The following is a 54752-nucleotide window of genomic DNA, read 5'->3' on the forward strand; positions in this document are numbered from 1 at the left end:
ACGCCGACTACGCCGATGTCAGCCTGACCCAGAACAGCCGCGCCGCGTACCCGCTGGAGCACGTTGCCAAGCGTTCCGAGCACAACCTGGGCGGCGAGCCAAACGCTGTGATCTTCCTGACCTGCGACCTGACCGGCGTACTGCCGCCAGTGTCGATCCTCAACGAAGAACAAGCGGCTTACCACTTCCTGTCCGGCTACACCGCACTGGTGGGCTCGACTGAAATGGGTTCGGGCAGCGGCATCAAGTCGACCTTCTCCACCTGCTTCGGCGCACCGTTCTTCCCGCGTCCGGCTGGCGAGTACGCTGAGCTGCTGATCAAGCGCATCCGCGGTTTCGGCTCCAAGGTCTATCTGGTCAACACCGGCTGGACCGGCGGCGGTTACGGCGTCGGCAAACGCTTCAACATCCCGACCACCCGCGCGGTGATCGCAGCGATCCAGAGCGGCGCGTTGATCGGTGCAGCCACCGAACACCTCGACACCATTAACCTCGACGTGCCACTGGCCGTTCCGGGCGTTGAAACCAACCTGCTCAACCCACGCAACACCTGGGCTGACAAGGCTGCGTACGACGAGGCCGCGAAAGCACTGGCTGGTCTGTTCATCGAGAACTTCAAGAAGTTCGAAGTGAGCGACGCGATCAAGGCTGCAGGGCCGAAGTTGTAAGATCTGTCGTCAATGAAGAAGCCGCCCCTTGGGGCGGCTTTTTTGTGGGCGTTTTTCTTGCTATGTGCCCTGCGAGGGCTTTCGCGTCAGCAATTCAGACAGCGAGTGAGTATTCATTGGGAAGTTCTTGAGTTTGTCTTGACTCACATACGCGGCTTCGATAACGCTCGTGTGTGAAGTCGGTAGTTTTCTTTGCTTTGGAATATCGAGACTCGGTTCACTCGCTGATTTTTTGCCGAGTGAAGTCTTGGAGGAAAGAAGCCTGGAGTCCTGCAGTCGGTAACCGCGTTCATCCGTGGAACCCAGAAGATTCAGATCTTGCTCGAGACCTAGTACGTGCATCACTGACAAGTACGCTCCCATTGTGACGCCTGCACTACCTGCTTCCAGTGAGCGTAATGTCATGACTGACATTCCAGCCCTTTCAGCGACTAGTTTTGCAGTGAGTCTGCGCCTAAGACGGGCCAGTTTCAGGCGCTCACCAAGATCGTTCAAGAGTCGTGCAACCTTCGGAAGTAGCGGCGAGGTTCTCCTGGCCATAAAGCTAAAATTCCTTCGCTTTTGGGGTGATAACAACGGAATAATTACAGTTGACCGGGGGGCAAGGAGTTACGTTTACCCTTGGGTCATTCAACCTTCTGAGCGCCCCATCACTCAACTGTCTGACGTAATCACGGCCATTTTTGCCTGGCATGCATCACTCTCAAATACTTCCACACATTCGTCTTTGATCGTGTAAACGATGACGTAACTGGGGGTTGCGACGATTTCCCGTGTTCCTTCAACTCTGCCCTTTTTGTACAGCGTTGGACGCTGTCGGGCGAGCTCCCCTTTTGATTCAAATATTTCATCGAGGTCAGCCGCTGCTTCAGGGTTGTCCTGACTAATACGATCCATAATCCGCTCTCGGTCAATATGCGTCTCCGGACGCCAAATCAACTTCATTAGCGCACTCGTTTACGCAGGGCATCACGCTTGGCGGCAAATATTCGGCGGGTTTCTTCATCGCTAATACTAGGTCTTGGATCGTCAATACTGATCTGTACCTGTCGTTTGAACCATTCATCATATGCGGCTGCCTCATGCGCTTGTTTCATTGCTTCGGCGCGATCAGGACGAGCGTATGTTTTCATTTGCGATGGGTCATAGCTGGAAGCGTCAACATCGAACTGGTTGATACCCAGTCCTCTCAAATAGGTCACCAGTGTTTCAAGCCTTTTGAACAGGCGCACCTGGCCACTCCGTTGCGCTGTTAGCAGATATTCTTCATTGCCATGCTGAATTTGGATCGCCCAGCCACCAGACTTGGCGACGATACTTGTGCTTCTTACAGAGCCGTTTTCAATCAGGCGACTGAGAGTGCTGTGATCAATGGTTTCAGTGGTCATGGAGGCAAACTCTTGGCTGAACAGTGGCGTCCATCGTACGCAATCAATAGTAGTTTGCAAAATTCAACTCCTGGCAGTAGACACCGAGTGTCCAAAATTACGTTCGTTGGTGAGGCAGGCGATTCTCGTCGGAAACACACCTGCCTCAGATTTTTTTCAGGCTGGATCCTTCCAATTGAGCATTTGCTGCTGTGCGACTTGCAGCAGGTCACAGCCATCCTGTGTCAGCAGATAAAGGGCGTGGGTGATGTGGGGGATGTCTTCGACGTCGGCTTGTTTGAAGCTGAGGCAGTAGAGGGTGCGTAGCAGATCGGCGGAGGCGCGCAGGCGCTGGACGGCGCATTCGAGGATGTCTTGTGGATTGGCCGTTGTGTCGATGATCAGGGGCTTGGTGTCGGTGAGGTTGGATTCGAGGGCGCGGTAGCGATCGGTGGTGAATTGATTCCAAGTTGTCATTTTTTAATCCTCAATTGCTTCGAAAGAAGCCACCGCATCGTGACCAAGCGACAGGAGGCAACTGTGTTCGGGTTGGTCAACCGGTGAGGATCGCGCACATACCCGGCACACCCGAAGGTGTCCCAAACACAGTCACCATAAACCGCAGGCAAGTGAGTGCCGGCAGCATACAGCGCGTGCGTATACACGATCCAATCGGGTGACCAAGCCCGAGCCGCTGATTTGGCAGCGACAGTCACGACTATAGATTTGGCTTACCAAGCTGCGATAGGCGGCAAGGGAGTCTGGGTTTGTAGGAATGGGACGAATAGCGGATAGGCCATTGCTGTAGGTTTTTTCGTCCGTTCACGCGCCACGGCCTTCAGCCAATAACCCGATACGCCGCCACATCCAGCACACTCGTCGTCAACCCCGTCGCAGGCGCGTAGATCGGGCCTTTCACCGCCGAGAACGGCACGCCTTTGCTGCCCAGAGACACGTAGCGTTCGCCTTTATCCAGTTCGGTGAAGTAGGTGTAGGAGATGTTGTGCATCCGTTTGTACCGGGCTTCATCGCGGACGATGCCGTTGGTGAGGTTTTGCAGGTCGGTTGGGGTCAGGTTGAGGGTTTTGTTCAGTTGTACGCCCCAGCGCTTGAGGCAGGTTTCGGCGTAGTGACGGACCACACGGCCAGGTTCCACCAGGGTTTTCAGGTCGCTTGCGCTGGCAGGCACGCCACCGTCAGCTGTGGCGTTGCCGGCCATGGTCGCGTGGCGGCCGGCCATGGGGTAGACGCTGGTTTTGGTGCCGGTGGCGGTCTGCGGGATCACGCAACTGAAACCTTTGGAGCGTTCATCGCGGGCATAGAAAGCGACATATTCTTTGACGTTGGCGCCGAGTTTGACCCGGTTTTCCTGGAAGTTTCCGATACCCGGAACAGGGTCCAATGCAAAGATGTTCACCGGAATGTTTTTAAGTTGGCTGTCCTTTAACATCGCATTGGCCAGCATGTGGCAACTTATGCCGCCTCGGCTCCAACCCACCAGATTGACGCGGGTGGGAATAATGCCATCTTTGCGGAACGTTCTGATGATCCCTTCCTGTAACTTCTGTTGAGTAATGCTGCGGTCGCCGTAGTTGTACTTTCGCCACATCCACGAGCCTTCGACTTTGACATCGTCAATAGGAATACCGGCGGCTTTGAGGCGGTTGTATTCGGCCTCGGTGAGTTGTACGCGCTGCCAGTCGCATTTGCCCTTGATGACGTTGAGGGCATGCTGCACGTTTTCCTCCCAGCCCTTGCCGAACAGTGTGCCGGTAAGGCCGTATTCCTTGGTCTTGGTGAACAGGTCGTCAGCTTGCAGGTTGCCGCTGCCGGGTCCGTCGACGACGATCCATTCGGCGAACTCGCGGCCGGTATGGTTGGCAGCCAGTGTGGAAACCAGTTCGCCGTCCCAGAAGTTTTCATGGGCGGTATCGAACTTGTTGGAACCCGTGCCGCAAAAAAATATAGTTAAAACTGTCATGGTGTTGCTCTCGTTTAGTTGTAAGAGCGAACAAGTTAGTGCGGGTTTCATATATAAATAAAGAGTTCTGGTGTTTCCGGATTTGTAGCAGGTTTTAGTTATATGTTGTTTGTGGTGGTTTTTGTTTGGCAACTTCAAGCAAGTCGCAACTGTCCTGTACCAGTAAATAAAGGGCGTTGACGATGTTGGGAATATCCTTCACGTCAGCCTGTTTGAAACATAAGCAGTAGAGCGTTTCCAGCAAATCACCGGCCGCGCGTAAACGCTGATCGGCGGCATTGATCAGGTCGGTCTGGCTGGAGTGGCTGTCGATAAGCAGTACCGGGTTTTCGCTGTAGCAAGTCTTGAGTGGGCGATAGCGGTTGATCATGGTGAGGCGTGTCCTGTTCGAAGGCGCTGGGGCGGGCCGGTGCAGTGTATGCAGCCGCGGCGGCCACTATAGAAGGGCGTTTCTCTGTGGGACAAGACAGCCGCAATGGACAGTATTCGTAGGGGTTTTTCCGTGTTTTGAGGAAATGCCCTACGTGTTTTCGCAGCTTTTTCAGGCCAAAACCCTTAGGCGTAATAATTCCTACGTGATTGTCAGGCGATTCGCGGTAAACCGCTGTATCGTGCGCGCCAGAATCTGTAGGGCGTTTCCAAACGTCTGACACGCGCTTAAAGGGAATTAGGTATGCACTGGCTACGAATGGCCGCAATTTTATTGCTCGGGCTGGGCACTTGCCGTTTGGCCATGGCCTCGGACGTTGGCAATGCGTGGGTGCTGGATCGCCTCGATCGCACCGATTGGCCGGAGGCACTCATCAGCCAGGCGAGCGTGGACACGGCGTCGCGCGGTGAAGTGTTGATGTTCGCCAAAGCGCTGTTGGCCAGCGAAGCGCTGGATGAAGAGGGGCTTGAGCAGCGACTCGGTGTGCCCCACGTGCAGTTGAAGTCGATTCGCCACGTGCGCGACGGCCTCTGGGAGGGATTGCTGAGCACCTATCGCAACGCCAGTCAGAACTGTGATGAGCAACTGTTCTGTCCGCGTGTGCGCAGCGTCGCTGATCTGCGTCAGTTGGCGGCAGCGTTCACTGGCGACATCAGCCCGGCCCATGCGTTGTGGGCGAGCAAGAGTCAGGGCGTGCATGAGCAGATGCTGAATGAGCAGTTGCGGGTGGCGGTGTTGCGTCCCTGAACTTCAGGATTGTGTATTGTTCTGAGTGGCCTCTTCGCGAGCAGGCTCGCTCCCACAGGGACCGTGGTGTTCAAGTAATCGCTGTATCATTCCGAATCGATTTGGCCCCGACCTTTTCTCGACTCGCTGCGATCGCCCGCTAGGCTGTTGGCATGGCAGCAGTCAATGGAGTGACAGCGAATGCACAACACCCTGGAACAGGTTTTTGGTTTTCCACAGTTTCGACCCGGTCAAGAAACCGCGATCAGCGCGGTACTGGCCGGGCGCTCGGCGGCGGCGATTTTTCCCACCGGTTCCGGCAAGTCAATTTGTTATCAATTGCCGGCGCTGATGCTGCCGCACCTGACGTTGGTGGTGTCACCATTATTGGCGCTGATGCAGGATCAACTGGCCTTCTTGCAGCGTCATGGCATATCCGCAGGCAGCATCGATTCTGCGCAGAGTCGCGATGATGCCAATGACGTGATGGCCCGCGCCCGTTCGGGTGAATTGAAGATTTTGATGATCTCGGTGGAGCGTTTGAAGAACGAGCGCTTTCGCAACTTTTTGCAGCAGGTGCCGATCTCGCTGCTGGTGGTGGACGAGGCGCATTGCATCTCGGAATGGGGCCACAACTTCCGCCCCGATTATCTCAAGCTGCCGGACTATCAGCGCCAGTTCAACATCCCGCAAACCTTGCTGCTGACCGCTACGGCAACACCGCAGGTCATCGCTGACATGCAGGTCAAATTTTCTATTGCTGCCGACGATGTGGTGACTACCGGTTTCTACCGGCCTAACCTCAATCTGTTAGTCGAACCGGTGCGCGGCCAGGACAAGCGCCGGCGTCTGGTGGAGTGGATGGCCGAGCGGCCGGGGCAACCGAGCATCGTCTACGTGACCTTGCAAAAGACCGCTGAGCACATCGCCGAACACCTAGAGCGTAACGGCATTCAGGCAGAGGCGTATCACGCCGGTTTAGCCCACGACAAACGCGAAGCGATCCAGAAACGCTTCATGGCCGGGCAATCCAATTGCATCGTCGCGACCATCGCGTTCGGCATGGGCATCGACAAGAGTGACATCCGCAACGTGGTGCACTTCGACCTGCCCAAATCCATCGAAAACTACAGTCAGGAAATCGGCCGCGCCGGCCGTGACGGGCAGCCGTCGGACTGCCTGGTATTGGCCAATCGCGACAGCCTCAATGTGCTGGAAAACTTTGTATACGGTGATACGCCGGAGCGTGATGGCATTCGCTATGTACTCGACGAACTGAAGGCCTCGGTGCCGGAAGGGCAGTGGGAGTTTCTGCTCGGGCCGCTGGCGGATCAGAGCAATATTCGCTCACTGCCGCTGAAAACATTGCTGGTGCAACTTGAGCTGCGCGGGTTGATCGCGCCGCGCTATGCCTACTACGCCGAATACCGTTTCAAATACCTGCTGGAACCGGAAGCGCTGCTTGAGCGTTTCGACGGTGAGCGCAGGGATTTCGTTGCAGCGATCATTCAGACCTCGGCGCGCGCGCGCACCTGGGCCACGGTGAATTTCGAGGCGATGTATTCGCAATATTCCGCCGAACGCAATCGAGTGGTGAAGGCGCTGGATTACTTTCAGGAAAAGGGCTGGGTCGAGCTGGAAAGCAAGCAGATGACCGAGGTCTACAGCCTTCTGAATAGCGACTTTGACAGCGATTCCCTGAGCGCTGAGCTGCATGACTATTTCACCCGGCACGAGCAGGCCGAAGTGGCGCGCATCCACGCGATGCTTGAAGTCTTCGCCAGCGAGCGTTGCCTGGGCTATCGCTTGGCCGAGTATTTCGGTGATCACAATGCGCCTGAACGGTGTGGGCATTGCTCGGTGTGTCATGGCCAGGTTGCACGGTTGCCGGCACCACCGGAGTTGCCAGCGCTTGTGGATAAAAACTTCGCGGCGCTGTGTGGTGATTTTATCCACAGGCATGAGCAGCACACCGGGGTGATTCCGTCGGCGGAGCGGGTGACGCGGTTCCTGTGCGGGATCAGCGTGCCGTTGTTCACCAAGCTCAAGGCGCGCGCTATTCCCGGGTTTGCTGCGTTGGAGGAATATCCCTACGCCGAAGTCCGCAGCTGGGCTGATGATCATTTGCTCGGTTGAGCAAGAGCCCTTGTGGGAGCGAGCAGGCTCGCTCCCACAAAAGCGGGGCTTTATCCATCCGCTGAATGTCGATCATCACGGTAATAAACTTCAAAAACCGTCGTTGGCTGACTATGGTTGAGGTCTGTCTTTGGATCGCCAACAAGAGAACAACATGAGCCAGACATCCTTCGATATTCAGCAGGCTGCGGTGATCGGCGCGGGCACCATGGGTCGGGGCATTGTCATGTGCCTGGCCAATGCCGGGGTGAGCGTGCAGTGGGTGGATAACAATCCACAGATGCTTGAACAGGCACTTACCACCGTGGCCGAGACTTATGCACACAACGTGCGGCAGGGCCGGATTGATCAGGCCGAGGCGGATGCGCGTATCGCACGGGTCAGTGCGGCGGCGGATTACGCGGCGATTCGCAATGTCGATCTGGTGATCGAGGCGGTGTACGAAAATCTTGAGCTGAAGCAGAAGATCTTTCGTGAACTCGATGGCTTGCTCAAGCCTGAGGCGCTGTTGGCGAGTAATACCTCGGCGCTGGACATCGATGCGATTGCTGCCGCGACAAGACGCCCGGAGCAAGTGTTGGGCCTGCATTTCTTCAGCCCGGCGCACATCATGAAACTGTTGGAAATCGTGCGCGGCGCGCAGACTTCGTCGGCCACGCTGGAAGCAGCGCTGGCGCTGGGCAAGCGCATGGGAAAGGTCAGTGTGGTGTCGGGCAACTGCCACGGCTTTATCGGCAATCGAATGTTGCACCCGTATGTACTGGAGGCGCGCAAGATGTTGCTTGAGGGTGCTTATCCACAGCAGGTCGACGCGGCGCTGCAAGGTTTTGGTTTTGCCATGGGGCCGTTTCGCATGTACGACGTGGTCGGCATCGATCTGGAATGGCGTGCGCGCGAATTGGCCGGCAAGGGCCAGGATGCGCCGGAGGTGCAGGTGGATAACCGCTTGTGCGAGCTGGGCCGGTTTGGCCAGAAGTCCGGCAATGGCTATTACCATTACGAGCCGGGCAGTCGTCAGGCTGAGCACGATCCTGAGGTTGATGCGCTGGTCCTGCAGGTCAGCGAAGGGCTGGGCTTCCAGCGCCGCGAGATCGGTCCGGAGGAGATTCTGGAGCGCAGTTTGCTGGCGTTGGTCAATGAAGGCGCGAAGATTTTGCAGGAAGGCATTGCCGAGTCGGCGCACGACATCGATCTGGTGTATCTGAACGGCTACGGCTTCCCGGCGGACAGGGGCGGGCCGATGGCCTGGGCGGATCAGCAAGGGCTGGCGGATATTCATCAGCGCTTGCTGGCGCTGGAGACGCGGCAGGGCGATCAGTGGAAGCCGGCGCGGTTGATTGGTGAGTTGGCGGCGCAAGGGCAGGGGTTTGCTGATCGTTAAGTCTGGCGGCGGTGCTGACGCCTTCGCGAGCAGGCTCGCTCCCACAGGAGAGCGCATTTCAAATGTGGGAGCGAGCCTGCTCGCGAAGGGTGCGGCGCGATTTTGAATTAGACTCGCCCATTAACTTCAGGGATTGTTGAGCAATGTCCAACCCGATGCCACAGCGCACCGACTACCCCCACTTCCAGCCCATCACCACACGCTGGCACGACAACGACGCCTACGGCCACGTCAACAACGTTACCTACTACAGCTTCTTCGACACGGCGGTGAACACCTACCTGATTCAGGTCGGTGGTCTGGATATCCACGACGGTGAGGTAGTGGGGTTTGTGGTCAGTTCGGCGTGTGATTACTTTGCCTCGATCGCCTTTCCGGATCTGATCGAGATCGGTCTGCGGGTCGGCAAGCTGGGCAACAGCTCGGTGCAGTACGAATTGGCGGTGTTCAAGGTCGGTGAAAGCGAGGCGTGTGCGGCCGGGCGCTTCGTGCACGTATTCGTCGATCGGGCGAGTAATCAGCCGGTGCCGATTCCTGCCGAACTGCGGCAGGCCTTGGAATACCTGGTGGTGTAAATGGCAAAAAAAATCGCAGCCCTTGGGCTGCGATTTTGCTTTACCGGCCAGCGAGGTGTTTGAGGCCTCAGTCGCGATAATACTTGTGATGTTTGCGGTGGCCATAAGCGTGGCCGCGGCCCGGGTGACGGTCGCGGTAATAACCACGGTCACGGTCACGACCGCGGTCGTAATGACGATCGTCGTCATCGCTTTTGTTACCCATGTAGTTGCCCAGCGCGCCACCGGCGCCGCCACCTGCTGCGGAGCCGATCAGGCTGCCGGTGGTGCCGCCCATGCTGCGGCCGACCACGTTACCGCCGGCCGCGCCCAACGCACCACCGATGGCGGCTTCGCCACGGCTGCGTTTGTCGGCACCAACCGCACTACCACCCGCGCCGCCCAGGGCTGCGCCGATGGTGGAACCTGTATTGCCGCCTAAAGACTGACCGACGACCGAGCCAAGAACCCCGCCCAATGCGCCGCCCACACCTGCTTCGGTGGTGCCGCCTGCAGACGCCAAACCACTGACCAGGCCAAGGGACAACAAGAGAATCGAGGAGAACTTCATAGATGAGCCTCAAAGGGATGACGGCGCCGATCCTGAGGCTGTGTAACAAGCGTGACAATCGAAATCCGACGAATAACACGACTTGTATACAATTTTGCAAGTTGCTGTTTTATCAGCGGAACTTAACCGATTTTCGCCGGTCTTTAGCTACTTCGGACAGGCCGCTTTTGTGAAAAAGCGGCCTTTTTTGTGGGCGGTTGAAAAGTATTGAGTGCGGAGAAATCCGCTGAATCGACTACCGCTATCGCGAGCAGGCGAAGGCCTACAGTGACCGCGTTTCTACAGATAGGACACGGTCAGTTGTAGGCCTTCGCCTGCTCGCGATAGCAATAGTCCAGTCACCGCATCAAGCGGATTTGGCCATGATCAACCCAGTCTCACTCGCCGCTTCCAGCCGAATCGCAATGAACTTCGACGTCGGTGTATGGCTGCCATCCCCGGTGCTTTCCAGCGGCACCAGCGGATTCACTTCCGGGTAATAAGCCGCCGCTTGTCCCGCCGGAATATCAAATGCCAGCAGCGTGAAGCCCTTTACCCGACGCTCGCGGCCATCATCCCACAGCGAAACAATGTCAGCCTTCTGCCCTGGACGGAAGCCCAGACGAATGATGTCCGCCTCATTGGCGAACAACACATCACGCTGGCCCTTGACCCCGCGATAACGGTCATCGAGACCATAAATCGTCGTGTTGTACTGATCGTGGGAGCGCATCGATTGCAGGATCAGGTCCGGCAGTTGTCCGGTCGCGCGGGTGCGCTCGTGCACAAGATCTTTCGGCAGCATGTTCGCGCGGAAATTGGCCCGGCCCGATGGCGTGTTCCACTTGCGTGCGCCGGCGCTGTTGCCGAGGTAGAAACCGCCCGGGTTTTTGATCTTCTCGTTGAATTCTTTGAAGTTGGGAATGGTGTCGGCGATCAGTTCGCGGATGCGCCCGTAATCGGCCACCAGCCAGTTCCAGTCCACCGGTTTGCTGCCCAGCGTGGCGGCAGCGATACCGGCGATGATCGACGGCTCGGAGCGCATCTGGTTCGACAGCGGCTGCAACTGACCGTTGGAGGCGTGAACCATGCTGAACGAGTCTTCCACGGTGACCGCTTGCGGGCCTTCGGTCTGGATGTCGATGTCGGTACGACCGAGGCACGGCAGGATCAGCGCGTCTTTACCGTGAGCGAGGTGGCTGCGGTTGAGCTTGGTGCTGATCTGCACGGTGAGGTCGCAATTGCTTAGCGCGGCGAAGGTACGCGGGCTATCCGGCGTGGCTTGGGCGAAGTTGCCGCCCAGACCGATGAAGACTTTGGCGCGACCTTCGGCCATCGCATGGATCGCCTCGACCACGTTGTGGCCGTTGTGGCGCGGCACCTTGAACTGGAAGCGTCGTTCCAGCGAATCAAGGAACGCCACCGGCGGACGCTCGTTGATGCCCATCGTGCGGTCGCCCTGCACGTTACTGTGGCCGCGCACCGGGCACAGGCCTGCGCCCGGTTTGCCGATGTTGCCGCGCAGCAGCATCAGGTTGGCGATTTCCTGGATGGTCGGCACCGAGTGGCGATGCTGGGTGATGCCCATCGCCCAGCACATGATCACGTTCTTGCCTTTGGCGTACATGCGCGCGGCTTGCTCGATCTCGACAAGAGTCAGGCCGGATTGCTCGACGATCTGTTCCCACGGTGTGTCATCGACCACGCCGAGATACTCCAGCACGTTGGCGCTGTGGGCATTGAGGAAGTCGTGATCGAACACGGCGGGTTCGCCAGCCTTCTGCGCGTCGCGCTCCCACTGCAGGAGGAACTTGGCCATGCCGCGCAGCAGCGCCATATCGCCACCGAGGGCCGGGCGGAAATAGGCGGTGTTGGTCGGCTTGTCACCGTTGGTGAGCATTTCGATCGGGTGTTGCGGGTGCTGGAAACGTTCCAGACCGCGTTCCTTCAACGGGTTGATGCACACCACTTGCGCACCGCGCTTCACCGCTTCACGCAGGGGTTCGAGCATGCGTGGGTGGTTGGTACCCGGGTTCTGGCCCCAGACGAAAATCGCATCGGCGTGTTCGAAATCGTCAAAGGTCACGGTGCCTTTACCGACGCCAACGCTTTGCGCCAACGCCACACCGCTGGCCTCGTGGCACATGTTCGAGCAGTCAGGGAAGTTGTTGGTGCCGTAAGCGCGCACGAACAGTTGATACAGGTACGCCGCCTCGTTGCTGGCGCGACCCGAGGTGTAGAACTCGGCCAGATCCGGGCTCGGCAGGCTTTGCAGGTGCTTGGCGATCAGCGTGTAGGCGTCGTCCCAACTGATCGGTTTGTAGCGATCGGTTTCGGCGTCATACACCATCGGCTCGGTCAGACGACCCTGATATTCCAGCCAGTAGTCGCTCTGCTCCAGCAACGAAGTGACGCTGTGTTTGGCGAAGAACTTGGCGTCTACGCGGCGCTTGGTCGCTTCCCAGTTCACCGCTTTTGCGCCGTTCTCGCAGAACTTGACCATGCCGCTTTCCGGCGAATCGCCCCACGCGCAACCCGGACAGTCGAAGCCGCCGTTCTGGTTGGTCTTGAGCATCATGCGCAGGTTTTTCAGGGCGTTGTCGCTGGTCAACCAGGCCTGAGCCACACTGATCAGGGCACCCCAGCCGCCGGCGGCACCTTTGTAAGGCTTGTAGCGCGGGACAGGTTTCTGGTCGGCTTGATGATGTTGGCTCACGCTTGATTCTCCATCGCGGGGCTATACACCCGCGGCGCACTTTTCTGCGGCAGGTGGATGAGATTGAGGTTGTGTCGACGGGCCCATTGCACGGCAAGGCCCGTGGGCGCGGACAGGCTGACTAAAGTCTGAATGCCGGCGCGCAAGACTTTCTGGATCAATTCGAGGCTGCAACGACTGGTGACAATCGCCAGGCCGCCGTCTGTGGATATCTTTTGCCGGATCAGTCCGCCGATCAGCTTGTCGAGGGCGTTGTGCCGGCCGATGTCTTCGCGGCCGAGCAGCAATTCGCCGCTGGCATTCATGAACACGGCCGCGTGCACGGCGCCGCAATGCTGACCCAAAGGCTGAAACGCGCCGATGCGCTGGCGCAAACCGTCGAGCCATTCGATCGGTGGTAACGCTGCGCCGGCCAGGACTTTGAGATCTGGCAGCGCTTGCTCCACCGCTTCCACACCGCACAACCCGCAACCGCTGGTGCCAGCCATTTGCCGACGCTGTTGCTTGAGGTTCCAGAACGCACGGTTGGCGATGGTCACTTGCGCGTATTGCGCAGTTCCAGCGCCGGTCAGTTGCAAGTCATAGATGTCGGTCGCGTCCTCGATGATGCCGCTGCCGAGGCTGAAGCCGACGATGAAGTCTTCAAGGTCGGTCGGTGTCACCAGCATCACCGCCTGACTGATGCCGTTGTAGGCGATCGCCAACGCGACTTCCTCGGCGAGCGCAGTGCTGGCCGATTCCTCGCGGGGCAAATCGCTGTAACTGTAGGTCTGGCTGGCGGCAGGCGCGGGCGTTTCAATTGCAGGCGCCGCGCAGGCTGGGCGCTTGGCGTTCATGGCATCACCGACGGTTTGATCAACGTTAAGACTAGGCGCGGCAAGTTGTCGCGTCTAATCGCTAGTGTCGATCTATCGATAGATGCCGTCGATCAAGAGGCTGTTGGTGATTCTCGATACAGCGCGAAACAGGCCTCCGCCAGCGCCGAGCGTGGCGCTCCGCGACGCATGATCAGGCCCAGCGGGGCGAGGGTCTGGGCGTTTTCGATGGGTTGCAGGCGCAGGTGGTCGGTGAGTTTTTCCAGACCACCGTCGAGCGGCATGATCGCGCAGCAGAACCCACCGTGCACGGCTTGTAACAATTGATGCACGGCGTCGGTTTGCAGCAAGGGTTGCGGGGTCAGGCCACGGCTGTGGAAGTTGTGGTCGATGGACTGACGAAAATGCATGCCGCTGGTGAGCATGCCCAGCGGCAGCTCGATCAGTGACTCCCAGCTCAGCGGGGCTTCACCGAAGGTAAAGGTGCGCTGGTCGTACAGCAGGCCCATGCGGGTTTCGTCGAATGCCAGTGATTCGAAACGTTCGTGATCCAGACGCTCGAGATAAGACACGCCGAGATCGATGCGGTTGTTCGCCAAATGCTCAAGAATTTGCTCGGAACTCAGCGCCGACATTTCAAAACGCAGATTCGGGTGGGCGCTGTGCAGGCGTTGCATCAACGGCAGCGGATCGAAACTCGACAGCGGCACCACGCCGAGTCGCAGCGTACCGATCAGGTTGCCGCGACACGCTGCCGCTTCGGCGTGCAAGCCGTCATAGGCCGCCATCACCGAGCGCGCCCACGCCAGCACCCGCTCGCCCGGCGCGGTGAAGCCTTCGAAACGCTGGCCCCGGTTGACCAGTGGCAGGTCGAGCTCTTCTTCAAGGCTGCGCAGGCGCATCGACAGGGTTGGCTGAGTGATGTGGCAACGCGCGGCGGCCTGGCCGAAGTGGCGGGTTTCGTCGAGGGCGATGAGGAATTTCAGCTGCTTGATGTCCATCTTCGCTCCAGGCGCTGGCAGGGGTGGGCGATTCTACCGCTTGCGCGGCGGCAGGGTCATTGGTCGGCTTGGAACCGGGTTTGTCCGTCGTGGTCTAGGCTTGGACGTCTGGAACCCAAATCAAGGAGTGTGCGCTATGAGTCTTTTGAGCTTTGTGAAAGAAGCCGGTGAGAAGCTGATCGATCTGCTAACCCCGGGCAACGCCAATGCCAGTGAGCAGTTGAAGGAACACATCAGCAAGGTCGGTCTGGGCAATCCGAATGTTCAGGCGACGGTGGATGGCGACAAAGTGACCGTCACCGGTGAGGTTGCGAGTCAGGAAGAGAAAGAGAAGATTCTGCTGGCGGTGGGCAATATTGCCGGGGTTGGCAGCGTGGATGATCAGATCACCGTGAGCGGGCCGGTTGTCACTGCCGCACAATTTGTCGTGGTCAAGTCGGGTGACACCCTTAGCGCGATTTCTCTGCGTGTGTACGGGGATGCCAACAAGTATCAGAAAATTTTCGATGCCAACAAACCGATGCTCAAGGATGTGAACAAAATCTATCCGGGGCAGACGCTGCGTATTCCTGAGTAACCGATAAAACGCTTTCGTCGGAACGCCGCCCGGAGCAGGCTCGCTCCCACATTGGATCGCATTCCAAATGTGGGAGCGAGCCTGCTCGCGAATGGGGCAACTCGGAATCAAAGCCCTGCAATCAAATCCCGGTAATCCTCAACCGCCGCAAACTCAGCCGTGTCCTTCGGCCCCTTGCGGCTGTCCGGCTCTTTCACCGCCAACAAATGCGCCACACCAAAATCCCGCGCACTGCGCAGAATCGGCAACGTATCGTCGATAAACAGACTGCGCGCCGGATCGAAGCCGATGTCCGCCTGCAAGGCATCCCAGAACTGCGGGTTCTCCTTGGGAAACCCGTAATCATGCGAGCTGATCAGCCGTTCGAAATACGGCGCCAGCTCAATCCGCTCAAGCTTCAGCGACAGTGAGTCGCGGTGTGCATTGGTGATCATGATCACCCGTTTACCGGCACGTTTGATTGCTTCCAGAAAGGTATCGGCATCCGGCCGCAAGGCAATCAGATGCGCGGTTTCGAGCTTCAATTCCCGCACCGACAACTTCAGTTCGGCACTCCAGAAATCCAGGCAGTACCACTGCAACTGGCCGGCGTGGCGTTCGAACAACGGCTGCAATTCCATCTCGGCCATGGCCCGGCTGACCCCGTGCAGTTCGGCGTAGCGCTGCGGCAGGTGTTCCAGCCAGAAGTGATTGTCGAAGTGCAGATCCAGCAGCGTGCCGTCCATGTCGAGCAGAACGGTATCGATGTCGGACCACGGTAATGAAGGCATGGCAACGTCTCGAGCGGTAGAAAGATATCCGACATAAACAATCGGGAAAGCCGCGTTATAGTAGCGCGTTCACGCCAAGGAGCTTTGCATGCGCCAGAAACCCACCGTACTTGCCCGCGAGATCGTCGCCACCAGTCGTCTGTTTTGCGTCGAAGAACTCAAGCTGCGCTTTTCCAACGGCGTGGAACGCACTTACGAGCGTCTGGTCGGCAAAGGTGCGGGCTACGGCGCGGTAATGATTGTGGCGATGCTGGATGCTGAACACGCAGTGCTGGTCGAGGAATACTGTGGCGGTACCGATGAGTACGAACTGTCCTTGCCTAAAGGTTTGATCGAACCGGGCGAAGACGTATTGGCAGCCGCCGAGCGCGAACTCAAGGAAGAAGCTGGTTTTGGCGCGCGGCAACTGGAGCATCTGACCGAGCTGTCGCTGTCGCCCGGTTACATGAGCCAGAAGATCCAGGTCGTTCTGGCTACCGATTTGTACGAAGAGCGGCTGGAAGGCGACGAGCCCGAGCCGATGCGTGTCGATAAAGTGAACCTGCGCGAACTGTCGTCGCTGGCGCTCAATCCGCAATTTTCCGAAGGTCGCGCCCTGGCCGCCCTGTATTTGACCCGCGATCTGCTGACCCAGCGCGGATTCTTCCCAGCATGAGTGAAGTGTCGATGAATTTTCCCCACCCGTTGATGGCGCCGGTCGTTGAGCTGGCATTGCAGGCCGGCGAGGTGACTTTGCCGTTCTGGCGCTCCGGCGTTGAAGTCACGGCCAAGTCCGATGACTCGCCCGTGACGGCGGCGGATCTGGCCGCGCATCACCTGATTGTCGCCGGTCTGACGGCGCTGGATGCGAGCATTCCAGTGTTATCGGAAGAGGACGCCAACATTCCCCAGAGCGTACGCGCCGGCTGGCAGCGCTGGTGGTTGGTCGATCCGCTGGATGGCACCAAGGAATTCATCAGCGGCAGTGAAGAGTTCACCGTCAACATCGCGTTGATCGAAGACGGTCGAGTGGTGTTTGGCGTGGTGTCGATGCCGACCAGTGGTCGTTTCTACGTTGGCGGTGCCGGGCTTGGCGCATGGCGCTGCGACAAGGGCGGCACGCCGGTTGCGATTCAGGTACGCGATGTGCCGGGGCCGGGTGAGGCGTTTACCGTGGTCGCCAGCCGTCGCCATTCGAGTCCCGAGCAGGAGCGTCTGCTGGCCGGGCTGAGTGCGAGCCTGGGCGAGTTACAATTGGCGAATATTGGCAGCTCGCTGAAATTTTGCCTGCTGGCTGAAGGCGCGGCGGATTGCTATCCGCGACTGGCGCCGACTTCACAATGGGACACGGCGGCGGCGCAGGGTGTGCTGGAAGGTGCGGGCGGTGAAGTGTTGGATCTGCGCGGGGAAGCGTTCAGTTATCCGGCGCGGGAATCGCTGCGCAATGAGTTCTTTTTGGCGCTGCCGGCGAAGGCGGCCTGGCGGGAAAGGTTGTTGGAATTGGCTCGGGGTTAAGTCGGCTGATCCGGCATCCCCTCACCCCAGCCCTCTCCCCCAGGAGAGGGAGCCGACCGAGTTGTCTTGCGTCATACATCGACCTGAAAGATGAGGTCGATTATGGATTCAGCAAAGCGCCATCAGGTCGGTGTACGTCTGAAGCATCCCCCAATCAGTCCCCTCTCCCTCGGGGAGAGGGCTAGGGTGAGGGGCTTTTGATCTTCAGCGGTGCAAAACGTACTGGCCGGTAAATGTCACGGCGTCCTCGTTGCTGCCCTGATTGACGATCCGCGTATCGAGCACCAACCGCGCCCGCCCATAACGCTGATACATCGCCAGAAACTTCTTCCACACCTTCGCATCGGGCGCCGGGCAAATTGCTACGGCATCGCCGGTCACGGGCAGTGGATAACGGATCTGCCCCTCCTGAATCACAATGTGCCCGTCGGTGATTCCTTGTTCTTTCAGACGCAAATGCAACCAGCCCCAACCGGCCAGCACCGCGCCGCAGTAAAGACTGCCGCCGAACATGGTGCTCTTGTGATTGACGTTCGGATCCAGCGGTAAATGCAGACTCAATTGCTGCTCGCGCCAGTCGAGCACTTTGAGGCCCATGTCGCGGGTCAGTGGAATATCGTGATGGAGCACGGACTCCAGATAGTGACTGTCGTTGCTCATTCGTTCTCGTCCCCAGGATTGCTGTCGCCGAAGTTGAGACCATGCTTGCGCAACTTGTCATGCAGAGTCTTGCGCGGAATGCCCAGGGCTTCGGCGAGGCTGCGCACCGAACTGTGGGAGCGCGCCAGTTCGGCCGCGATCAAGGATTTTTCGAAGTTTTCCACTTGCTCGCTGAGGCCGCCGTTGATGACTTCGACTGTGGTGTTACCCCCACCTTCGGCGCCAGCGTTATCCAGCGCCAGTTCCAGGCCAAGGGCGAAACGTTCGGCGGCATTCTGCAGTTCGCGCACGTTGCCCGGCCAGGTGTGACGCAGCAGCAAGGCGCGTTGTGCCGGTTGCAGTTCGTGAGGCGGCAGGCCGTGGCGGGCGCTGGCTTCATCGGCGTAATGCTGGAACAGCACCAGCGCATCTTCGCCGCGTTCGCGCAGCGGCGGAATGCGCAGCGGTGCGACGTTGAGGCGGTAATACAAGTCGGCGCGGAAGCGCCCCTGATCGGCGGCCAGACGCAGGTCTTCCTTGGTCGCGGCGATCACGCGGATGTCCAGCGGGATCAGTTGATTACCACCCAGTCGTTCGACCACGCGCTCCTGCAGCATGCGCAGCAGCTTCACCTGCACATCCATGCTCATGCTTTCAATTTCATCGAGAAACAGCGTGCCGCCGTTGGCGAATTCGAACTTGCCGATCCGGCGTTTTTGCGCACCGGTGAACGCGCCAGGCTCATGGCCGAACAGTTCGCTTTCCACCACGGATTCGGCCAGGGCGCCAGCGTTGATCGCGACGAACGGGCCGTTTCGACGGCTGGATAAATCGTGCAGCGCACGGGCGACCACTTCTTTGCCGGCGCCGGTTTCGCCGAGGATCAGCACGTCCGCCTTGGTCGCGGCCAGCGCACCGATCTGCTCACGCAAGCGCAGCATCGGCGTCGAATGGCCGACCAGCCGCGCACTCAGTTCATTGCGGTCGCTCAGGGCCAGGCGCAGGCTGCGGTTGTCCAGCACCAGTCGGCGCAGGGCCAGTGCGCGACGCACGCTGTCGAGCAGCGCGTCGCTGGCAAACGGTTTTTCAAGAAAGTCATAAGCGCCGGCACGCATGGCCTGCACCGCCAGCGGCACGTCGCCGTGGCCGGTGATCAGCAGCACCGGTAGTTCGGGATCCTGCGCGTGCAGTTCGCTGAGCAATTCGAGGCCATCCATGCCCGGCATGCGAATGTCGCTGACCACCACACCCGGCCAGTCACGCTCAAGCTGTGCGGCCAGGCCTTTGGCTTCGGACAGCGGCAGAATTTTCAGCCCTGCCAGATCCAGTGTCTGACCAAGGGCTTGACGCAGGTGCGGATCGTCGTCGATCAACACCACCTGAATGCGATTGTCGATGGTCATGCACTTCGATCCTCGGACGGTTGCAGGCTGACCCCGGGCGCACCGGCGCGCAGCCGCAGGGTAATCAAGGCGCCACCTTGCTTGTGGTTGGCAAACGACAGTTCACCACCGAAGGCGCGCATCAGCGTTTCACAAATGGCCAGACCCAGCCCCAGACCCTGAGTGCGGGTCTTGGTCGTGTAGAAAGGCTCGCTGGCGCGGCCAAGGGCTTCCATGCAAAAGCCCGGGCCGTTGTCGCGAATGTACAGATTGACGCCCTCGGTGGTGGATTCGGCACTCAACCACAATTTGCGCGGCGGGCCTTTTTCGGTAAGGGCATCGAGAGCGTTGGCGAGCAGGTTGCCGAGCACTTGGCGCAGACGCGTTTCCCCGGCCTCGACCCACAGGGTGGCGGCCGGCAGATCGCGGATCAGCTCAACCTCCATACTGCGACGCCGTTTGGCCAGCAGTGCCAAGGCATCGTCGAGCGCCGGTTGCAGGGCAACACTTTCCGGTGCGTGGCGGTCGCGGCGGGCGAAGGCGCGCAGATGGGCGATGATCGAGGCCATGCGCCCGGTCAGTTCGCTGATCAGTTTGAGGTTGCCGCGCGCATCGTCGGTGCGCTGATGATCGAGCAACACCTCGGCGTTTTCCGCGTAGCTGCGGATCGCTGCCAGCGGCTGATTGAGTTCGTGGCTGATGCTTGCGGACATCGTCCCCAGCGCCGACAGCTTGCCGGCCTGAACCAAATCATCCTGGGCGCGCACCAGCTCCTGCTGAGCCTGCTCACGCTCCAGCACCTCTTCCTTCAAACGCCGGTTGAGGCCTTCGAGGTCGCTGGTGCGTTCCGCCACGCGGCCTTCCAGTTCTCGGCGTGCCTTGGCTTCAAAGGCAATGCGTTCGAGATAGTGGCGGCGGCGCTGCATCATCAGACCGAGCAACAACATCACCACCAGCAGTGTGGCGCCGCCGATCGCAACCACGGTGCGCACCGGACGGTCGATCAGCGTGCGCGGCGCGAGGATGCTCACGCTCCAGCCGGTTTCGGCGATGTCGTGGGTCTGGATCAGCCACGCGCTGGGGCTGAGGTTCAATGGACGTGGCTCACGGGTCGGGTAAGGCTGGATGGCGGTGATCGCTGAGCGTTCGCCGTCGCTCAAGTTACGGGTCGAGCGAAAGCGCCATTCCGGACGCGAGGTGAGGATGACCACGCCGTTGTGGTCGGTCACCAGCAGTTGTTCCGGGGTTTTGCCCCACAGGCTTTCGGTATGGTCGAGGTCGACCTTGATCACCAGCACGCCGATGATTTTTTCGCCGTTGCGCACGGCAGCGGCGAAGAAATAACCGCGCTTGGCCGACGTCGTGCCGAGACCGAAAAAGCGCCCGAGGCGTCCGGCCATGGCTTCACTGAAATACGGGCGGAAGGAGAAGTTGCGACCGACAAAACTGTCGTGCTTGTCCCAATTCGACGCTGCCAGCGTCTGGCCGCTGGTGTCCATCAGGTACATGACTTCGGCGCCGGTCTGCGCGGCGATGTTCTTCAGCAGACGGTTGGCATTGCCTTGGCTGACGCCGTCGTCCGGTGCGCCGAGTACCGAGCGCAGGGCCGGCAGGTCGCCGAGAATCTGCGGCAACACTTCGTAGCGGTGCAGGGTGCCCAGCAGGTTGGCGACGTACAGGTCGAGGGTCTGACGGTTCTGGCCGGCCAGTTCGCTGCGGTAATAGCGCTCGGCCAGATGTTCCAGCGGCCACAACAGCGGCGCCAGACACAGGGCCAGCAGGGCGAGGCTGCGCCAACGAGGTCTGCGGGGAAGGGTTGGTTTCATGAGCCGGATGCGCCTGAGATGTCAGGCGCATTATGCCTAGGCTCAGGCGAAGACGTCAGCGTCCTTGAGCAGCGCTGCGGCTTGATCCTTGGCGGACAGCTTCGGCGCTTCGTCCAGCTGCCAGTCGATGCCCAGAGCGGGATCATCCCAGCGAATGCTGCGCTCGGACGATGGGTCGTAGTAGTTGGTGGTCTTGTAGAGGAATTCAGCGAACTCGCTCAGCACCACGAAACCATGGGCGAAACCTTCCGGTACCCACAGTTGGCGATGATTGTCGGCAGAAAGACGTACCGCTACGGATTTGCCGAAGTGCGGCGAGCTGCGGCGAATGTCCACGGCCACATCCAATACTTCGCCAATGGTCACGCGGACCAGTTTGCCCTGGGTGTTTTGCAGTTGGTAATGCAGGCCACGCAAGACGCCTTTTTGCGAACGCGAGTGGTTGTCCTGGACGAATTGCGTGTCCAGACCGGTGGCGTCCTGGAACGCTTTGGCATTGAAGCTCTCGTAGAAAAAACCGCGCTCGTCACCAAACACCTTCGGTTCGATGATCAGGACACCGGGCAGGTCGGTGGTGATTACATTCATTGGGACTTCCCTAGGCAGGTGTGAATGGCCGACATTCTTGCGCAAAGTGCCGGAGGGTGCGAGTGCTGCAAGACAAATAGCCCGTATACCTTTGCGCGGTTGGGGGTTGCGGATCCCGTCCAGCAATGGCGATATAGGCGCCTAATAAAATTTCAGGGGTCGTTTCATGTCGCTCGCCACGTTGATTCATCGCGCCAGTTTGCCCAGCCCGCAGGTGTCTGCCGAGCAGGCCCTGCAATGGTTGGCGGAGCATTACGGACTCAGCGGCACGTTGCAGGCCCTTGGCAGTCAGCAGGATCTGAATTTTCGCGTCGACAGCCCGCGCGGGCGGTTTGTGCTGAAAATCTGCCGTGGCGATTACGCCCTGGTGGAGCTGCAAGCCCAACACGCCGGTCTCAAATACCTGGCCGAGCATTCTGCGGTGACGGTGCCGCGGGTGATCGCGGCCAATAATGGCGAGGATCTGCTGTCGCTGGAAGTCGGCGGCGAAGCGGTTCATGTGCGGCTGCTGGATTACATCGAGGGCCAGCCGCTGACGCATCTCGATCACTTGGGTCGTGATGTGGTGGCGGGGTTCGGCCGGCTCTGCGGTGAGATGGATCTGGCGCTGGCCGGGTTCGACCATCCGGGCCTTGAGCGCACGTTGCAGTGGGATGCGCGCCACGCCAGCGCACTGATCAGCCATCTGCTGCCGGTGATCAAGGATGAGCAGCAACGCGCATTGATTGCCGATGCGGCAGAACAGGCCGAGCGCCGCTTGCAACCGTTGCAGGGCAAACTGCCGGTGCAGGCGATCCACATGGACATCACCGATGACAACGCTGTCTGGGCGCGCGATGCCCAGCGGCACTGGCAATTGCAGGGCGTGATCGACTTTGGCGATCTGGTACGCACCTGGCGCATCAGCGATCTGTCGGTGACTTGTGCGGCGTTGTTGCATCACGCTGGTGGTGATCCGTTTGTCATCCTGCCGGCGGTTCAGGCTTACCACGCGGTCAACCCGTTGCAACACGAAGAGTTGCAAGCGCTGTGGCCATTGATCGTCGCGCGTGCGGCGGTGCTGGTGCTCAGTGGTGAGCAACAGGTCAGCATCGACCCGACGAATACTTACAGCCGCGACAACCTCACCCATGAGTGGGAAATCTTCCGCGTGGCCACTTCGGTGCCGCAGGCGCTGATGGAAGCGGCGATCCTCACGGCCGTCGGTCACAGCTTGCCGGCGATCGACGGCGAAGGTTTTGCGCCCTTGCTGCCCGGTCTGGTCGGGCGTGAATTTGCCCTGATCGATCTCGGTGTCCTCAGCCCGCATTTCGAGGCCGGCAACTGGGAGCACGAAGGCATCGATCAGCACCTGTTGAACGAAGCGGCAGCTGCCCATGGTTTGGCGGCAAGCCGTTACGGTCAGTACCGTTTGTCGCGCACTCGTCCCGACAGTGCCGTAGAGCCGGACACGTTCCCGCTGCACGTGGAATTGCGCGTGCCCGATGGCAGCACCGTGGAGGCGCCATTCGCTGGCGTCGTACATCAAGCCGCAGACGGTGTGCTGCAACTGGATGGCCCGCAACTCAGCGTGCGCCTGTGGGGCGTAACACCGTCGCTGCACAGTGGCGCGGCGCTGGTCAAAGGTCAGGTGCTGGGCGCGGTCAGCGGCCCGTTGCGGGTGCAGTTGTGCCGTGGCGCGCAACTCAATGCGCCGTTGTTTTGCACCCCTGCGCTTGCAGCGGCGTGGCAGGCCCTGTGCCCGTCGCCAGCGGCGTTGTTAGGACTGGCCTGCGATGCCGAGCCGGAGCTGGACGCGAAAACCCTGCTCGAACGCCGCGACGCCAGTTTCGCTCGCACGCAAAAGCACTACTACGTCGACCCGCCGCGCATCGAACGTGGCTGGCGCAATCACCTGATCGACATGCAGGGCCGTTCCTATCTGGACATGCTCAACAACGTGGCAGTGCTCGGTCACGGTCACCCGCGCATGGCAGCGGTCGCGGCTCGCCAGTGGTCGTTGCTCAACACCAACTCGCGGTTCAACTATGCGGCGGTGGCGGAGTTTTCCGAGCGCTTGCTGAAATTGGCGCCGGAAGGCATGAATCGAGTGTTTCTGGTCAACAGCGGCAGCGAGGCCAATGACCTGGCGATTCGTCTGGCGTGGGCCTATAGCGGCGGGCGCGACATGATCAGCGTGCTTGAGGCCTATCACGGCTGGACGGTCGGTGCCGATGCGGTATCGACGTCAATCGCCGACAACCCGAAAGCCTTGGAAAGCCGCCCGGACTGGGTGCATCCGGTACCTGCGCCAAACACGTATCGCGGTGAATTCCGCGGTCTCGATTCAGCGCCGGATTATGTGCGCAGCGTTGAGCACCACCTGGAAAAACTCGCCGAGCAGAAGCGCCAATTGGCCGGGTTTATCTGCGAGCCGGTGTATGGCAATGCCGGCGGTATCTCGCTGCCGCCGGGATATTTGAAACAGGTGTACGGGTTGGTGCGCGCGCAGGGCGGCGTGTGCATCGCCGACGAAGTGCAGGTCGGGTACGGGCGCATGGGTCATTTCTTCTGGGGCTTTGAAGAGCAGGGCGTGGTGCCGGACATCATCTGCATGGCCAAGGGCATGGGCAACGGTCAACCGCTGGGTGCGGTCATCACGCGGCGGGAAATTGCCGAGGCGCTGGAGGCCGAGGGTTATTTCTTTTCGTCGGCGGGCGGTAGTCCGGTCAGTTGCCAGATCGGCATGGCGGTGCTCGATGTGATGGAAGAAGAAAAACTCTGGGAGAACGCGCAGGTGGTCGGTGGCCACTTCAAGGTGCGACTCGAAGCGTTGATCGATAAACATCCGCTGGTGGGCGCGGTGCACGGCTCCGGGTTTTATCTGGGGCTTGAGTTGATCCGCAACCGCGAGACGCTGGAGGCGGCGACCGAAGAAACTGCGTTGCTGTGCGATCGCCTGCGCGAGTTGGGGATTTTCATGCAGCCGACCGGCGATGATCTGAACATTCTCAAGATCAAGCCACCGATGGTGACGTCGCGTCAGAGTGTGGATTTCTTTGTCGATATGCTTGATCAAGTCCTCAGCGAAGGCCTGTAAGCCCTCACGCTGACCTCCTGTGGGAGCGAGCCTGCTCGCGAAAGCGGTTTCTCATTCAACAACTGTGTTGATTGATCAATCGCCTTCGCGAGCAGGCTCGCTCCCACATTTGTTTTTGGTTTCTAATTCGATTTGTATCGGCTTTTATTGAATTTATTTAGACGAAAGGCATTCAATAAGCTTCTAAAGCCGATATTTATCGGCTATAAAGTCGCCATTGCTCCGGCATGGCGATCTCATGTTCGGTGCGCGCGTTTTTCTTTTCGGTCGAATTGTCGGCCGTCAAAGCACTTGCCCGGAGATGATTCATGAGCCGTATCGTTACCGTTGCCGCCACTCAGATGGCCTGTTCCTGGGATCTGCAAGCCAACCTCGAAATCGCTGAAAGACTGGTGCGCGAAGCCGCCGCCAAAGGCGCGCAGATCATCCTGATTCAGGAGCTGTTCGAGGCGCCGTACTTCTGCCAGAAGCCAAACCCGGACTACCTGCAACTGGCGACGACGGTGGAAGAAAACGTCGCGATCAAACATTTCCAGAAAATCGCCAAAGAGCTGCAAGTGGTGCTGCCGATCAGCTTCTACGAATTGGCCGGCCGTGCGCGTTTCAACAGCATCGCGATCATCGACGCCGACGGCAGCAACCTCGGGATTTATCGTAAAAGCCACATCCCGGACGGCCCGGGTTACCACGAGAAGTACTACTTCAACCCGGGCGACACCGGTTTCAAAGTGTGGAACACCCGTTACGCGAAGATCGGCGTGGGCATCTGCTGGGATCAGTGGTTCCCGGAAGCTGCACGCAGCATGGCCTTGCAAGGCGCTGAAATACTCTTTTATCCAACCGCAATCGGCAGCGAGCCGCACGACAAAACCATCTCCTCGCGCGATCACTGGCAGCGCGTGCAGCAGGGTCATGCCGGCGCCAACCTGATGCCGTTGATCGCCAGTAACCGCATCGGCAACGAAGAACAGGACGGCTACGACATCACGTTCTACGGCTCTTCGTTCATCGCCAACCAGTTCGGCGAAAAAGTGCAGGAGCTGAATAAAACCGAAGAAGGTATTCTTGTGCACACTTTCAACCTCGACGAGCTCGAACACATTCGCAGCGCGTGGGGTTCATTCCGTGATCGCCGTCCGAACCTGTACGGCGCGTTGAAAACCCTCGACGGTTCCCTGGAGTCCTGATCCCGATGACCACCTTGAAAAGTACCCCGCGCGCCGACGGCTTTTACATGCCGGCCGAGTGGGCGCCGCAAACGCAGACCTGGATGATCTGGCCCGAGCGCCCGGACAACTGGCGTCTGGGCGGCAAACCGGCGCAAGCCGCACACGCCGCGGTGGCCAAGGCCATTGCGCGTTTTGAACCGGTGACCGTGGCCGTGTCCGCTGGCCAATACGAAAACGCCCGCGCACGCCTCGACGTGCCGAATATCCGCGTGGTCGAGATGTCCAGCGATGACGCCTGGGTACGCGACAGCGGCCCGACCTTCGTCATCAACAACAGCGGCGAAGTGCGCGGTGTGAACTGGGACTTCAACGCCTGGGGCGGTTTCGACGGCGGTCTGTACTCGCCGTGGAATCGTGATTCGCAGGTCGGCGGCAAGATCCTCGAGATCGAGCGCAGCCCGCGTTATCGCACTGAAGGTTTCGTGCTCGAAGGCGGTTCGATTCATGTCGACGGCGAAGGCACGCTGATCACCACCGAAGAATGCCTGCTCAACCGCAATCGCAACCCGCATCTGGGCCGCGAAGAAATCGAAGCGGTGCTCAGCGCCAATCTGGCTGTGGATAAAATCATCTGGCTGCCGGACGGTTTGTTCAACGACGAAACCGACGGCCATGTGGATAACTTCTGCTGCTACGTGCGTCCGGGCGAAGTGCTGCTGGCGTGGACCGACGATCCGCAGGATCCGAACTACCCGCGCTGTCAGGCTGCGTTGAAAGTCCTGCAAAGCAGCACTGACGCCAAGGGTCGCCCGTTCACGGTGCACAAAATGCCGATTCCGGGGCCGCTCTACGCGACTGAAGAAGAGTGCGCCGGTGTCGATCCGGTGGACGGCACCCAGGAACGCAATCCATCGGTGCGTCTGGCTGGTTCCTATGTGAACTTCCTGATCGTCAACGGCGGCATCATCGCGCCGAGCTTCGACGATCCAATGGACGCGCCGGCGAAAGAGATTCTGCAGAAGCTGTTCCCGCAGCATGAAGTGGTGCTGGTGCCGGGCCGTGAACTGTTACTGGGTGGCGGCAATATCCACTGCCTTACCCAACAGCAACCCGCGCCGCACAAAGAGTGAGTTGAGTCGTAACAGCTTGAGTTGATTAACAAATCAGCCGAGCAATGATTAGCTCGCTATGCATGTAAAGAAGCCCGCAGCCCGGTTGGACTGCGGGCTTCTTTGTATCCGCTTGTCGACAAATCAGAAACCTTGGCATAGGTCTTGTATCCGACTAAGGGCACTAGGGAGGGGGAAGAACTTCAACAGTTCTGTCATAAACCTTGGATAACGTAGCCGCTCACGAACGGGGAGAGAGCGCTGAAAATGAACGCCGAAGTGAACGTAGTCAGCGAGCGGACGTTGCATCCCATGGCCGTTAACGGCGAATCGCTCCAGATTGTCGCGCACTGGTTGAAGTCCAATGGAACGCGTCAGATCAGGCAACCTGATCCGCGCCGGATGATGATCGAGCGTTACCCCGCTGACCTGTTCAGCGAGGCCGAACTGGACGCGTTGTGGGCTGTGATGGAAGGATAAGAAGAACAACAGGGATTGGTAAAAGCGCTGCCGGGATGGCGGCGCTTTTTTATGCACGACACAAAACCCATTGTAGGAGTGAGCCTGCTCGCGATAGCGGTGCGTCAGTCGCCATCAACATTCACTGGCACACCGCTATCGCGAGCAGGCTCACTCCTACAGGTTTTGCGTTGAATCAGAAGGAATAGGTGCCGGTCATCACGACGCTACGTGGCGCACCCGGCTGGATTTGATACTGGCTGGTCGCCGACGCGTAATACTCACGATCGGTGATGTTGTTCAGCGCCGTACGCAAATCCCAATCCTTGAAGCGGTAGCCGACCAGCGCATCCCAACGGCCATAACCCGGCAACACGGTGGTGTTGGCGTTATCGGCATAGCGTTGGCCAACCAGGGTCAGCCCGGTTTCACTGTACCAGCCCATTTCCGGTTTCCAGGTCAGGAACAGGCTGCCGTTGTGCTTGGCGACGTTGTTGATGCGTTTGCCTTCCAAGCCGTTGTTGTCCTTCTCGATCTTCGCGTCCTGCATACCGACGCCGCCGCGCATGTACCAGTTGCCGACAATGTTGCCAGTGGCCGTCAATTCGATCCCGCGCGAACGTTGCAGACCGGACATCACGGTCAGGGTCGGGTCGTTTGGATCGGCGGTACGGCGGTTGTAGAGTTCCAGGTCGTAGATCGCCAGCGTGGTGCTCAGTCGGTCATCGAACCAGTCGCTTTTCACGCCGATTTCTTTCTGCTTGGTCAGTTCGGGGCTGAGGTCGTTGGTGTTGCCGGCCGCGCCTGGGGTGATGCCGATCAAACCGCCGCCGACTGGCGAAAACGTTTTCGACCACGAGGCATAGAACGAGTGATTCTGCAGCGGCGTCCAGACCAGGCCGACGCGCGGGCTGGTGCTGTGGCTGTCACGGTCTTCGGAGATGTTGCGCAGCTTGTTGGTCGACTCGATATCGAAGGTGTCGTAGCGCAGGCCGCCGAGCACTTGCCATTGGTCGTTCAGGCGCAACTGATCCTGCACGTACACCGCGCGGCTTTCGACTTCGGTGTGGCTACTGCTGGAAACCTGCATGGCACCGGTGTGGCGCAGATCGCGATTCGGGTTGTACAAGTCGAGCGACGGCACAGGCTGAGCGCCCGGGGTTCTGCCGGTGGCGGCGTTGTACAGCGTCGGATCGCGGCGCTGGCTGCCGATCTCGACGCCAGTGAGCAGACGATGTTCAAGGCCGAAGGTATCGAATCCGCCTTCCAGTTCGAGGTTGTTGTAGACGTTGCGGGTGGTCAGATCCTGCTGCCAGTGCTGGCGCGTGACCTTGTTGGTCGCCGGCGTGTAACCGGTGAGGTAGGTGTTGTCGAAATCGCTGTCGAGCTTGAACACGCCGAGGGTCTGGCGCAGTTGCCAGTTGTCATTGATTTCGTAGGTGAGTTTCGAGCGCAGCGATTGCGACTTGTCGTCAATGAAGTCGTGATCGTTGCCGTAGGTGGTGTCCCGACCTACATCGGCCGGACGCCCGTTGACCCCAGGGATGCCGCGATCCGGGGTGCGGTTGTAGCGGCTGTATTCGTACTGCACCAGCCAGTTCAGATCCGGCGTCAGTTGCCAGCTCATCGACGGCGCGAATAGCTGACGATTGCCGCTGACGCCGTCACGGAAACTGTTTTCATCCATGTTGCCCATGTTCAGACGCAGGCTGATGTTTTCGCTCGGGTCGGTGCTGAGATCAGCGTAAAGACTGCGCAAATCTTCGCTGCCAGCCTGAGCTTCGATGGTCGAGCGGCGGCCGAACTCGGGCATCTTGCTCACGCGGTTGACGATCCCGCCCTGACTGCCGCGGCCGTACAGCACGGCGGCCGGGCCTTTGAGTACTTCGACGCGTTCGATGTTGTGCAGGTCGCGCTTGTATTGGCTGTCGTCGCGGATGCCGTCGAGATAGAAATCGTTGCTGGCATCGAAGCCGCGAATGCGCAGGCTGTCGAAGCGAGTGTCGGCGCTGCTGCTGACGTTGGGCATGCCGCTCAAGGCGTCGGCGATGTCATTGGTGCCGTAGTTGGCGACGTTCGAGGTCTTGATCGAATCGATCGCCTGCGGCACATAGCGCACGGGTGTCGAGGTGCGGGTCGCGGTGCTGCTGAGCTTTACCCGTGGGTCATCGGCTTGCGCTTCGGCGCTGATCGCGGTGGCGGGTAACTCGGTCGCGGAGTAGGCAAAACCGCTGGACAGAAAAGCAGAAAGCCCAAGAGTGACGGGCGTAAGACGGAACGGGGCAGGCATTGAACAGCGCATCCGAAAGGGTGGAGGAATTCGATCGCGCGAATGGTAATGCTTTGCATTTACTTCCGTTAATTATTCCTTATAAGTTCCCTTGTCTGATTGTTTCAATTTGTGTCCGGTTCGACACAATCCGACCGGTCGGCCAATTCGACCGATTCGTGAAACAGACTGAAAGCCATTCCAGCGTTTTTCGGCATGAGTGCGGGGAATAATCTGCCGCCATCGATTTTCCTCACTTTTGCCGGAGCTTTTCCCATGATTCTTCATTACGTCTACGACCCGTTGTGCGGTTGGTGCTATGGCGCCAAGCCGCTGATTGAAGCCGCACAACAGGTGCTGCCAGTGCTCGCCCATGCCGGGGGCATGATGAGTGGCGCCAACCGCCAGCAGGTCTCCTCGCAACTGCGCAATTACGTCATGCCCCACGACCGACGCATTGCCGAGTACACCGGCCAGCCTTTTGGCGAATCTTATTTCGACGGATTGCTGCGCGATCACTCTGCGGTGTTCGATTCGACGCCACCGATTGCGGCGGTCATGGCGGCCGAAGCCATCGACCGAGGCGGTTTGCACATGCTGGGGCGGTTGCAGACAGCGCACTATGTGGAAGGGCGACGCATTGCCGATTCAGCCGTGCTGTTGGAATTGGCCATGCAGATGGGCTATGCGCAGGAAGATTTCCACATTGCGTTTGAGTCCGTTGATAGCGAGGGGCATATAAAAGCCAGTCGCCAGTTTTTGGCTCAATTGGGCGGTCAGGGTTTTCCAACGATTGCTCTGGAGCAGAACGGCACGTTCCAGTTGATCGACATCAGCCCCTGGCTTGGCAAGCCGCAGGCATTTGCCGATTGGTTGCAACAGGCAATCGTCCTCGATGAAACCGGTAAAACTTCTGCGTTTTGTTCTATCGATGGTTGCGCCTGATACGCGCTGGATTCACTGGCTGTGTGCATTTCCCAGCAAGGACTCAGCGCAAAATTTACGTTTCTTAGACGATTTTTACCTATTTAAAGACGATTCTTGAAATTGACACATTGTTGAGGGCGCGGCTACGATTCGGCCCAACGCCTGTGGCCAACCGCCATGACTCAAAACAAGGAGCAGGCCCGCCATCACGTTATCGTGGGCGGGCCTTTTTGTTTCGGGGTGAATAAAAGAGTGCAAAAGCGCCGTTTCCGCCGTTCGACACAGCGCGTTTCAACCCGTAATAAGGAAAACAAAATGTTGAACAAGCGAATCAGTCTGATCGCACTGGGGATGTTGAGTGCCACTCAGGCCATGGCTAACGACCAGGCCGAGTCCAAGGGTTTTGTTGAGGACAGCAGCCTCAAAGTGCTGCTGCGCAATGCCTACATCAATCGTGATTACAAAGACGGCAACAAAGACAAAGCCGAGTGGGGCCAAGCGGCCATCGGTACGTTCTCGTCCGGCTTCACCCAAGGCACCGTGGGTGTCGGTGTCGACGCTTTCGGTCTGTACGCGCTGCGTCTGGATGGCGGCAAGGGCCGCAGCGGCGCCGGTGGTATCGATTTCTTCAAGCAAGAAAATGACGGTCGCGCGAACCATGACATAGCGAAGGGCGGTGCCGCAGTTAAGTTCCGCTTCTCCAACACCGTGTTGACCTACGGCGACCAGATGCCGGCCCTGCCGGTGCTGAACTACGACAACTCCCGCCTGCTGCCGGAAAGCTACACCGGTACCCTGATCACTTCCAAAGAGATCAAAGGCCTGGAACTGAACGCCGGTCGTTTCACCGCTGAATCGCGCAAGAGCGATGAAGGCCGTGACAGCGGTGGTCTGAAGTCGATCAACGTGTTGGGCGGTAGCTACCAGTTCACCGAGAACTTCAAAGGTGCGTTGTACGCTTCCGACGTCGAAGACGTATTGAAGAAACAATACGTGAACGCCAACTACGTGCTGCCGTTCAACAAGGATCAGTCACTGACCCTGGACTTCAACGGTTACCGCACCAAGCTCGACAGCTCGTACGTTCGCGAAAACACCATTCCCGGCGAAAGCATCGTGACCGGTCGCGACAACAAGATCTGGAGCCTGGCTGCAACGTTCGCCACTGGCCCACACTCGTTCACCGTGGCCCACCAGCGTTCCACCGGCGACAGCAACCTCGGCTACGCCTACGGTGGTTACCAGAAAGATCAACATCGCGTTGGCGACGGTGGTAACACCATCTACCTGGCCAACTCCTACTGGTCCGACTTCAACGCTGAAGACGAACGCAGCTGGCAGTTGGGCTACGGCCTCGACTTCGGCGCTTTCGGCGTACCGGGTCTGAGCTACAACTTCGCTTACGTGCGTGGCGACAACATCACCACTTCCACCAGCGAAGGCGGCACCGAGCGCGAGATCTTCAACCAGTTCAAATACGTCGTGCAATCTGGCCCGGCCAAAGACCTGAGCGTGAAATTGCGCAGCTCGATCCTGCGTGTTTCGCAGAAATCCAGCGAGTACAACGTCAGCGGTAACGAACTGCGTGTATTCGTGGACTACCCGATCAACATCTTCTGATGCCTGATCAAGTGTAAGAAACATGAGAAAAACCCCGACTGGTTCGGGGTTTTTTTTCGACGGTTTTTCGATGAAAACCGGAAAAAACCCGTGTTTTTGTCATGTAAAAGTTGTTTTTGAGGCGCTGCAAACTCCGTTTCAAACAGGGCTTTAAATGCCTGAAATTCTTTCTCATGGACGCAAATTCTCCACCTAATAGATTAGGCCGCTCAACGCAGCGGAGAATTTGGTAATGATCGTTTTGAACAGAGAAGTGGGCGAATCGCTACGGCGCGACAAATATGTCAACGTCCAGGGTGGTGACTTCAATCTCTACGGTCATTTTGCCGACTTCGTCAGACTGACCAAAAGTTGGGAAAACATGGAGCCTGACAGCTACTACGGTCAGGCCGAAGCCGGCATGCGTTACCGTCGTTACAGCGACTTCGAGTACAACCCCAAGACTCGCGAGCTGAAGCAGCTCGAACATCGCGCCTACGTGCAGTCGAAAGAGAACAACGCCTACGTTGGCGGCCTGGTACGGCACTTCCAGGACTTCTCCGATGAAGTGATTACTTCACCGGTGATGCGCAGCCTGATCGACACCGATTTCGAAGTGTACAAAAGCGTGCTGCCGGAAGAGCTGCACGATGAAATCTGGCAGTGCCAGATTCATCAGATCCGCATCGAGATCAAACCCGGCAAACAGCTGGAAATCACCCCTGAAGGGATTCACTGCGACGGTTATCCGTTCAGCGGTGTGCACTTCTGGGGCCGCAATAACGTCGAGGGTGCGGAGAGTCGCCTGTACGACATCCACGAGCATCAACTGGCGTCGACCACCTACCAGGAAATTCTCGACACCACTTACTTCCTCGACCGCGACATGCGCCACTACGTGACCCCGGCGCGTAACACCCACACGCATGCCATGGCGTATCGGCAGATTCTGGCGATTTCCTTCTCGCGGCCCGGGACCGCTTTCGACATTGTTCGCTAATCAGATCACCCCAATCGACGGCGTCGAGTGCTCGACGCCGGTGGTGCTGCGACGCGCCACGGCCAAGGATGCGCAGCGCATGGAGCGCTTCTTCCGCCAGTTCGACGAAGTGTCCTTCTGCGAATGGCAGGACGCCAAGTGCCTGCGCGGCGTGCTGATCCAGAAAACCACCACGGCCTATCTCGCCTTCGACATCGCCGGCGAAATTGTCGGCGCGGTGCTCGGCGGCATGCTCGGCAGTCGCGGCACCATCAACCATCTGGCCGTGAGCCCGCGCTATCGTAGCCAAGGCGTCGGTCAACGACTGGTTGAAGCGGCGTCGTCCGATATGAAACGGGTCGGGGTGTTGCGGATGTTTCTGTTCGTCGACGATGCTAACCTCGCGGGCAAGCGTTTTTGGACCGCCCAGGGTTTTTGCGAGCCCCACGGCGAACGGACATTTGAGAGGGATCTATGAATGAAACGTCCGGCAGTGCGCCGCTGATGGTCAACCATCAGCCGTCGCGCACGTTTGCCGAAGCCAGTCCGGTAGTTGCTGGCTACTTCACGGTGTCATTCGTGTTCGGACTGATGGCCGTCAACGCCGGCCTGCCGATGTGGCTGCCGGTGGCGATGTGTCTGTTCGTGTATGCCGGCGCTTCGCAATTCGCCGCACTGGCGCTGATCTCCAGCGGCGCCTCGCTGACCACCATTGTGTTGACCACGTTCCTGATCAACGCACGGCACATGCTGATGTCGGTGTACATGGCCAAGGCCCTGCGCGCACTCGGTTTGAGCCGGATGGAGCGCTGGGCTTACGCCGGTGGCCTGACGGATGAATCCTTCGCGTTCCACAGCGTTAAACTCGGCACTGGCGCACCGGTCAACGTGCGTTATCTGATCGGCTTCAATCTGTTCTGCCACACCTCTTGGGTGCTCGGCGGTTTGCTCGGCGCGGTTTGCGCGCAGTACGCGGCGCACCTGATCAAATATCAGCTCGACTACGCCCTGACGGCGATGATGCTCTACGTGCTGGTGTCGCTGTGCAATACGCGCAACAAACTCATCGCCGCCGCCGCTGCGGTGGTGTGCATGGGCGCGCTGAGTCTGGTCGGCAGTTCGCCGTTCAATGTGTTTATCGCCACGTTTGTGGGCTGCGGAGTGGGTGTATGCCTGACCAAACGTTCCTGATTCTGGTGGTCGCGCTGATGATGGCGGTGACTTTCCTGCCACGCGCGCTGCCACTGCAAGTCAACACCGAGCACTGGCCGCCGTTCGTTGCGCGGGCGCTGGAGTACCTGCCGGTGGCGATCGTCGCTGCGATCAGCCTGACACCCTTGTTGATCAAGGATCAGCACATACAGCTCGATCGCCCGGAATTCTATGCCGCGATTCCGACGTTGCTATGTGCGTATTTCAGCAAAAACCTCTTTCTCAGTGTGGCGGTTGGGACGGCTGCGTACATTGCGCTCGGCTCGTTCATGTAGCGGCAGATCGACGACATCGTTCAACGCCTGGCTCGACAAATCCGGATTGTTCACCGCTAGGCGTACTTCGAGGAAATCCTCGAAACCGGGGAAAATTGTCAGGCCGTTCTTTTGCGCGGCCTCACGCGAAACCATGCCGACCGCGTCCATCTGCGTGATCAGCGACAGCGTCAACGTTTCACTGCACGAATAGACCATGCGCTGGCCGTTCTCGTGATTGCCCAGCCCGGCGTCGAGAAAACGCAAAAAGCTGTGGGAATATGGACAATCTTCCGCAGGACGAACCTGAAACTTGTTGCCCAGCAACGTCAGCGGATCGTTCTCCTGCCCGCAATGCGCACCGACGACTTGTACCTGCACCTCCGGCAAGACAATGCTCGGCAGCCCCGGCCGCTGCGGACCGATCAGCACCGCCAGGTCGAAGTCTTCATTCTTCAGCTTGCTGAGATTTTCCATCGACTCGGCGTAGCTGAATTCCATCTGATAATCGGGAAACACCTCGATCAGGCGTCCGATCATTCGCCGATTGAAATCAGGCGACAAGGTGTTGTTCAACGCAACCTTCAACGTGCGCTGCCCCGGCACTTTCAATGCCTCGACTTTCTCTTCCATCTGTCGCGTGGCAATCAGCACTTTGTCCATATACGGCGTCAGCTCGGTGCCTTGCGGCGTCAGCGTCAGCCCTTTGTTGGAACGTCGAAACAAGCGGAAACCGAACTGCTCTTCGACCTTGTTCAACTGCGCGGCCAACGCCTGCACAGTCAGGCACGAATGCTCGGCTGCGGCCGACAACGAGCCGGTCTGCACGATGCGCATGAGGTTGCGTAAGGTTCTGCTATCCATGGGTAATGCCCTCTGAAGTGGGCTGGGTATTGTTGTTTACGAGACTGCCGGTCAGGCGCCAATGCTGGCTATATTCCTGCACCTGAGCATAGTTGTCGCGGGTTTAGTAGCGAATTGATGTCCTCGCCGATGGCTGGAGGCTGACACAGGATCGGGGTTTTTGGTGACGTGGGGGTGATGGGGGTCAAAAAAAGTGCGTGGTTTTGGTGCGAGGGGGCGATTTTTCACGGGGAAAAGGCTGACAACGTTAGTGGTTTTGGCCTGCGAAATACGTGGATGCGTCTTAGGCTAACTTGCGACCGAGCTGATAGCGGCGACTCGTCAAAGCAGATGAAGTAGCAGTGGGAAGGCATCAAGCCTATATGGCTGCGGATCTGAATGAGGTGGGCGAATTGAGTGCATCACAAGAAGCGGTTGATCTGGACTGCCCAAATGGCACCCGGCAGCACCAGGTTATTGAGATTCGAGAGCGGCCTTCCGTTGCACGAATCCCTACGGATAAGACAGCTCAAACGATGTTGGAAGCACTGAATATTCTGCAGCGGTTTGAGTCGGTCGACGGAATGCTCAAATAATTGAGGCAATAAAAAACCGACATCGCTGTCGGTCTTTTTTTACTCCCCAAATAGGGAAAGAGGTCTCACCCGGACACTGATCCTCAGGTCATCAGTGGGGTTCCTAACGCCGACTATCGCCACCTGATAGCAGTCGGTTTCGCGCTCTTGGGCCGATTCTCGGCATCGCGAGTTAAGCTGTCAATCTGGGTTTGGATTATTGTCTCTACGCTTGCGAATCAGATTTATAAATTGGTTCATATCTGTACTAGTATGAAAGCAAATCAAATCAGGAGAGGCGCAATGACTACCTCATCCCCAGCCCTCATCCCACGTGAACAACTTGATGCCCCCGAAGCGGGCCGCGTCGCGCTGAAGTTCTTCTTCAACCTTATGGAGCGCTGGGGCTGTAGCGCCGAGCAGCAACGCACATTACTCGGCGGCGTCGGCAACACAACTTTCTATAAATACAAACATCTGCCGAACATACGTCTGCCTAACGACACCCTTGAGCGCATCTCCTACCTGATGGGCATTCACAAGGCGCTGAGCATCATCTTCAGCAACAGCCGCGAACGCGCCTACACGTGGGTCAGTAGCCCGAACACGGCCTCGCCGTTCAATGGGCAAACAGCATTGGATTACATGCTCGCCGGACGCGTGGTCGACATCGCCGACGTGCGCCGCTACCTCGACGGGGTGCGCGGTTGAAGGCGCCCGATTTGGTTGATGTGGCGTGGCCGCGAGCCTACCGGATCGTCAACAGCAGCTTTCCGCCGATTGCGCTGTTCGAAGATGTGCTCGATCCCGAAGACCTGGAAGTTGCCTACGCGCTGGAAGCGCTGACCAACGATCGCCTGATCGAACAGGCCGGGGTTCTCGCCCGAGTGCGTCCCGAAGATCGACTTTCCGGCCCCGGCTCGACTCCGGTGATGGCTGCGTTTACCCACATCGGCAAACGCAGTCGTTTCTGCGATGGCACCTTCGGCGTTTACTACGCTGCGAGCAGCCAAGCCGCGGCCATCTCCGAAACCTGTTATCACCAGGAACGATTTCTTGCGGCGACCCAGGAAGCGGATCTTGAGTTGACCATGCGCACTTACGTGAATCGGGTGGTTAAACCGCTGCACGATATCCGCCACGATCACCCCGAACTGCACAATCCGGATCCGGAGGCTTACGGGCCCTCTCAGCTATTCGCCCGGCAACTGCGCGAAACCGAATCGTGGGGACTGCTCTACAACAGCGTTCGCCTGCCGGGCCATGAATGCGTCGCCGCGTTTCGACCTCCAGCGGTATCGATTCCGAAGCAGGGCAAGCATTTGCGCTATGTGTGGAGCGCGAGTCAGCAGAAGATTTCTTTTGTGTTTGAGATCAGTCAGGTCTGAACCGCAAAAGCCCTCGCAACGGCGAGGGCTTCACGTGGCTGATTTACATCAACGGCTTGTCCGGCGGCGCATCCATCACTTTCACTACATCATCGATCAGCGCTTTGCTCAATTCCTGCAAATACTGCGAGGCATAAGCGTGAAGATCAGGATCGCGCGAGACTGAAGTGTCCGCAGTGAGCAATCGTGAGATGTGAAGCAAGTGGGATGCGTGGGAAAGGGCGGCGATTACGGGAACACCACGATTGGTGCGGAACATCGCTTGATTGGAGTGGAAGGAAAAGTGGGTGAGGCCGAGGGTTTTCAGATCTTGAGAATGGGTCATTTCGGTTCACCTGCCGTTCGAGATGGACGGACTTGAAGTGACCGGTGTGCTGACGGATCAATGCCTTTCATTTGTTAACTCCCTGTATCAAATGAGAGCTGCCAATTCGTTATCAGACGAATGGGTGGCAGCTATGCGCGGGCTGATAAACCGGAGATACAGGAACCCGGCAGACCCGAAGGTCTCCCACGCACAGCCGCCATTGCACGGTAATGCAGACACAAAAAATGCGCCGGCAAACGTGAGTTGGGGCGCTGGTGCGCCTGTATCTTACCCGGGTTATCAGGCCCGGTCGCTGAATTGGCAGCGACGGGTTTGACGGTAGCTTGGGGAGTACCAGGCGCGCAATCGTGGCCAGTAGTGGCTTTGCTTGGCTTCTCGTTACAGCAGATTTCTCAGGATTTCGCGCCGTGCGTTTTGTCGGTCATGACTTGTCCTTAGCCTTTTCTAAGCAACAAAACGAGGAGATCAGAGATGGTCGATGAACTGGAGCAATTCCAGCAGGATTTACTGGAGTCTGTACGTCAGATGAAGGCCGGTGAAGCCGCGCGCGTAACGCCGATGCCGTTCTCTGCGGCGGAGAAACCAAGCGTCGAGGCATCAAGCACTCTTGGACTGGGAAACCGGGTTGCCATTGAGTCAGGCGGTTCAGTGCGCTGAGAAACGCTGCTCATGCAGTTACACTTTTTTATGGGCTCGCCATAATTATTGCCAGTTCATAATTTGGCATAAAAGCGGAAATTTGAGCGTTTTGGTCAGAAGCTGTGCTTTTTGGGAGAAGGGCGTCTGGCAATTAGATCGACGTGTGCGGAGGAGAGACTCTATTTCTACTGAAGGTGAAACGCGGTTAAAGATATAGACGCCCAGAAACAACAAAGCCCCTGCATTTCTGCAGGGGCTTTGTTTTGTATGGTGCGGTACCGGACGAACGGATCCACGGTTGGCAATCTGTGGTTCAGGCACCACATTTTGCTTTAGGCCTGCGTTCGCTCCTGACATTTCTCCAGACGCAATGGCAAAAAAACAAGACGTATGTCTTCCCTACCCCAAACACCACTGCGGTTGCCGTTTCCAGTCATCTGGAAATCCCATAAGTCTCAAATAACCCGGCTCTCTTTCGTCCATCATTTCGGCCAAGTGAAATTTCCAATGGCTGTCTGGACTGATCAAATCGGTTAGATACGCTAGCATCGTTAGTACTATGAATAGCCGCTGCTTGGGCTGAGGCCGATCGCCAGGTGCATTTTGGATGACCCATTCTTTAGGTAAGGATGGTCGAATCGAGAGCTCTCTGTTCCATAGTCGTGCGTGGTGGGCGCAGCAGTTTCGAATGAAGGTCAAAGTGTGGAGCCAGGAGGCCAGTACTTCGAAGGGGAGATTGAATCTGCTCGCGATCGCTTTTTTGTCGACGCTTTTGCCTATGGCATTGAACAGGGTGGATACCGTCCCAAGGCTAAGCTCTTCCAGAACAGCCCAAGCGGGCGGCAACTCGGGATTGGAATATGTTGATCCGTAGAATCGAAAATAGTTATCGCGCGTGCGATTTTCAATTCGCTGCTGCTGGATCTGATCTGCTCGGCTGCTCTTTTTTATACGATCAATCTCACGTCCAAGTTTGTTGCGTTCCTTGCTCAGTTGATCTCGCAGGGGCCGCAATAAATCCGAATGTGAGTATGACGAGGAGAAGATTGACGCATCAGCTATCCAGTCAGGCCCGTACTTCGGGCACATGTGATTGCTGATAGTCGCTCGTATGGCGACTTCGACACGTTCGATAGCATCCATGGTAATGCGTCGCAACGAACCATCGAAACGGTAGATGTCGACGACTGCTTTCAGACTGCTACCAGGTTTGAAGGTGTGTTCAGGGTTTGTTTCCTGAAAAGGGCGCATATAGGGGCTCAAGCGAAACAGCGTGACCACTTCCAGGAAACGCATGGCGCGCTCGTCGTTTGCGACTTGCAGGCCTCGTTGCTTTAGCAGTTCCAATTGCTGTTCTACGCTGAGGGCCGGCTTGTCGAAGGGCCTCATGTAGTTTTCTCCAGGCAAAAAAAACCCGCACGATTTGAGCTTGCTGACAGGGTCAACCTAGGCTTGGCGGGTGTGTTGGGGTGCATTATAGGTAGGTGTAAGAGCCCGTCAATGTTGGGCTGATGTGAAATTGTAACGGGTCGAGGCGCGCGGGCTGAGTTGGTCTGTTGATTGAGTGGCGTCGCTGATCGCATCTCAGCGATGCTGAAGCTCCTACGGAGTTCCAAACGCCAAAAACAACAAAGCCCCTGCATTTCTGCAGGGGCTTCGTTTTGTATGGTGCCGGCACCAGGAGTCGAACCCGGGACCTACTGATTACAAGTCAGTTGCTCTACCAACTGAGCTATACCGGCGTTGTGGGCGACGATTATAGCGATTGGGAAGATCCTGTAAACCCCTGAATTCAGACTATTTTTGCATCGCAGCAAATTAAGCCCTGCGCAATGTGCAACGTAGGATTTGCGCCTTACGTACGATAGGGCTGTTTGACAGGGTGCACAGTTGAATTTCAGCTTTCTCGAGCGCCGCAATTATTCGCTCGGTAAGCCCATTATTCGGCGGTTATGTCGTTTTGATTGGCAGCTTATGCACAACTGAGAGCCACGAAATCGGACTCAGGCGGGGTTTTGTGAAGCCATTCTCATTTTGTTCGCAAATCCCTGTTTTACAGGTTTTTTATTCATGTGAACAAAAAATGACCAGCGCTGTTAACGCAGCGAAACAGGCGCAGATATTGGATCCATGGGAAAACCATCAACAGAGTTATCCACAGGCTGTGATGTTTTAAACGCGTTCGGCCAGTAGCAGCAAATTACGCGGAGTCAGCGGGGTGTCGCAGAAGGTGCCGAGGCGGACGGTGTAGCCCTGTTGTTCAAGGAAAAGCGCCCGATCCAGATTCAGCCAAAGCTCCAGCGGCCGTCGGAACAATCCGCGAAGCAATTCGAGGTTGCGAACTTCGGCCAACCGCTGCCAACCGACCGCTTCGAGTGCGGACCAATCTGGCGAGCCGATTGTGGATAACTCTTTCAGCGCTGCCAGATCGCGGCAGTAATCGGCGAAGGTTTTGTCCAACCAGGCGCTGGGCAGAGAGGGCGTTGGCAGGTATTCGTCGACGCCACGCACTTGCCGTTGCAGCAGGTCGAAGGCCAGACGACGGGCCATCGAGGTGTCACGCTGGCGTCGGACGCGTGCCCCGGCGGTGACGGTTTCGCTCATCGGCAGCGCCAGATCTTCTACCGAGAGCTGTAGGAGCGATACCGATCCTTCGCAGGACAATGCCTGATATTCGCTGCGACTGATGCGGTTGTAGCAGCAGGGCGCGATCGCCATTTGCTGGCAACCTGCAGCGCTGGCCAGTTGCATCAAACGTACATGCAGATCCCCGCAGGCGTGGAGAGCGACGGGTGTATGGGTGGCGTTCAATACGGCTGGGGCGTCCGCCGCAAGCACATCCTGTTCGACATGCAGTGCATGTAAGTGATGACGCTGACTCAAGGTCTGACCGCTGGCGACCAACAGAGGGTCGTATTCAACGCAAGTCAGTTGTTGCCCCGAGTCCAACAAGCGCCGACCCAAATGACCCTTGCCCGAACACCAATCCAGCCAATGCGTCGGCTGCGAGGCAAAGGACAAACGACTGGCAAATGCCTCGATCTGCCGCCACTTGCGTCCCGGCACATCGACATTCAACCGATGCCCCGCAGCTTCCAGCGCATGCCCCGGCAACTCACCAACAGCACTCAGTTCAGCCGACAATGCCGCCAATGTAGCAAACGGCTCCGGCGCATCAACAAGATCAGCAGGTTGGTTGTGAGCGTTTTCCGCCTCTTCCAGCGACCGCCCGCGTAGCCACAAGGCCAGTTCCGGGTAGGACGCTTCCCAAGCAAGCGAAAGATGAGTGAACGGTCGAGGTTTCCACAGTGCCTGATGCTCAATCAAAAAAGCATCCAGCGCCGTGAAGCGGGCGAGTAAGTCCTCGCCCGTCAGCACGTAGGAAGTATCAACGCCCTTGGCAGGCATCGACGCGCAGCCAGCGCTCCAGCAGCTTGAAGCCGCGTACCAGCACGTAAGCCATCAACAGATAGAACACGCCCGCCGCGAAGAAGATCTCCACCGGCAGATAGGTGCGGGCAATGATCGTGCGCGCCATGCCGGTCAGTTCCAGCAAAGTCACGGTGCTGGCCAGCGCGCTGGCCTTAAGCATCAGGATCACTTCGTTGCTGTAGGCCGGAAGGCCGATGCGCGCGGCACGCGGGAGGATGATGTAGAACATCGCTTTCGGCTTGGACATGCCCAAGGCTCGTGCCGCTTCGATTTCGCCCGGCGGAATTGCTTGAATCGCCCCGCGCAAAATCTCGGCGATATACGCAGCGGTGTGCAGCGTCATGGTCACTGTCGCGCACCAGAACGGATCGCGCAGGTACGGCCACAACGCGCTTTCACGCACCGCGTCGAACTGCGCCAGTCCGTAATAAACCAGGAACAGCTGAACCAGCAACGGCGTGCCACGGAAAAAGAAGATGTAGGCGTAAGGCAGCGAGCGCACGTACCACAGCTTCGAAGAGCGGGCGATGCCCAGCGGAATTGCCAGCAGCAGACCGGCAATCACGGCGATGGCCACCAGCTCCAGGGTCAGGGTCGCGCCCTGCGCCAGTTTCGGCAGCCACTTGATGATCACTTCCCAGTTCATGAAGCGCTCCTCGCAAAGCCGCGAGCGGCGCGTTTTTCCAGGAAGTGCATGCCGGTCATGGCCAGCACGGTCAGGCCCAGGTACATGATCGCGGCGACCATATAGAAGGTGAACGGTTGTTTCGACACGGTCACGCCGATTTGCGCGTGACGCATGATTTCTTCCAGACCGATCACCGAGACCAGCGCAGTGTCTTTCATCAGGATCATGAACAGATTGCCCAGGCCGGGCAGGGCGATGCGCCACATCTGCGGCATGATCAGCCGGGTGAAGATCCGCCATTTCGACAGGCCCAGGGCCTGGCCGGCCTCACGGTGGCCTTTGGGAATGGCGAGGATCGCGCCGCGAAACACTTCCGTGGCGTAGGCGCCGAAGCACAGGCCGAGGGCGATCACACCGGCGGCGAAGGCGTTGAGTTGCAGGTCGGGGTTGCCGAAGTACTCACCGAGGGCGCGCATCAGGTTGACCGTACCGAAGTAGATCAACAGCACCCAGAGCAATTCCGGGACGCCGCGCACAAGGGTCGAATAGGTGCCGCCAAGCCATTGCAGCGGCTTGTACGGGGAAGTCTTGGCCAAGGCGCCGAGCAGGCCGAGCACCAGACCCAGGCATAGGGCGGTGAGGGCCAGTTGGACGGTCATCAGCGCGCCGGCAGCGAGCGCCGGGCCGAATCCGTAGAGGTCGATAATCATGGGTTTCTGTTCAAATTGCGGCAGGCAAAGTCGGGAGCCGGCGCCGTTGCATCACGGCGCCAGTCCCACAGGTCAGGATCAGTAGATGCTGAACGGGAAGTACTTGTCGTTGATCTTCTTGTAGGTACCGTCGGCGACGATTTCCTTCAGAGCAGCGTTCAACTTCTCACGCAGGGGGTCGCCTTTGCGCACAGCGATGCCGATCTTGTCGCTTTCTACGACCGGGTCACCTTTGAACTCGTAGTTCTTGCCAGCGTCGCTTTTCAGCCAGTCATAGTTGGCGTACTTGTCGGCGAGGATCGCGTCGACACGACCGGAAGTCAGGTCGAGGTAGGCGTTTTCCTGGGTGTCGTAGAGGCTGACTTTGATGTCATCGGCGTAGGTGTCTTCCAGCCAGGTACCGGCCAGAGTGGCGCGCTGAGTACCGATGGTCTTGCCTTTCAGCGAGTCCTTGTCGGTTTTGAAGTCGACGTTTTTCGGGGCGATGAACTGCAGCTTGTTCGAGTAGTACGGGTCGGTGAAGTCGACCGCGCCTTTGCGCTCTTCGGTGATCGACAGCGAGGAGATCAGGAAGTCGAACTTCTTCGCGTTCAGGGCTGGGATGATGCCGTCCCAGTCGGAAGTGACTACGGTGCACTCGACTTTCATCTTCGCGCACAGAGCGTCGCCGATGTCTTTGTCGAAGCCGACCACGTTGCCGCTGGCATCTTTGTTGTTGAACGGCGGGTAGGCCGCTTCGATGCCCATCTTCAGGGTTTCAGCCATGGCCCCGGCGCTGAACGCGAGGGTGACGGCGGCGGCCAGGAAGACCTTCTTGAAATTCTGCATGCATGTTGCTCCGTTAGCGGTTGCTGGACATGAATTGTTTGCAGCGCGCCGAAAGCGGGTTTTCGAACACCTGCTGAGGCGATCCTTGCTCTTCTATCAGGCCCTGATGAAGGAACACCACTTCGCTGGAGACCTGACGGGCGAAGCCCATTTCGTGGGTCACGAGCAGCATGGTGCGGCCTTCTTCGGCCAATGCGCGGATGACACTAAGTACTTCCTGAACCATTTCCGGGTCAAGCGCCGAGGTGGGCTCGTCGAACAGGATAACCTTCGGTTGCATCGCCAGCGTACGGGCGATTGCCGCGCGCTGTTGTTGACCACCGGACAATTGCGCCGGGTAGGCGTGGCGCTTGTCGGCGATGCCGACCTTGGCCAGCAGCGCTTCGGCGACTTCGATGGCTTCGGCTTTGCTCTGGCCGAGCACGCGGCGCGGTGCCTCGATGATGTTGTCGAGGATGCTCATGTGCGGCCACAGATTAAAGTTTTGAAACACAAAACCAATCTCGGAGCGCAAGCGGTTGATCTGCTTGCCATCGGCGGCAACCAGTTCGCCATTTTTGGCGGCCTTGAGCTTGAGTTCTTCACCGGCTACGAGAATCTGGCCCTGGTGCGGGTTTTCCAGCAGGTTGATGCAACGCAGGAACGTGGACTTGCCGGAACCGGAGGAACCGAGGATCGAGATCACATCGCCGTCGCGGGCGGTCAGCGAGATGCCTTTAAGCACCTCAAGCTGTCCGTAGCGTTTGTGCAAGTTGCGGATTTCAAGCGCGGGCGTGGCCTCAGCCATGTGCGTTCCTCATATATGTTGCGCTCCAGCTGTTGGATGGCCGTCCTGGCGAGGCGGCCAAGCTAGCATAGCGTTTCAATGGCAGCCAACAGCGCTACGAGCGGTTAACGGGTGGCATGTGGCAGGTTGTCGCATCGGCACAGCAGACTGTCGCCCCATCAACAACCGAACGGGTGTTTGATCGTGCAAACCCGCGGGTGTCGCGTAAAAAAAGGCGCGATGTTGCCAGCTTTGGCGGGGTGTTGGAAGCGCTATCCGGCCGAACGTTCCTGAATCGCCCTTTTATTGTGCATCCCACACTTTTTCAGTGTGTTTCTGGTGCGCGAATTCGTCCTGAAAGTGAGTCGCAGGGTAACGCTCTGGCGAATAGCCATTAATCTCAATGACTTGCGATGACTGTCCGGTCTCGCGCAAAACCGCAGCCCAGAAGAGTTTGAAACATTTTGGCGCATTTATTGCGTGCAGAATCCGGAACGCCCCGTTGGTTTCTTTTTACGAGAAAGAAAATTCCAGACGGGCCGGACGCAATCGCTTTCCTCGCAAAGGTAGTTTCGATGAGCAGTACCCCAAGCTCCAATGGCCTCGAACAGGGGCTCAAACCGCGTCATGTGACCATGTTGTCGATCGCCGGTGTAATCGGCGCCGGTCTGTTCGTTGGCTCCGGCCACGCCATCGCTGCCGCCGGCCCTGCCGTGCTGCTGGCTTACGCCGCCGCCGGTACCCTGGTGGTGTTGGTGATGCGCATGCTCGGCGAAATGGCCGTTGCCTCGCCGGACACCGGTTCGTTCTCGACTTACGCCGACCGTGCCATCGGGCACTGGGCCGGTTTCACCATCGGCTGGTTGTACTGGTGGTTCTGGGTCTTGGTGATTCCACTGGAAGCCAACGCCGCGGCAACCATCCTGCACGCCTGGTTCCCTGATGTTGGCATCTGGGCGTTCGCGCTGATCATCACCATGCTGCTGACTATCACCAACCTGTTCAGCGTGAAGAACTATGGTGAATTCGAATTCTGGTTTGCCCTGATCAAAGTGCTGGCGATCATTGGCTTCATCATCCTCGGTCTGGCGGCGATCTTCGGCTTCCTGCCGAACAGCCAGGTCAGTGGCGTTTCGCACCTGTTCGACAGCGGCGGCTTCCTGCCTAACGGCATGGGCGCGGTATTGGGCGCGATCCTGACCACCATGTTCTCCTTCATGGGTACCGAAATCGTGACCATCGCGGCCGCGGAATCGAAAAACCCGGGCAAGCAAATCTCCAAGGCCACCAACTCGGTGATCTGGCGGATTGGCTTGTTCTACCTCGTATCGATCTTCATCGTCGTCGCCCTGGTGCCGTGGAACGATCCTACGCTGGCCAACCTCGGTTCCTACCAGACCGTGCTTGAGCGCATGGGCATTCCTAACGCCAAGATGATCGTCGACATTGTGGTTCTGGTCGCGGTGACCAGCTGCCTGAACTCGGCGCTGTATACCTCGTCGCGCATGCTCTTCTCCCTCGGCAAGCGTGGCGATGCACCGGCCATGGCGACCCGCACCAACAAAAGCGGTACGCCTTACTGGGCGGTGATGCTGTCGACTGGCGCAGCGTTCCTGTGCACCTTCGCCAACTACGTGGCCCCGGCGGCGGTGTTCGAATTCCTGCTGGCCAGCTCCGGCGCGATCGCACTGCTGGTGTACCTGGTGATCGCTTTCTCGCAACTGCGCATGCGTAAACAACGCATGGCGCGCGGCGAGAAAATCGTCTTCAGCATGTGGCTGTTCCCCGGCCTGACCTACGCGGTGATCATCTTCATCGTCGCGGCTCTGACCATCATGCTGTTCCAGGAAGCGCACCGCGTGGAAATCCTCGCGACTGGCCTGCTGAGCCTGATGGTGGTGGCAGCCGGTTTGCTGGTAGCACGTCGTCGCAAGCTGGAAAAACGTGGCGCGGTGGTGTTGAACTGATCCGTTACGCGTAATGCAAAACGGCCGCTGTCAGTAATGACTAGCGGCCGTTTTTGTTTGTGCTACCGGTGGCGAAATATTCTGCGCTTCAGATCCGAATCAGCTTTGCTCTCGCGAGAGCATGAAGTCTGAGCTGCATTTCTCCCCGTCGAACCATTCATCCCAAGTTAGTTGCTTGAGAGATTTAACAGGTTCGTTTGTAGGGATTGCTGCTGAGTCTTCTGTTTTCGGGATTTGCCCGTCCTCGCGTGAATCTGCTGTCTTCATCTGACGTCCTTTTCTTGAACATACGGGAACCTGAAGCGCAAAAAATTACTCGGCCTTGGGTTCGCCGTCTTCCACCGACTTGCCATAAGCATCCAGCGCAACCCCGAAATCGGTGATGAACTGTGGCTCGCTCAGCCAGGCCTGGGCCTCTTCGATCGTTGCGCCTTCGGCCCACATGCGGTAGTCGATCAACATGTCGGCGGCCAGGTGGGTGGCGGCCATGCCTTCGTTGTCGGCGTTTTCCATGTCCAGCAGCTCTGGATGGTCAACGATGACGAACGCCAGTTCGCGCAGCAGGGTCAGCAGCATTTCGTTGCGGCTGATGGCTTCGGCGTCGCGCATTTTGCTGAACATCGCCAGGGTGTATTCCGGGATCGGCTCGGCGAGGTGGTCGAGGTCTTCGTCCTGCTCCAGTGGCTTGCGGCCGACCATACGGATTTGCTTGGCTTTGGCCTTGGCGCGTTTGGCGCGTTTCTGTTGCTTGTTCAGGGATGCCATGGGAACTCAGTTCTTCTGTTGGGTTTGTGCGGCAATCGCGTCGGACGCCGCCACATAGTCGGCCTGGAAGGCCGGGGATTCGATCCACGCCAGCGCGCCGGCCTCGTCGGTTTCCTGCGACCACTGGCGATACTCGATCAGCGCGGCGAGGATGAAATCCATCGCGCCTTCTTCGCCTTCCTGTTCGTAAACCAGTTCCAGCAGCGGGTCTTCGAGGAACGCGCTGCACAGGGCCTGCTGGCTGATCTTCTCCGCGTCGATCATTTTCTTGAACAGTTCGGTCAGATCCACCGATTCGAAGTCGATGCGATCATCGTTCGGGTCCAGCTCGACCGGCGCTTCGGCGCGTTTGGTGCGGTTCTGCTTGGCCTTGGCTTTGGCCCGGGTGGCGCGTTTTTGCTGCTTGTTGGCGGAGGCCATGATGTGTTCCGTCGTGCGTTGAGAGGGCTCAGCTGCGCGGGACTTGCCGCCCCGGTGTGTCGGGTGCCAGTGCGCCGGTTTGCAGCCAGGTCAGAGCGATGGGCCATAGTGTGGCTTGGTATGCGCTGCGAAAAAAGGCGAAATGTCCGACTTGTTGTTCGCCGATGTCCTGCGGCTCGATGCGCAGATGGGTTTTTGCAGCGTTATTGAAGTAGTCGAGCAGGCGTTCGATGGCCGGAATCGTGCCGTAGGGATCGTCGCTGATGCTGATCGCCAGTGTCTGTGCGCGGACGTTGGCGAAGGGCAGGGCGCCGATCTTGTTCATCAGTGCGCGACCACTGGGGCGCCGTTCGTAACGTGCAGCAGGCGTGCTCCAATCGTGCACAACGCCTTTCGGCGTATCTTCCAGCCAGCCGAGTCGCTTGCCGGGGAAAAAGCCGCAGAACAGCGTCAGCAACGGCATCAGCACATGCCATTTGCCGACCATGCGCCAGCGCTGTTCGGGCGCGTAATCGCGCCAGAAGGCGAACTGCGCGCCAACGGTGACCAGCCGTCGGATAACCCGCCCGGATTCGCCGAGCCCTGCCGCGCAACCGCCAAAACTGTGGCCGACGACGTCAATTGGCTGACCGGGAAACTCCCGTTGTGCGCGTTTGAGCATCGCTTCGAAATCCAGTGCGCCCCAATCTGTCCACGAGGCGTTCAAGCCTTTGATCGACGCGGATCGTGATTCGCCGATGCCGCGGTAGTCGTAGGTCATCACGTCGAAGCCGTTTGCGAACAGATAAGCCGCGAAACGCGAGTAGTGGCGGCAACGTACCGACGTGGCGGCGCTGATGATCACTACTGGGCGTTGGCTATCAGGCAAGAACTGACGCCAAGTGAAACCGCCAAGTGCAAAACCGTCGGCGGCAGCTTCTTTGAAAGGCTCACCTTGCTCGGCAGTCAAGGTTGGCGACCCTGACTGCATGTCTTGCCTTGTGGGCGTGTCCTGACAGCTCATGACGCTCGACCTTGAAGAGTAAGCTGACAACGATAGTCTCAGCGCCGCCCGGCAACAATCCGCAAGTTTTACTCGGTGGATTGAGTGAGCCTGCGCTCCTCGATCAACGCCTGTTCGCGATTGAGTTCCGCGCGTAACTCGTCTTCACTCGGCAGGATCGTCTTGTAACTGCTGGCAAACAGTTGCTCATTGCCCTTGAGCATTGAGTAGCGCGCCACCGAGTCGTTGCTCTCGGCAGACAGAATAATCCCGACTGTCGGCTTGTCGCCCTCGCTGCGCATGAGTTCGTCGTACATGCGCACATACATGTCCATCTGCCCGACATCGCGGGCGCTGAGCTTGCCGCGTTTAAGATCAATGATCACAAAGCATTTGAGCAGGTAGTTGTAGAACACCAGATCGATGTACAGATCGACGCCGTCGGTACTGATGCGTTGTTGGCGGGCGACAAAGGAAAAGCCTTTGCCCAGCTCAAGCAGAAAGCCCTGTAAATGGTCGATAAGAGCTAGTTCGAGACCGCTTTCCCTGACCTTGCCTGCCGAGGGCAGACCGAGAAATTCGAGCATGACGGGATCGCGAATGAATTCACGCGGGTTGCATTTCAGTGCTTCGATGTTGGTGGCGGCTTCTTCGATCACATCGGCTTTGTCGCGACTCATGAGAAGCCGCTCGTAGTAGAGCGTGAGGATCTGGCGGTCGAGGGCGCGGCTCGACCAGTTCAGGTTGGCGCATTCATCCATGTACCAATGGCGTGCTTTTTCATTGGTTATTCCCAAAAGCCGACGATAGTGGGTCCAGCTCAATTCGTGACGCAGTGCGTCACGAATTGGAAACGCCTGATAAAAGAGGCGCATATAACGCAGGTTGGAAGCGTCAAAACCCTTTCCGAATTGCGCCGTCAGATCTTTCGCCAACAACACGAGCAACTGTTTTCCATAGCCCGCACGCTGGGCTCCCTCTTGTTCAAACTCGACAATATGCCTGCCGATCTGCCAGCAGGTCTGCACTTGAATCGTATCCACCGCACGCAGCACTTTTTGCCGCGCCTGGCGAATCAGTTCGCCCAGCTCCCCCAGCAACGAATCGATTTTCGGGTCTTGCGTGTCAGCAGGTTTTAGCGGGCTCATCGGCTCTTCCACATCGTTGGATACAGGCGTCAAAGCATGCCAAGAGTCGCCGCGTGGGTATGTCGGGCGAGCCGGTTAAATGGGACGGAAGAAGGGATTGATGTTGCAGGACGTTGCCGCTGAAAGAGGTGTCAGAGAGTAATGGCCTGTAGTCCATTTCGTACACATGCCAAGTTCCAAACAATCTAAAACCCGCCCCGATACGCAAAATCTAAAAGGAGTAACGGTTGGGTTCTGCAAGAACCCGGGAGTCGTGATCATGAAACGCGTTCTTTCATTCATGCTGCCCATCGCCGCCGTCGCTGCATTGCTGTTTCCGGTGATGTTGCAGGCAGCCAGTCTTGAACCTGTCGACAATGCCGGGGTGCAAGTTCAGCAGCAACAACAGAACGGCGTCACTTATCTGGCCGGCGGTATCGGTGAGGATGAGGCGAAGGCCATTCAACAAACCGGCGGTTACAACCTGCACATGACGTTCGCTGTGGGCGCGCAAGACGAGTACACCGCTGATGTCGATGTGATGATTGAAAAGTCGCCAGGGCAAGCCCTACTGACGCTTAACCAGACGGGCCCGTTGGTATACGTGCAACTACCGCCCGGCAAGTACACGGTGGTGGCCACGCGTAAAGGCGAAACGAGGCGCGACGTGACAGACGTTGGTGCAGGCGTTCCGCGCAATCTGGTGTTCCACTGGAATGACGCTGGATAGCGATGGATGTGATGGCAAAGCCGAGGCGCGCGTACAATCCCGCGCCTCATCTTTGTGACGTAAGGAAACGCTGGTTTGAAAGGGATTTTGCGTGCGGTTTGTGTCATCGGCCTGGTATTGCAGTTGAGCGGCTGCGGAACGTTTATCGGGCGCTTGAATGACGGCCTGTCCGATGCCCAGTATTACCGAGGGGTTGATGGCAGCCTTCACCTGCTGGGTGTGCGTGGTGGTGGTAGCGATGGCATGCCGGCGGCGATCGTCTGTTACATGATGATTGTCTGTCCGGTTATCACCGTCGTATCCCTGCCAGTGGATGCCGCTCTGGACACGGTTTTGCTGCCGGTGGATTACATCAATACGCTTTAGGTTTTCTTTACGCGGCGCTTGCTCTTCGGCGTGTGCACGGGCTCTTGCACTTTGCGATAGATCCACACGCCGAACACTCCCACTGCCAGCAGAAACACTGTGCCAACGCTCTGCCAGAAAAACTCGAACCAGAACCGCCGAGGCTGCAGGGCCAGGGTGTAAGTGCTGCGCGGGCCGCGATTGTTGGTGGTGATAGAGCCGGTGATCCAGCTGTCGATCAGCATCCAGATCGACAATCCAATGGCGACAGTAATCAGCAGAGCAACGAGAACAGTCAGCCAGTAAGTCACGCGACTTGGGCGATAGGGTGGCGGATGGGGCAGAGGGACGCGGGTTTTCCTTTGGTTCATGACGCTTGGGACCTGTTTCCGGTATTGATGAACTGCGCTATCTGGCTCGCCAATTCCATTGCGCGTGGCGGGTTTTCCCTGAGCCACGTCGATACAGCGTGGTCACACCCCGGCAGCACGATTTTTCTGAGCTGGTGGGGGGCCAGGCTCTTTTCAATGGCTTGGATGACTTCATACGGAATCGCGCTGTTGATCGCGCGCGCGGCCATTTGCTGCGCCCCGGCAGACGTCCCGGCGATCCCGCCAAAAGCAGTTGCCTGAAGACCGTCGTACTCGCCGATCACCAGCAAGACCTCGCCGTCGAACGTGCGCAGAAACTCCAGCGATGTCGAGTCGAGAAAACCGTAAGGCACAGAAATGGCACGTTTGAACGGTGGACCAAACGGTTGCTGCCAGGCCGCCTCCGCGTACAGGGCCGGACAGACCAGCACGATGCGCCTGACTGAAGCGCGATGCGCTTGCGCCACCTTGAGCGCGAGTGCGCCCCCCAGACTATGGCCGATCACCGTGCTGAGTTCGCCGCCAAGATGACCGGCAAACTGCAAAGCCTCCTGAAGGTTGTGCGTCAGTGAAGTCTCCTCCAGGGCGAGCTCAGCGCTTGGACCGTGGCCGGAAAGATTGAAGCTCAGGCTGGCAATTCCCTGCGCCTGCAAGGGATACAGGATGGCGTTGAGTCGCGAATAGTCAGAGCGGGCACCGTGAATGGCCAGCACCTTCGGCGTAGACGTTTCTGCGGCGGAACCGGCTAATACGCGACCTTCCAGTTGGTAGCCGGCGAAGGTTTGCGCAAAGAAAAACTCAGGGCCGGTTGGCGCCTCGTCGAACTGCAACCGAGAGCGAAGTCGCGACGCGCCGGTCAACGCCAACCGATTGATCACAGGGCTGCCAGGGTGTGCAGGACCGCAACGCGCAATGGATTGGTCTCCACGCTCAGCAGCTTGATCGCCAGGGCGCAGCAGACCACGATCAACATGGGTTTGATCAAGCGTGGGCCGACGCGGACGGCCGCTCTTGCGCCCAGTTGTGCACCGAGGAAAGCTGCCAGAGCCATGGCAATTGCGATCGGCCAGATGATCACGCCTTTGGTGATGAAGACAGACAGCGAACCCAGATTGCAGGAGGCATTGGCCAGTTTGGTGAAGCTCATGGCCCGCATCATGCCAAGCCCGCAGAGCAGCACGAAACCAACGATAAAGAACGAGCCTACACCCGGGCCGAAGATACCGTCGTAGAAGCCCAGGATCGGCGCCACGGTGAACGAGAAGAGCAGAATGCCGATTCTCTTGCGTCGATCCTCATTGGCCAGTTTCGGCGAGAGCGCAAAGTAGATCGCCACCAGAATAAGCATCACGGGTACGCACACTTCCAGATAGCGCTTATCAATAGAACTGACCAAGAGTGCCCCGCTGGCGCCACCCAGGAACGCGCAGATAACCAGGAAGCGCCCCTCGCGCCACTCAATCATGCCTTTGCGAGCGAACGTGACCGTGGCTGAAATAGTCGCCGACGCGGCCTGAAACTTGTTTGTGGCAATCGCACTGATCGGGTCGACACCGGCCAGAAACAAGGCAGGCAAAGTAATCAATCCACCACCCCCGGCAATCGCATCAAAAAAACCGGCGCAAAAAGCCACAAGCGCCAACATGCCAATTACATCCCAAGCCATTACATTTTCCCTTTTATAGTTATTGGCCAGACATCCACATGACTGGCCATGCTGCAGCTTCGACCTGCGCTAAGTATCAGCCCTGAATCAGCAGCGGATCGTCTGAGATGACAATGGGGGATGAGAACTTCGACAGGCCGAAGATGCGCACCAATACACGTCGGTTGTCTTTGATGACATCGCGACAGTGCAGCGCCCGGACGTTATTGATCACCATGGCCGACTCTTGCGTCAGTGTGTATTGCACCGGTGTTGCTTTACCCACGCTTTGGCAAAGCGCGGAGTAAGCCTCTTTGACAAAGTCCGAGGCGTTGTCGTTGACCGAAAAACGGTACGAGTTGAATCGCGCGGCGAATCCGACGTTGTCATCGAACTCCAGAATCGAAACATTACGGCCATCCTCGCCCTTGCCACTGACGAAAGAGTCGCTGCGGGTGAACTGGAAGCTGCCCGTTGTGAGTGCGAGGCATCCGGTGACGCCGATTTCATCCAGCAGGGGTGGCAATGGAATCACCGAGGTGGGCTCCAGGCTTGGATTCCATAGCGCCGACAGGATCAACGACGAAGGCGAGGGCGAGTGCCCGTCTTTCGCGTTGACGGCGCACCAGTACGGCGCTTCGGTGTGCGGGCCGAGCGCGAGACCGGAGTGGGAACTCAGCTCTTTGATTTCCGGTTCGTCATTGATTTTGGTCAGTCCGCCGCCCTTGAAGTTAGCGACGAGTCGGACCAGTTTGCCTTCGTTGTCCATGTCGTAGGCAAAGGAGCTGTTATCCACCAGTTTCAACAGAATCTGATTACGTGCCGCCAGACACAGTACGTCGTGACGATTCTCCAGAGCGGCCAGCTCGGGAAGTTCATCCGGTGGGCTGGTCTCGGTGAATGTTTGCATCCCCTCAAAAATCAGCAGGGAAACCAAGCCGTCGGAATAAGCGCCAAGCAGTTCACATTGATCTTTGGAAAACGAAAACTTCAACTCGGTCGCTGCCAGCGAGGCTTTGGACTTTGCGCCTGCGGCTTGTGGCCCGCCCATGGCTGCCAGTTCTTCAGAGAAGGTGTGCAGCAGCTTTGCTTGTTGCGTGTCAAAACTGAAAGTTCTGACTTCCTGTTCAACTAAAGACTCAACGGTTTTATTGGTTTGTTGTAGGACTTCGGTCATTGGTTACATCCCTGTCGTATCGGCTCCCGTTATATTTTTTGTGGGAGCTGTTGGCTGTTTCGATGATGCAATGCGTGCCGAGCGCGCGCACAGATCCGGACGTGGGCGAGTTGATACAGGTCTGGTTTTTTCGGGAGGGCTCAGGGCGCTGTGACGCGACAGTTCACACAAGTGTTGAATGCCGGGTCAATGTTTGCTGTCGCTTGACTGACAGTTGAAACAACACCAGATGACCTGCGCTGAGGTCTTGTCCTCCATGACAACTTGATGAGGGGGCTTGGTTCTGCGAGCGATCCTGCTCGCAGACGCAACTCTCCTGCTGCCTGCAATAACCTCGGTAGGTTCCGAGGGTTCCGGGCGCGGAGTGCGTTATTCGGGTAATGCGTTAAATGCCGGTCGTCAGGACTGAAGTACTCGGCGATTATTTTC

General features: G+C 58.2%; 56 protein-coding genes, 1 tRNA gene and 1 pseudogene (1 of these 58 only partly in view). 25 read left to right on the top strand and 33 right to left on the bottom strand.

Annotated features, from left to right (window positions below):
* A protein-coding gene (locus AC5SEM_RS27330; RefSeq protein ID WP_007917942.1) for a phosphoenolpyruvate carboxykinase crosses the window boundary here: on the top strand, positions 1-668 show its 3' portion. The gene continues 874 nt to the left of window position 1, outside the view; 668 of the gene's 1542 nt are visible here — the last part of the coding sequence; its start codon lies beyond the left edge, outside the window; the stop codon is at positions 666-668.
* Between the two features lie 60 nt (positions 669-728).
* Here the strand turns inward: AC5SEM_RS27330 and AC5SEM_RS27335 are convergent, their stop codons facing one another.
* The 6 genes from AC5SEM_RS27335 to AC5SEM_RS27360 form a co-directional block, all read right to left on the bottom strand.
* Positions 729-1208 carry a helix-turn-helix domain-containing protein gene (locus AC5SEM_RS27335; RefSeq protein ID WP_093429985.1) on the bottom strand — a complete coding sequence of 160 codons (480 nt, stop codon included), beginning with the start codon at positions 1206-1208 and terminating at the stop codon, positions 729-731.
* A gap of 114 nt (positions 1209-1322) precedes the next feature.
* Positions 1323-1613 carry a type II toxin-antitoxin system RelE/ParE family toxin gene (locus AC5SEM_RS27340; RefSeq protein WP_495471677.1) on the bottom strand — a complete coding sequence of 97 codons (291 nt, stop codon included), beginning with the start codon at positions 1611-1613 and terminating at the stop codon, positions 1323-1325.
* Positions 1613-2056: a ParC-related protein gene (locus AC5SEM_RS27345; RefSeq protein ID WP_331693526.1), complete on the bottom strand. Its 444-nt coding sequence runs from the start codon at positions 2054-2056 to the stop codon at positions 1613-1615. Before AC5SEM_RS27345 ends, AC5SEM_RS27340 begins: the two co-directional genes overlap by 1 nt.
* A 156-nt stretch (positions 2057-2212) precedes the next feature.
* Positions 2213-2512 carry a hypothetical protein gene (locus tag AC5SEM_RS27350; protein WP_495471678.1) on the bottom strand — a complete coding sequence of 100 codons (300 nt, stop codon included), beginning with the start codon at positions 2510-2512 and terminating at the stop codon, positions 2213-2215.
* Positions 2513-2873: 361 nt separating this feature from the next.
* Positions 2874-4016 carry a hypothetical protein gene (locus AC5SEM_RS27355; protein WP_495471679.1) on the bottom strand — a complete coding sequence of 381 codons (1143 nt, stop codon included), beginning with the start codon at positions 4014-4016 and terminating at the stop codon, positions 2874-2876.
* Positions 4017-4110: 94 nt separating this feature from the next.
* Positions 4111-4386, bottom strand: a complete 276-nt coding sequence (locus AC5SEM_RS27360) for a hypothetical protein (protein WP_122599488.1) — start codon at positions 4384-4386, stop codon at positions 4111-4113.
* Between the two features lie 303 nt (positions 4387-4689).
* Between AC5SEM_RS27360 and AC5SEM_RS27365 the strand changes: the two genes are divergently transcribed.
* The 4 genes from AC5SEM_RS27365 (at position 4690) to AC5SEM_RS27380 (ending at position 9264) form a co-directional block, all read left to right on the top strand.
* Positions 4690-5193, top strand: a complete 504-nt coding sequence (locus tag AC5SEM_RS27365) for a polysaccharide deacetylase (RefSeq protein ID WP_116029305.1) — start codon at positions 4690-4692, stop codon at positions 5191-5193.
* A gap of 180 nt (positions 5194-5373) precedes the next feature.
* Entirely contained in the window at positions 5374-7308 is a 1935-nt protein-coding gene (locus AC5SEM_RS27370; protein ID WP_495471680.1) for a RecQ family ATP-dependent DNA helicase, read from the top strand.
* A 154-nt stretch (positions 7309-7462) separates the two neighbouring features.
* Complete coding sequence (locus AC5SEM_RS27375; RefSeq protein ID WP_495471681.1) at positions 7463-8689, top strand: 3-hydroxyacyl-CoA dehydrogenase; 1227 nt, start codon at positions 7463-7465, stop codon at positions 8687-8689.
* A gap of 143 nt (positions 8690-8832) precedes the next feature.
* Positions 8833-9264: an acyl-CoA thioesterase gene (locus AC5SEM_RS27380; RefSeq protein ID WP_122594019.1), complete on the top strand. Its 432-nt coding sequence runs from the start codon at positions 8833-8835 to the stop codon at positions 9262-9264.
* Positions 9265-9331: 67 nt separating this feature from the next.
* Here AC5SEM_RS27380 and AC5SEM_RS27385 read toward each other — a convergent pair whose 3' ends face one another.
* The 4 genes from AC5SEM_RS27385 to AC5SEM_RS27400 all read right to left on the bottom strand — a co-directional run bounded on the left by AC5SEM_RS27385 (position 9332) and on the right by AC5SEM_RS27400 (position 14325).
* A complete protein-coding gene (locus tag AC5SEM_RS27385) occupies positions 9332-9814 on the bottom strand; it encodes a glycine zipper domain-containing protein (RefSeq protein ID WP_137218331.1) in 483 nt (160 codons plus the stop codon).
* A gap of 346 nt (positions 9815-10160) precedes the next feature.
* Complete coding sequence (locus AC5SEM_RS27390) at positions 10161-12509, bottom strand: FdhF/YdeP family oxidoreductase (protein ID WP_077570248.1); 2349 nt, start codon at positions 12507-12509, stop codon at positions 10161-10163.
* The gene (gene fdhD / locus AC5SEM_RS27395) at positions 12506-13345 is read right to left on the bottom strand and encodes a formate dehydrogenase accessory sulfurtransferase FdhD (RefSeq protein ID WP_495471682.1); all 840 of its coding nucleotides are present in this window, start codon (positions 13343-13345) and stop codon (positions 12506-12508) included. Before fdhD ends, AC5SEM_RS27390 begins: the two co-directional genes overlap by 4 nt.
* A 92-nt stretch (positions 13346-13437) precedes the next feature.
* Entirely contained in the window at positions 13438-14325 is an 888-nt protein-coding gene (locus AC5SEM_RS27400; RefSeq protein WP_495471683.1) for a LysR family transcriptional regulator, read from the bottom strand.
* A 136-nt stretch (positions 14326-14461) separates the two neighbouring features.
* Between AC5SEM_RS27400 and lysM the strand changes: the two genes are divergently transcribed.
* On the top strand, positions 14462-14902 hold the full coding sequence (gene lysM, locus AC5SEM_RS27405) for a peptidoglycan-binding protein LysM (RefSeq protein WP_016986405.1): 441 nt from the start codon (positions 14462-14464) through the stop codon (positions 14900-14902).
* A gap of 107 nt (positions 14903-15009) precedes the next feature.
* Here the strand turns inward: lysM and yrfG are convergent, their stop codons facing one another.
* Complete coding sequence (gene yrfG / locus AC5SEM_RS27410) at positions 15010-15672, bottom strand: GMP/IMP nucleotidase (RefSeq protein WP_064116996.1); 663 nt, start codon at positions 15670-15672, stop codon at positions 15010-15012.
* Between the two features lie 88 nt (positions 15673-15760).
* On the opposite strand from yrfG, the gene nudE reads away from it, so the two are divergent.
* Positions 15761-16327, top strand: coding sequence for an ADP compounds hydrolase NudE (gene nudE, locus AC5SEM_RS27415; RefSeq protein ID WP_077570256.1), 567 nt, complete (start codon positions 15761-15763; stop codon positions 16325-16327).
* A gap of 11 nt (positions 16328-16338) precedes the next feature.
* Positions 16339-17166 (top strand): 3'(2'),5'-bisphosphate nucleotidase CysQ, encoded by an 828-nt coding sequence (gene cysQ, locus AC5SEM_RS27420; protein ID WP_495471684.1) that lies wholly within the window; start codon positions 16339-16341, stop codon positions 17164-17166.
* Positions 17167-17370: 204 nt separating this feature from the next.
* Here the strand turns inward: cysQ and AC5SEM_RS27425 are convergent, their stop codons facing one another.
* The 4 genes from AC5SEM_RS27425 to rfbC are packed head-to-tail and all read right to left on the bottom strand — an operon-like array spanning position 17371 to position 21601.
* Complete coding sequence (locus AC5SEM_RS27425; protein ID WP_495471685.1) at positions 17371-17826, bottom strand: YiiD C-terminal domain-containing protein; 456 nt, start codon at positions 17824-17826, stop codon at positions 17371-17373.
* Positions 17823-19208, bottom strand: a complete 1386-nt coding sequence (locus tag AC5SEM_RS27430; protein WP_495471686.1) for a sigma-54-dependent transcriptional regulator — start codon at positions 19206-19208, stop codon at positions 17823-17825. The genes AC5SEM_RS27425 and AC5SEM_RS27430 overlap by 4 nt, the downstream gene beginning before the upstream one ends.
* Positions 19205-21013, bottom strand: a complete 1809-nt coding sequence (locus AC5SEM_RS27435; RefSeq protein ID WP_137218337.1) for a sensor histidine kinase — start codon at positions 21011-21013, stop codon at positions 19205-19207. The genes AC5SEM_RS27430 and AC5SEM_RS27435 overlap by 4 nt, the downstream gene beginning before the upstream one ends.
* Before the next feature lie 42 nt (positions 21014-21055).
* Positions 21056-21601 (bottom strand): dTDP-4-dehydrorhamnose 3,5-epimerase, encoded by a 546-nt coding sequence (gene rfbC, locus AC5SEM_RS27440; protein WP_495471687.1) that lies wholly within the window; start codon positions 21599-21601, stop codon positions 21056-21058.
* Between the two features lie 166 nt (positions 21602-21767).
* Between rfbC and AC5SEM_RS27445 the strand changes: the two genes are divergently transcribed.
* The 4 genes from AC5SEM_RS27445 to AC5SEM_RS27460 all read left to right on the top strand — a co-directional run bounded on the left by AC5SEM_RS27445 (position 21768) and on the right by AC5SEM_RS27460 (position 27438).
* On the top strand, positions 21768-24680 hold the full coding sequence (locus AC5SEM_RS27445) for an aminotransferase (protein WP_495471688.1): 2913 nt from the start codon (positions 21768-21770) through the stop codon (positions 24678-24680).
* A gap of 308 nt (positions 24681-24988) precedes the next feature.
* Entirely contained in the window at positions 24989-25867 is an 879-nt protein-coding gene (gene aguB, locus AC5SEM_RS27450; protein ID WP_007909107.1) for an N-carbamoylputrescine amidase, read from the top strand.
* Between the two features lie 5 nt (positions 25868-25872).
* A complete protein-coding gene (aguA, locus tag AC5SEM_RS27455) occupies positions 25873-26979 on the top strand; it encodes an agmatine deiminase (RefSeq protein WP_495471689.1) in 1107 nt (368 codons plus the stop codon).
* A gap of 246 nt (positions 26980-27225) precedes the next feature.
* Positions 27226-27438 (top strand): hypothetical protein, encoded by a 213-nt coding sequence (locus AC5SEM_RS27460; RefSeq protein ID WP_016986304.1) that lies wholly within the window; start codon positions 27226-27228, stop codon positions 27436-27438.
* A gap of 175 nt (positions 27439-27613) precedes the next feature.
* Here AC5SEM_RS27460 and AC5SEM_RS27465 read toward each other — a convergent pair whose 3' ends face one another.
* Entirely contained in the window at positions 27614-29707 is a 2094-nt protein-coding gene (locus AC5SEM_RS27465; RefSeq protein ID WP_495471690.1) for a TonB-dependent receptor, read from the bottom strand.
* Positions 29708-29962: 255 nt separating this feature from the next.
* On the opposite strand from AC5SEM_RS27465, the gene AC5SEM_RS27470 reads away from it, so the two are divergent.
* From AC5SEM_RS27470 to AC5SEM_RS27495, 6 genes are all read left to right on the top strand, one after another.
* Positions 29963-30631, top strand: a complete 669-nt coding sequence (locus AC5SEM_RS27470) for a DsbA family protein (RefSeq protein ID WP_495471691.1) — start codon at positions 29963-29965, stop codon at positions 30629-30631.
* A 297-nt stretch (positions 30632-30928) separates the two neighbouring features.
* Positions 30929-32233, top strand: coding sequence for an OprD family porin (locus AC5SEM_RS27475; RefSeq protein WP_077570275.1), 1305 nt, complete (start codon positions 30929-30931; stop codon positions 32231-32233).
* 232 nt (positions 32234-32465) lie between these two features.
* Complete coding sequence (locus AC5SEM_RS27480) at positions 32466-33212, top strand: 2OG-Fe dioxygenase family protein (RefSeq protein ID WP_034151909.1); 747 nt, start codon at positions 32466-32468, stop codon at positions 33210-33212.
* 79 nt (positions 33213-33291) lie between these two features.
* Entirely contained in the window at positions 33292-33669 is a 378-nt protein-coding gene (locus AC5SEM_RS27485; protein WP_007909123.1) for a GNAT family N-acetyltransferase, read from the top strand.
* Entirely contained in the window at positions 33666-34382 is a 717-nt protein-coding gene (locus AC5SEM_RS27490; protein WP_194935420.1) for an AzlC family ABC transporter permease, read from the top strand. Before AC5SEM_RS27485 ends, AC5SEM_RS27490 begins: the two co-directional genes overlap by 4 nt.
* On the top strand, positions 34361-34678 hold the full coding sequence (locus tag AC5SEM_RS27495; protein WP_007952614.1) for an AzlD domain-containing protein: 318 nt from the start codon (positions 34361-34363) through the stop codon (positions 34676-34678). The genes AC5SEM_RS27490 and AC5SEM_RS27495 overlap by 22 nt, the downstream gene beginning before the upstream one ends.
* On the opposite strand, the gene AC5SEM_RS27500 is transcribed toward AC5SEM_RS27495, so the two are convergent.
* Positions 34595-35521: a LysR family transcriptional regulator gene (locus AC5SEM_RS27500; RefSeq protein WP_137218341.1), complete on the bottom strand. Its 927-nt coding sequence runs from the start codon at positions 35519-35521 to the stop codon at positions 34595-34597. The genes AC5SEM_RS27495 and AC5SEM_RS27500 overlap by 84 nt on opposite strands.
* A gap of 362 nt (positions 35522-35883) precedes the next feature.
* Between AC5SEM_RS27500 and AC5SEM_RS27505 the strand changes: the two genes are divergently transcribed.
* The 3 genes from AC5SEM_RS27505 to AC5SEM_RS27515 all read left to right on the top strand — a co-directional run bounded on the left by AC5SEM_RS27505 (position 35884) and on the right by AC5SEM_RS27515 (position 37463).
* On the top strand, positions 35884-36096 hold the full coding sequence (locus AC5SEM_RS27505; RefSeq protein WP_212620606.1) for a hypothetical protein: 213 nt from the start codon (positions 35884-35886) through the stop codon (positions 36094-36096).
* 282 nt (positions 36097-36378) lie between these two features.
* The gene (locus AC5SEM_RS27510; RefSeq protein WP_495471692.1) at positions 36379-36786 is read left to right on the top strand and encodes an MbcA/ParS/Xre antitoxin family protein; all 408 of its coding nucleotides are present in this window, start codon (positions 36379-36381) and stop codon (positions 36784-36786) included.
* A gap of 11 nt (positions 36787-36797) precedes the next feature.
* The gene (locus tag AC5SEM_RS27515; protein WP_495473508.1) at positions 36798-37463 is read left to right on the top strand and encodes an RES family NAD+ phosphorylase; all 666 of its coding nucleotides are present in this window, start codon (positions 36798-36800) and stop codon (positions 37461-37463) included.
* A 43-nt stretch (positions 37464-37506) separates the two neighbouring features.
* On the opposite strand, the gene AC5SEM_RS27520 is transcribed toward AC5SEM_RS27515, so the two are convergent.
* Entirely contained in the window at positions 37507-37788 is a 282-nt protein-coding gene (locus AC5SEM_RS27520; protein WP_064388945.1) for a DUF3077 domain-containing protein, read from the bottom strand.
* 474 nt (positions 37789-38262) lie between these two features.
* Between AC5SEM_RS27520 and AC5SEM_RS27525 the strand changes: the two are divergent.
* Positions 38263-38406 (top strand): annotated as a pseudogene (locus AC5SEM_RS27525) (helix-turn-helix domain-containing protein); the annotation flags it as partial.
* A 423-nt stretch (positions 38407-38829) separates the two neighbouring features.
* Here the strand turns inward: AC5SEM_RS27525 and AC5SEM_RS27530 are convergent.
* From AC5SEM_RS27530 to AC5SEM_RS27560, 7 genes are all read right to left on the bottom strand, one after another.
* Positions 38830-39819: an Abi family protein gene (locus AC5SEM_RS27530; protein ID WP_495471693.1), complete on the bottom strand. Its 990-nt coding sequence runs from the start codon at positions 39817-39819 to the stop codon at positions 38830-38832.
* 277 nt (positions 39820-40096) lie between these two features.
* Positions 40097-40172, bottom strand: a tRNA-Thr gene (locus AC5SEM_RS27535).
* Between the two features lie 430 nt (positions 40173-40602).
* A complete protein-coding gene (locus AC5SEM_RS27540) occupies positions 40603-41838 on the bottom strand; it encodes a methyltransferase (RefSeq protein ID WP_495471694.1) in 1236 nt (411 codons plus the stop codon).
* Positions 41819-42508, bottom strand: a complete 690-nt coding sequence (locus AC5SEM_RS27545; protein WP_007909164.1) for an ABC transporter permease — start codon at positions 42506-42508, stop codon at positions 41819-41821. The genes AC5SEM_RS27540 and AC5SEM_RS27545 overlap by 20 nt, the downstream gene beginning before the upstream one ends.
* Positions 42505-43200 (bottom strand): ABC transporter permease, encoded by a 696-nt coding sequence (locus tag AC5SEM_RS27550; RefSeq protein ID WP_077570291.1) that lies wholly within the window; start codon positions 43198-43200, stop codon positions 42505-42507. Before AC5SEM_RS27550 ends, AC5SEM_RS27545 begins: the two co-directional genes overlap by 4 nt.
* Before the next feature lie 78 nt (positions 43201-43278).
* A complete protein-coding gene (locus AC5SEM_RS27555; RefSeq protein ID WP_034153033.1) occupies positions 43279-44028 on the bottom strand; it encodes an ABC transporter substrate-binding protein in 750 nt (249 codons plus the stop codon).
* 13 nt (positions 44029-44041) lie between these two features.
* Positions 44042-44815 (bottom strand): ABC transporter ATP-binding protein, encoded by a 774-nt coding sequence (locus tag AC5SEM_RS27560; RefSeq protein WP_007909167.1) that lies wholly within the window; start codon positions 44813-44815, stop codon positions 44042-44044.
* Between the two features lie 554 nt (positions 44816-45369).
* Here AC5SEM_RS27560 and gabP point away from each other — a divergent pair.
* Entirely contained in the window at positions 45370-46761 is a 1392-nt protein-coding gene (gene gabP / locus AC5SEM_RS27565; RefSeq protein ID WP_077570293.1) for a GABA permease, read from the top strand.
* A gap of 312 nt (positions 46762-47073) precedes the next feature.
* Here gabP and AC5SEM_RS27570 read toward each other — a convergent pair whose 3' ends face one another.
* From AC5SEM_RS27570 to AC5SEM_RS27585, 4 genes are all read right to left on the bottom strand, one after another.
* The gene (locus AC5SEM_RS27570) at positions 47074-47526 is read right to left on the bottom strand and encodes a hypothetical protein (RefSeq protein WP_471895376.1); all 453 of its coding nucleotides are present in this window, start codon (positions 47524-47526) and stop codon (positions 47074-47076) included.
* 6 nt (positions 47527-47532) lie between these two features.
* Entirely contained in the window at positions 47533-47946 is a 414-nt protein-coding gene (locus AC5SEM_RS27575; RefSeq protein WP_016986326.1) for a hypothetical protein, read from the bottom strand.
* Positions 47947-47974: 28 nt separating this feature from the next.
* The gene (locus AC5SEM_RS27580) at positions 47975-48949 is read right to left on the bottom strand and encodes an alpha/beta hydrolase family protein (RefSeq protein ID WP_495471695.1); all 975 of its coding nucleotides are present in this window, start codon (positions 48947-48949) and stop codon (positions 47975-47977) included.
* A gap of 68 nt (positions 48950-49017) precedes the next feature.
* Positions 49018-50076 (bottom strand): PDDEXK nuclease domain-containing protein, encoded by a 1059-nt coding sequence (locus AC5SEM_RS27585; protein ID WP_495471696.1) that lies wholly within the window; start codon positions 50074-50076, stop codon positions 49018-49020.
* A gap of 259 nt (positions 50077-50335) precedes the next feature.
* Between AC5SEM_RS27585 and AC5SEM_RS27590 the strand changes: the two genes are divergently transcribed.
* Complete coding sequence (locus AC5SEM_RS27590; RefSeq protein WP_495471697.1) at positions 50336-50785, top strand: carboxypeptidase regulatory-like domain-containing protein; 450 nt, start codon at positions 50336-50338, stop codon at positions 50783-50785.
* Between the two features lie 75 nt (positions 50786-50860).
* Complete coding sequence (locus AC5SEM_RS27595) at positions 50861-51151, top strand: YceK/YidQ family lipoprotein (protein ID WP_077570303.1); 291 nt, start codon at positions 50861-50863, stop codon at positions 51149-51151.
* Here the strand turns inward: AC5SEM_RS27595 and AC5SEM_RS27600 are convergent.
* The 4 genes from AC5SEM_RS27600 to AC5SEM_RS27615 form a co-directional block, all read right to left on the bottom strand.
* Positions 51148-51501, bottom strand: a complete 354-nt coding sequence (locus AC5SEM_RS27600; RefSeq protein WP_495471698.1) for a hypothetical protein — start codon at positions 51499-51501, stop codon at positions 51148-51150. The two genes, AC5SEM_RS27595 and AC5SEM_RS27600, sit on opposite strands and share 4 nt — an antisense overlap.
* Positions 51498-52331 (bottom strand): alpha/beta hydrolase, encoded by an 834-nt coding sequence (locus AC5SEM_RS27605; protein WP_495471699.1) that lies wholly within the window; start codon positions 52329-52331, stop codon positions 51498-51500. The genes AC5SEM_RS27600 and AC5SEM_RS27605 overlap by 4 nt, the downstream gene beginning before the upstream one ends.
* A gap of 44 nt (positions 52332-52375) precedes the next feature.
* Complete coding sequence (locus AC5SEM_RS27610) at positions 52376-53167, bottom strand: TSUP family transporter (RefSeq protein ID WP_007909181.1); 792 nt, start codon at positions 53165-53167, stop codon at positions 52376-52378.
* 76 nt (positions 53168-53243) lie between these two features.
* Positions 53244-54323, bottom strand: coding sequence for a hypothetical protein (locus AC5SEM_RS27615; protein WP_495471700.1), 1080 nt, complete (start codon positions 54321-54323; stop codon positions 53244-53246).
* Positions 54324-54752 lie beyond the last annotated feature (429 nt).

It is taken from the genome of Pseudomonas sp. CH61 (assembly GCF_059429415.1).

Excerpts from the sequence above, each read along its gene's own strand:
- AC5SEM_RS27335 (WP_093429985.1), bottom strand. The coding sequence starts at position 1,208 with ATGGCCAGGAGAACCTCGCCGCTACTTCCGAAGGTTGCACGACTCTTG.
- AC5SEM_RS27340 (WP_495471677.1), bottom strand. The coding sequence starts at position 1,613 with ATGAAGTTGATTTGGCGTCCGGAGACGCATATTGACCGAGAGCGGATT.
- AC5SEM_RS27345 (WP_331693526.1), bottom strand. The coding sequence starts at position 2,056 with ATGACCACTGAAACCATTGATCACAGCACTCTCAGTCGCCTGATTGAA.
- AC5SEM_RS27350 (WP_495471678.1), bottom strand. The coding sequence starts at position 2,512 with ATGACAACTTGGAATCAATTCACCACCGATCGCTACCGCGCCCTCGAA.
- AC5SEM_RS27355 (WP_495471679.1), bottom strand. The coding sequence starts at position 4,016 with ATGACAGTTTTAACTATATTTTTTTGCGGCACGGGTTCCAACAAGTTC.
- AC5SEM_RS27360 (WP_122599488.1), bottom strand. The coding sequence starts at position 4,386 with ATGATCAACCGCTATCGCCCACTCAAGACTTGCTACAGCGAAAACCCG.
- AC5SEM_RS27365 (WP_116029305.1), top strand. The coding sequence starts at position 4,690 with ATGCACTGGCTACGAATGGCCGCAATTTTATTGCTCGGGCTGGGCACT.
- AC5SEM_RS27370 (WP_495471680.1), top strand. The coding sequence starts at position 5,374 with ATGCACAACACCCTGGAACAGGTTTTTGGTTTTCCACAGTTTCGACCC.
- AC5SEM_RS27375 (WP_495471681.1), top strand. The coding sequence starts at position 7,463 with ATGAGCCAGACATCCTTCGATATTCAGCAGGCTGCGGTGATCGGCGCG.
- AC5SEM_RS27380 (WP_122594019.1), top strand. The coding sequence starts at position 8,833 with ATGTCCAACCCGATGCCACAGCGCACCGACTACCCCCACTTCCAGCCC.
- AC5SEM_RS27385 (WP_137218331.1), bottom strand. The coding sequence starts at position 9,814 with ATGAAGTTCTCCTCGATTCTCTTGTTGTCCCTTGGCCTGGTCAGTGGT.
- fdhD (WP_495471682.1), bottom strand. The coding sequence starts at position 13,345 with ATGAACGCCAAGCGCCCAGCCTGCGCGGCGCCTGCAATTGAAACGCCC.
- AC5SEM_RS27400 (WP_495471683.1), bottom strand. The coding sequence starts at position 14,325 with ATGGACATCAAGCAGCTGAAATTCCTCATCGCCCTCGACGAAACCCGC.
- lysM (WP_016986405.1), top strand. The coding sequence starts at position 14,462 with ATGAGTCTTTTGAGCTTTGTGAAAGAAGCCGGTGAGAAGCTGATCGAT.
- yrfG (WP_064116996.1), bottom strand. The coding sequence starts at position 15,672 with ATGCCTTCATTACCGTGGTCCGACATCGATACCGTTCTGCTCGACATG.
- nudE (WP_077570256.1), top strand. The coding sequence starts at position 15,761 with ATGCGCCAGAAACCCACCGTACTTGCCCGCGAGATCGTCGCCACCAGT.
- cysQ (WP_495471684.1), top strand. The coding sequence starts at position 16,339 with ATGAATTTTCCCCACCCGTTGATGGCGCCGGTCGTTGAGCTGGCATTG.
- AC5SEM_RS27425 (WP_495471685.1), bottom strand. The coding sequence starts at position 17,826 with ATGAGCAACGACAGTCACTATCTGGAGTCCGTGCTCCATCACGATATT.
- AC5SEM_RS27430 (WP_495471686.1), bottom strand. The coding sequence starts at position 19,208 with ATGACCATCGACAATCGCATTCAGGTGGTGTTGATCGACGACGATCCG.
- AC5SEM_RS27435 (WP_137218337.1), bottom strand. The coding sequence starts at position 21,013 with ATGAAACCAACCCTTCCCCGCAGACCTCGTTGGCGCAGCCTCGCCCTG.
- rfbC (WP_495471687.1), bottom strand. The coding sequence starts at position 21,601 with ATGAATGTAATCACCACCGACCTGCCCGGTGTCCTGATCATCGAACCG.
- AC5SEM_RS27445 (WP_495471688.1), top strand. The coding sequence starts at position 21,768 with ATGTCGCTCGCCACGTTGATTCATCGCGCCAGTTTGCCCAGCCCGCAG.
- aguB (WP_007909107.1), top strand. The coding sequence starts at position 24,989 with ATGAGCCGTATCGTTACCGTTGCCGCCACTCAGATGGCCTGTTCCTGG.
- aguA (WP_495471689.1), top strand. The coding sequence starts at position 25,873 with ATGACCACCTTGAAAAGTACCCCGCGCGCCGACGGCTTTTACATGCCG.
- AC5SEM_RS27460 (WP_016986304.1), top strand. The coding sequence starts at position 27,226 with ATGAACGCCGAAGTGAACGTAGTCAGCGAGCGGACGTTGCATCCCATG.
- AC5SEM_RS27465 (WP_495471690.1), bottom strand. The coding sequence starts at position 29,707 with ATGCCTGCCCCGTTCCGTCTTACGCCCGTCACTCTTGGGCTTTCTGCT.
- AC5SEM_RS27470 (WP_495471691.1), top strand. The coding sequence starts at position 29,963 with ATGATTCTTCATTACGTCTACGACCCGTTGTGCGGTTGGTGCTATGGC.
- AC5SEM_RS27475 (WP_077570275.1), top strand. The coding sequence starts at position 30,929 with ATGTTGAACAAGCGAATCAGTCTGATCGCACTGGGGATGTTGAGTGCC.
- AC5SEM_RS27480 (WP_034151909.1), top strand. The coding sequence starts at position 32,466 with ATGATCGTTTTGAACAGAGAAGTGGGCGAATCGCTACGGCGCGACAAA.
- AC5SEM_RS27485 (WP_007909123.1), top strand. The coding sequence starts at position 33,292 with ATGGAGCGCTTCTTCCGCCAGTTCGACGAAGTGTCCTTCTGCGAATGG.
- AC5SEM_RS27490 (WP_194935420.1), top strand. The coding sequence starts at position 33,666 with ATGAATGAAACGTCCGGCAGTGCGCCGCTGATGGTCAACCATCAGCCG.
- AC5SEM_RS27495 (WP_007952614.1), top strand. The coding sequence starts at position 34,361 with ATGCCTGACCAAACGTTCCTGATTCTGGTGGTCGCGCTGATGATGGCG.
- AC5SEM_RS27500 (WP_137218341.1), bottom strand. The coding sequence starts at position 35,521 with ATGGATAGCAGAACCTTACGCAACCTCATGCGCATCGTGCAGACCGGC.
- AC5SEM_RS27505 (WP_212620606.1), top strand. The coding sequence starts at position 35,884 with ATGGCTGCGGATCTGAATGAGGTGGGCGAATTGAGTGCATCACAAGAA.
- AC5SEM_RS27510 (WP_495471692.1), top strand. The coding sequence starts at position 36,379 with ATGACTACCTCATCCCCAGCCCTCATCCCACGTGAACAACTTGATGCC.
- AC5SEM_RS27520 (WP_064388945.1), bottom strand. The coding sequence starts at position 37,788 with ATGACCCATTCTCAAGATCTGAAAACCCTCGGCCTCACCCACTTTTCC.
- AC5SEM_RS27530 (WP_495471693.1), bottom strand. The coding sequence starts at position 39,819 with ATGAGGCCCTTCGACAAGCCGGCCCTCAGCGTAGAACAGCAATTGGAA.
- AC5SEM_RS27540 (WP_495471694.1), bottom strand. The coding sequence starts at position 41,838 with ATGCCTGCCAAGGGCGTTGATACTTCCTACGTGCTGACGGGCGAGGAC.
- AC5SEM_RS27545 (WP_007909164.1), bottom strand. The coding sequence starts at position 42,508 with ATGAACTGGGAAGTGATCATCAAGTGGCTGCCGAAACTGGCGCAGGGC.
- AC5SEM_RS27550 (WP_077570291.1), bottom strand. The coding sequence starts at position 43,200 with ATGATTATCGACCTCTACGGATTCGGCCCGGCGCTCGCTGCCGGCGCG.
- AC5SEM_RS27555 (WP_034153033.1), bottom strand. The coding sequence starts at position 44,028 with ATGCAGAATTTCAAGAAGGTCTTCCTGGCCGCCGCCGTCACCCTCGCG.
- AC5SEM_RS27560 (WP_007909167.1), bottom strand. The coding sequence starts at position 44,815 with ATGGCTGAGGCCACGCCCGCGCTTGAAATCCGCAACTTGCACAAACGC.
- gabP (WP_077570293.1), top strand. The coding sequence starts at position 45,370 with ATGAGCAGTACCCCAAGCTCCAATGGCCTCGAACAGGGGCTCAAACCG.
- AC5SEM_RS27570 (WP_471895376.1), bottom strand. The coding sequence starts at position 47,526 with ATGGCATCCCTGAACAAGCAACAGAAACGCGCCAAACGCGCCAAGGCC.
- AC5SEM_RS27575 (WP_016986326.1), bottom strand. The coding sequence starts at position 47,946 with ATGGCCTCCGCCAACAAGCAGCAAAAACGCGCCACCCGGGCCAAAGCC.
- AC5SEM_RS27580 (WP_495471695.1), bottom strand. The coding sequence starts at position 48,949 with ATGAGCTGTCAGGACACGCCCACAAGGCAAGACATGCAGTCAGGGTCG.
- AC5SEM_RS27585 (WP_495471696.1), bottom strand. The coding sequence starts at position 50,076 with ATGAGCCCGCTAAAACCTGCTGACACGCAAGACCCGAAAATCGATTCG.
- AC5SEM_RS27590 (WP_495471697.1), top strand. The coding sequence starts at position 50,336 with ATGAAACGCGTTCTTTCATTCATGCTGCCCATCGCCGCCGTCGCTGCA.
- AC5SEM_RS27600 (WP_495471698.1), bottom strand. The coding sequence starts at position 51,501 with ATGAACCAAAGGAAAACCCGCGTCCCTCTGCCCCATCCGCCACCCTAT.
- AC5SEM_RS27610 (WP_007909181.1), bottom strand. The coding sequence starts at position 53,167 with ATGGCTTGGGATGTAATTGGCATGTTGGCGCTTGTGGCTTTTTGCGCC.
- AC5SEM_RS27615 (WP_495471700.1), bottom strand. The coding sequence starts at position 54,323 with ATGACCGAAGTCCTACAACAAACCAATAAAACCGTTGAGTCTTTAGTT.